This is a genomic window from Vibrio halioticoli NBRC 102217, assembly GCF_000496695.1.
Taxonomy (GTDB): domain Bacteria; phylum Pseudomonadota; class Gammaproteobacteria; order Enterobacterales; family Vibrionaceae; genus Vibrio; species Vibrio halioticoli.
The window spans coordinates 1-57,671 of sequence record NZ_BAUJ01000009.1 but is presented as its reverse complement, the minus strand read 5'-3'; the positions used below and the strand labels follow the sequence as shown (position 1 = coordinate 57,671).

General features: G+C 43.5%; 54 protein-coding genes and 1 riboswitch. Of the genes, 35 read left to right on the top strand and 19 right to left on the bottom strand.

Annotated elements, in window-relative coordinates; genetic code table 11:
- Window positions 1-89: 89 nt before the first annotated feature.
- The 3 genes from VHA01S_RS04410 to VHA01S_RS04400 all read left to right on the top strand — a co-directional run bounded on the left by VHA01S_RS04410 (window position 90) and on the right by VHA01S_RS04400 (window position 2,956).
- Window positions 90-1,592: a L,D-transpeptidase family protein gene (locus VHA01S_RS04410; protein WP_023403149.1), complete on the top strand. Its 1,503-nt coding sequence runs from the start codon at window positions 90-92 to the stop codon at window positions 1,590-1,592.
- Window positions 1,593-1,687: 95 nt separating this feature from the next.
- Window positions 1,688-2,239, top strand: coding sequence for a peptidoglycan L,D-endopeptidase MepK (gene mepK / locus VHA01S_RS04405; protein WP_023403148.1), 552 nt, complete (start codon window positions 1,688-1,690; stop codon window positions 2,237-2,239).
- A gap of 66 nt (window positions 2,240-2,305) precedes the next feature.
- Window positions 2,306-2,956: an MBL fold metallo-hydrolase gene (locus tag VHA01S_RS04400; protein ID WP_023403147.1), complete on the top strand. Its 651-nt coding sequence runs from the start codon at window positions 2,306-2,308 to the stop codon at window positions 2,954-2,956.
- 99 nt (window positions 2,957-3,055) lie between these two features.
- On the opposite strand, the gene VHA01S_RS04395 is transcribed toward VHA01S_RS04400, so the two are convergent.
- Complete coding sequence (locus tag VHA01S_RS04395; RefSeq protein ID WP_023403146.1) at window positions 3,056-3,727, bottom strand: DUF2982 domain-containing protein; 672 nt, start codon at window positions 3,725-3,727, stop codon at window positions 3,056-3,058.
- 296 nt (window positions 3,728-4,023) lie between these two features.
- Between VHA01S_RS04395 and VHA01S_RS04390 the strand changes: the two genes are divergently transcribed.
- The 5 genes from VHA01S_RS04390 to yqfB all read left to right on the top strand — a co-directional run bounded on the left by VHA01S_RS04390 (window position 4,024) and on the right by yqfB (window position 9,301).
- A complete protein-coding gene (locus tag VHA01S_RS04390) occupies window positions 4,024-5,112 on the top strand; it encodes a TRAP transporter substrate-binding protein (RefSeq protein WP_023403145.1) in 1,089 nt (362 codons plus the stop codon).
- A gap of 98 nt (window positions 5,113-5,210) precedes the next feature.
- A complete protein-coding gene (locus VHA01S_RS04385; RefSeq protein WP_023403144.1) occupies window positions 5,211-5,735 on the top strand; it encodes a TRAP transporter small permease subunit in 525 nt (174 codons plus the stop codon).
- Window positions 5,732-7,021 carry a TRAP transporter large permease gene (locus VHA01S_RS04380; protein ID WP_023403143.1) on the top strand — a complete coding sequence of 430 codons (1,290 nt, stop codon included), beginning with the start codon at window positions 5,732-5,734 and terminating at the stop codon, window positions 7,019-7,021. Before VHA01S_RS04385 ends, VHA01S_RS04380 begins: the two co-directional genes overlap by 4 nt.
- 109 nt (window positions 7,022-7,130) lie before the next feature.
- Entirely contained in the window at window positions 7,131-8,702 is a 1,572-nt protein-coding gene (locus VHA01S_RS04375; RefSeq protein WP_023403142.1) for a BCCT family transporter, read from the top strand.
- Window positions 8,703-9,001: 299 nt separating this feature from the next.
- Window positions 9,002-9,301 carry a N(4)-acetylcytidine aminohydrolase gene (gene yqfB, locus VHA01S_RS04370; RefSeq protein ID WP_172972786.1) on the top strand — a complete coding sequence of 100 codons (300 nt, stop codon included), beginning with the start codon at window positions 9,002-9,004 and terminating at the stop codon, window positions 9,299-9,301.
- Between the two features lie 37 nt (window positions 9,302-9,338).
- Here the strand turns inward: yqfB and VHA01S_RS04365 are convergent, their stop codons facing one another.
- Together VHA01S_RS04365 and VHA01S_RS04360 are read right to left on the bottom strand one after the other, a co-directional pair.
- Window positions 9,339-10,073: a 3'-5' exonuclease gene (locus VHA01S_RS04365; protein WP_023403140.1), complete on the bottom strand. Its 735-nt coding sequence runs from the start codon at window positions 10,071-10,073 to the stop codon at window positions 9,339-9,341.
- 4 nt (window positions 10,074-10,077) lie between these two features.
- Window positions 10,078-11,949 carry a putative nucleotidyltransferase substrate binding domain-containing protein gene (locus VHA01S_RS04360; protein ID WP_023403139.1) on the bottom strand — a complete coding sequence of 624 codons (1,872 nt, stop codon included), beginning with the start codon at window positions 11,947-11,949 and terminating at the stop codon, window positions 10,078-10,080.
- A 310-nt stretch (window positions 11,950-12,259) separates the two neighbouring features.
- Here VHA01S_RS04360 and VHA01S_RS04355 point away from each other — a divergent pair, with 310 nt between their 5' ends.
- A complete protein-coding gene (locus VHA01S_RS04355; RefSeq protein WP_023403138.1) occupies window positions 12,260-12,694 on the top strand; it encodes a GNAT family N-acetyltransferase in 435 nt (144 codons plus the stop codon).
- Window positions 12,695-12,757: 63 nt separating this feature from the next.
- A complete protein-coding gene (locus VHA01S_RS04350) occupies window positions 12,758-13,297 on the top strand; it encodes a GNAT family N-acetyltransferase (protein ID WP_023403137.1) in 540 nt (179 codons plus the stop codon).
- A 71-nt stretch (window positions 13,298-13,368) separates the two neighbouring features.
- On the opposite strand, the gene VHA01S_RS04345 is transcribed toward VHA01S_RS04350, so the two are convergent.
- The 4 genes from VHA01S_RS04345 to pabB all read right to left on the bottom strand — a co-directional run bounded on the left by VHA01S_RS04345 (window position 13,369) and on the right by pabB (window position 18,264).
- The gene (locus VHA01S_RS04345; protein WP_023403136.1) at window positions 13,369-14,559 is read right to left on the bottom strand and encodes an amino acid aminotransferase; all 1,191 of its coding nucleotides are present in this window, start codon (window positions 14,557-14,559) and stop codon (window positions 13,369-13,371) included.
- Window positions 14,560-14,746: 187 nt separating this feature from the next.
- Window positions 14,747-16,147, bottom strand: coding sequence for an asparagine--tRNA ligase (asnS, locus tag VHA01S_RS04340; protein ID WP_023403135.1), 1,401 nt, complete (start codon window positions 16,145-16,147; stop codon window positions 14,747-14,749).
- Between the two features lie 116 nt (window positions 16,148-16,263).
- Window positions 16,264-16,875 carry a CoA pyrophosphatase gene (locus VHA01S_RS04335; RefSeq protein WP_023403134.1) on the bottom strand — a complete coding sequence of 204 codons (612 nt, stop codon included), beginning with the start codon at window positions 16,873-16,875 and terminating at the stop codon, window positions 16,264-16,266.
- A gap of 30 nt (window positions 16,876-16,905) precedes the next feature.
- Window positions 16,906-18,264 carry an aminodeoxychorismate synthase component I gene (gene pabB, locus VHA01S_RS04330; RefSeq protein ID WP_023403133.1) on the bottom strand — a complete coding sequence of 453 codons (1,359 nt, stop codon included), beginning with the start codon at window positions 18,262-18,264 and terminating at the stop codon, window positions 16,906-16,908.
- A 162-nt stretch (window positions 18,265-18,426) separates the two neighbouring features.
- Between pabB and VHA01S_RS04325 the strand changes: the two genes are divergently transcribed.
- From VHA01S_RS04325 to VHA01S_RS04290, 8 genes are all read left to right on the top strand, one after another.
- On the top strand, window positions 18,427-19,941 hold the full coding sequence (locus VHA01S_RS04325; protein ID WP_023403132.1) for a fumarate hydratase: 1,515 nt from the start codon (window positions 18,427-18,429) through the stop codon (window positions 19,939-19,941).
- Window positions 19,942-20,069: 128 nt separating this feature from the next.
- Window positions 20,070-20,255: a hypothetical protein gene (locus tag VHA01S_RS04320; protein ID WP_023403131.1), complete on the top strand. Its 186-nt coding sequence runs from the start codon at window positions 20,070-20,072 to the stop codon at window positions 20,253-20,255.
- Window positions 20,256-20,327: 72 nt separating this feature from the next.
- Window positions 20,328-21,728, top strand: coding sequence for a YcjX family GTP-binding protein (locus VHA01S_RS04315; protein WP_023403130.1), 1,401 nt, complete (start codon window positions 20,328-20,330; stop codon window positions 21,726-21,728).
- Between the two features lie 4 nt (window positions 21,729-21,732).
- Window positions 21,733-22,881 carry a YcjF family protein gene (locus VHA01S_RS04310; RefSeq protein WP_023403129.1) on the top strand — a complete coding sequence of 383 codons (1,149 nt, stop codon included), beginning with the start codon at window positions 21,733-21,735 and terminating at the stop codon, window positions 22,879-22,881.
- 92 nt (window positions 22,882-22,973) lie between these two features.
- Window positions 22,974-24,518: a transcriptional regulator TyrR gene (tyrR, locus tag VHA01S_RS04305; protein WP_023403128.1), complete on the top strand. Its 1,545-nt coding sequence runs from the start codon at window positions 22,974-22,976 to the stop codon at window positions 24,516-24,518.
- Window positions 24,519-24,566: 48 nt separating this feature from the next.
- Entirely contained in the window at window positions 24,567-25,160 is a 594-nt protein-coding gene (rimJ, locus tag VHA01S_RS04300) for a ribosomal protein S5-alanine N-acetyltransferase (RefSeq protein ID WP_023403127.1), read from the top strand.
- Window positions 25,148-25,738, top strand: a complete 591-nt coding sequence (locus VHA01S_RS04295; protein ID WP_023403126.1) for an HD domain-containing protein — start codon at window positions 25,148-25,150, stop codon at window positions 25,736-25,738. Before rimJ ends, VHA01S_RS04295 begins: the two co-directional genes overlap by 13 nt.
- 1 nt (window position 25,739) lies before the next feature.
- The gene (locus tag VHA01S_RS04290) at window positions 25,740-26,213 is read left to right on the top strand and encodes a DUF2947 domain-containing protein (protein WP_023403125.1); all 474 of its coding nucleotides are present in this window, start codon (window positions 25,740-25,742) and stop codon (window positions 26,211-26,213) included.
- A 115-nt stretch (window positions 26,214-26,328) separates the two neighbouring features.
- On the opposite strand, the gene msrB is transcribed toward VHA01S_RS04290, so the two are convergent.
- Window positions 26,329-27,480, bottom strand: coding sequence for a peptide-methionine (R)-S-oxide reductase MsrB (gene msrB, locus VHA01S_RS04285; protein WP_023403124.1), 1,152 nt, complete (start codon window positions 27,478-27,480; stop codon window positions 26,329-26,331).
- Between the two features lie 279 nt (window positions 27,481-27,759).
- Here msrB and nadS point away from each other — a divergent pair, with 279 nt between their 5' ends.
- Entirely contained in the window at window positions 27,760-28,044 is a 285-nt protein-coding gene (nadS, locus tag VHA01S_RS04280) for a NadS family protein (protein WP_023403123.1), read from the top strand.
- A 114-nt stretch (window positions 28,045-28,158) separates the two neighbouring features.
- Here the strand turns inward: nadS and VHA01S_RS04275 are convergent, their stop codons facing one another.
- The 3 genes from VHA01S_RS04275 to VHA01S_RS04265 form a co-directional block, all read right to left on the bottom strand.
- On the bottom strand, window positions 28,159-30,990 hold the full coding sequence (locus VHA01S_RS04275; RefSeq protein WP_023403122.1) for an Hsp70 family protein: 2,832 nt from the start codon (window positions 30,988-30,990) through the stop codon (window positions 28,159-28,161).
- 69 nt (window positions 30,991-31,059) lie between these two features.
- Window positions 31,060-32,904 carry an Hsp70 family protein gene (locus VHA01S_RS04270; RefSeq protein WP_023403121.1) on the bottom strand — a complete coding sequence of 615 codons (1,845 nt, stop codon included), beginning with the start codon at window positions 32,902-32,904 and terminating at the stop codon, window positions 31,060-31,062.
- Complete coding sequence (locus VHA01S_RS04265; RefSeq protein ID WP_023403120.1) at window positions 32,904-33,536, bottom strand: DUF2760 domain-containing protein; 633 nt, start codon at window positions 33,534-33,536, stop codon at window positions 32,904-32,906. The genes VHA01S_RS04270 and VHA01S_RS04265 overlap by 1 nt, the downstream gene beginning before the upstream one ends.
- Window positions 33,537-33,687: 151 nt before the next feature.
- On the opposite strand from VHA01S_RS04265, the gene VHA01S_RS04260 reads away from it, so the two are divergent.
- Window positions 33,688-34,218 carry a 3'-5' exonuclease gene (locus VHA01S_RS04260; protein ID WP_023403119.1) on the top strand — a complete coding sequence of 177 codons (531 nt, stop codon included), beginning with the start codon at window positions 33,688-33,690 and terminating at the stop codon, window positions 34,216-34,218.
- A 51-nt stretch (window positions 34,219-34,269) separates the two neighbouring features.
- On the opposite strand, the gene VHA01S_RS04255 is transcribed toward VHA01S_RS04260, so the two are convergent.
- Window positions 34,270-34,719, bottom strand: a complete 450-nt coding sequence (locus tag VHA01S_RS04255) for a tellurite resistance TerB family protein (RefSeq protein ID WP_023403118.1) — start codon at window positions 34,717-34,719, stop codon at window positions 34,270-34,272.
- A 138-nt stretch (window positions 34,720-34,857) separates the two neighbouring features.
- Here VHA01S_RS04255 and VHA01S_RS04250 point away from each other — a divergent pair, with 138 nt between their 5' ends.
- The 5 genes from VHA01S_RS04250 (at window position 34,858) to VHA01S_RS04230 (ending at window position 42,752) form a co-directional block, all read left to right on the top strand.
- On the top strand, window positions 34,858-35,547 hold the full coding sequence (locus VHA01S_RS04250; protein ID WP_052029574.1) for a sulfite exporter TauE/SafE family protein: 690 nt from the start codon (window positions 34,858-34,860) through the stop codon (window positions 35,545-35,547).
- 161 nt (window positions 35,548-35,708) lie between these two features.
- Window positions 35,709-37,025, top strand: a complete 1,317-nt coding sequence (locus VHA01S_RS04245; RefSeq protein ID WP_373277882.1) for a MipA/OmpV family protein — start codon at window positions 35,709-35,711, stop codon at window positions 37,023-37,025.
- Window positions 37,026-37,137: 112 nt separating this feature from the next.
- Window positions 37,138-41,043, top strand: coding sequence for an ATP-dependent RNA helicase HrpA (gene hrpA / locus VHA01S_RS04240; RefSeq protein ID WP_039970142.1), 3,906 nt, complete (start codon window positions 37,138-37,140; stop codon window positions 41,041-41,043).
- 74 nt (window positions 41,044-41,117) lie between these two features.
- Window positions 41,118-41,606 (top strand): outer membrane beta-barrel protein, encoded by a 489-nt coding sequence (locus tag VHA01S_RS04235; RefSeq protein ID WP_023403114.1) that lies wholly within the window; start codon window positions 41,118-41,120, stop codon window positions 41,604-41,606.
- 300 nt (window positions 41,607-41,906) lie between these two features.
- On the top strand, window positions 41,907-42,752 hold the full coding sequence (locus VHA01S_RS04230) for a GGDEF domain-containing protein (protein WP_023403113.1): 846 nt from the start codon (window positions 41,907-41,909) through the stop codon (window positions 42,750-42,752).
- A 141-nt stretch (window positions 42,753-42,893) separates the two neighbouring features.
- On the opposite strand, the gene VHA01S_RS04225 is transcribed toward VHA01S_RS04230, so the two are convergent.
- The gene (locus VHA01S_RS04225) at window positions 42,894-44,375 is read right to left on the bottom strand and encodes a carboxypeptidase M32 (protein WP_023403112.1); all 1,482 of its coding nucleotides are present in this window, start codon (window positions 44,373-44,375) and stop codon (window positions 42,894-42,896) included.
- An 81-nt stretch (window positions 44,376-44,456) separates the two neighbouring features.
- Here VHA01S_RS04225 and VHA01S_RS04220 point away from each other — a divergent pair, with 81 nt between their 5' ends.
- The gene (locus VHA01S_RS04220; protein WP_023403111.1) at window positions 44,457-45,086 is read left to right on the top strand and encodes a LysE family translocator; all 630 of its coding nucleotides are present in this window, start codon (window positions 44,457-44,459) and stop codon (window positions 45,084-45,086) included.
- 28 nt (window positions 45,087-45,114) lie between these two features.
- Here VHA01S_RS04220 and VHA01S_RS04215 read toward each other — a convergent pair whose 3' ends face one another.
- A complete protein-coding gene (locus VHA01S_RS04215) occupies window positions 45,115-45,642 on the bottom strand; it encodes a cobalamin adenosyltransferase family protein (protein ID WP_023403110.1) in 528 nt (175 codons plus the stop codon).
- A gap of 235 nt (window positions 45,643-45,877) precedes the next feature.
- On the opposite strand from VHA01S_RS04215, the gene VHA01S_RS04210 reads away from it, so the two are divergent.
- From VHA01S_RS04210 to VHA01S_RS04195, 4 genes are all read left to right on the top strand, one after another.
- Window positions 45,878-46,789: an ABC transporter substrate-binding protein gene (locus tag VHA01S_RS04210; protein ID WP_023403109.1), complete on the top strand. Its 912-nt coding sequence runs from the start codon at window positions 45,878-45,880 to the stop codon at window positions 46,787-46,789.
- Window positions 46,786-47,835 (top strand): FecCD family ABC transporter permease, encoded by a 1,050-nt coding sequence (locus VHA01S_RS04205; protein ID WP_023403108.1) that lies wholly within the window; start codon window positions 46,786-46,788, stop codon window positions 47,833-47,835. Before VHA01S_RS04210 ends, VHA01S_RS04205 begins: the two co-directional genes overlap by 4 nt.
- The gene (locus tag VHA01S_RS04200; RefSeq protein ID WP_023403107.1) at window positions 47,832-48,614 is read left to right on the top strand and encodes an ABC transporter ATP-binding protein; all 783 of its coding nucleotides are present in this window, start codon (window positions 47,832-47,834) and stop codon (window positions 48,612-48,614) included. Before VHA01S_RS04205 ends, VHA01S_RS04200 begins: the two co-directional genes overlap by 4 nt.
- A gap of 154 nt (window positions 48,615-48,768) precedes the next feature.
- On the top strand, window positions 48,769-49,053 hold the full coding sequence (locus tag VHA01S_RS04195) for a hypothetical protein (RefSeq protein ID WP_023403106.1): 285 nt from the start codon (window positions 48,769-48,771) through the stop codon (window positions 49,051-49,053).
- A 200-nt stretch (window positions 49,054-49,253) separates the two neighbouring features.
- Here VHA01S_RS04195 and VHA01S_RS04190 read toward each other — a convergent pair whose 3' ends face one another.
- A complete protein-coding gene (locus tag VHA01S_RS04190) occupies window positions 49,254-50,639 on the bottom strand; it encodes an alanine/glycine:cation symporter family protein (RefSeq protein WP_023403105.1) in 1,386 nt (461 codons plus the stop codon).
- Window positions 50,640-50,725: 86 nt separating this feature from the next.
- A riboswitch (glycine riboswitch) is annotated at window positions 50,726-50,833 on the bottom strand.
- 283 nt (window positions 50,834-51,116) lie between these two features.
- Here VHA01S_RS04190 and VHA01S_RS18455 point away from each other — a divergent pair.
- The 4 genes from VHA01S_RS18455 (at window position 51,117) to VHA01S_RS04170 (ending at window position 53,175) form a co-directional block, all read left to right on the top strand.
- Complete coding sequence (locus VHA01S_RS18455; protein ID WP_023403104.1) at window positions 51,117-51,275, top strand: hypothetical protein; 159 nt, start codon at window positions 51,117-51,119, stop codon at window positions 51,273-51,275.
- An 11-nt stretch (window positions 51,276-51,286) separates the two neighbouring features.
- Entirely contained in the window at window positions 51,287-51,997 is a 711-nt protein-coding gene (locus VHA01S_RS04180; protein WP_023403103.1) for a hypothetical protein, read from the top strand.
- Between the two features lie 88 nt (window positions 51,998-52,085).
- Window positions 52,086-52,712 carry a LysE family translocator gene (locus tag VHA01S_RS04175; RefSeq protein WP_023403102.1) on the top strand — a complete coding sequence of 209 codons (627 nt, stop codon included), beginning with the start codon at window positions 52,086-52,088 and terminating at the stop codon, window positions 52,710-52,712.
- Window positions 52,696-53,175, top strand: a complete 480-nt coding sequence (locus VHA01S_RS04170; RefSeq protein ID WP_023403101.1) for a GNAT family N-acetyltransferase — start codon at window positions 52,696-52,698, stop codon at window positions 53,173-53,175. The genes VHA01S_RS04175 and VHA01S_RS04170 overlap by 17 nt, the downstream gene beginning before the upstream one ends.
- A gap of 35 nt (window positions 53,176-53,210) precedes the next feature.
- On the opposite strand, the gene VHA01S_RS04165 is transcribed toward VHA01S_RS04170, so the two are convergent.
- The 4 genes from VHA01S_RS04165 to VHA01S_RS04150 form a co-directional block, all read right to left on the bottom strand.
- On the bottom strand, window positions 53,211-54,014 hold the full coding sequence (locus tag VHA01S_RS04165; RefSeq protein ID WP_023403100.1) for a Cof-type HAD-IIB family hydrolase: 804 nt from the start codon (window positions 54,012-54,014) through the stop codon (window positions 53,211-53,213).
- Between the two features lie 57 nt (window positions 54,015-54,071).
- A complete protein-coding gene (locus tag VHA01S_RS04160; RefSeq protein ID WP_023403099.1) occupies window positions 54,072-54,422 on the bottom strand; it encodes a DUF2750 domain-containing protein in 351 nt (116 codons plus the stop codon).
- A 132-nt stretch (window positions 54,423-54,554) separates the two neighbouring features.
- On the bottom strand, window positions 54,555-55,151 hold the full coding sequence (locus tag VHA01S_RS04155; protein ID WP_023403098.1) for an OmpA family protein: 597 nt from the start codon (window positions 55,149-55,151) through the stop codon (window positions 54,555-54,557).
- A gap of 1 nt (window position 55,152) precedes the next feature.
- Entirely contained in the window at window positions 55,153-56,457 is a 1,305-nt protein-coding gene (locus tag VHA01S_RS04150) for a TolC family outer membrane protein (RefSeq protein WP_023403097.1), read from the bottom strand.
- Window positions 56,458-56,725: 268 nt separating this feature from the next.
- On the opposite strand from VHA01S_RS04150, the gene VHA01S_RS04145 reads away from it, so the two are divergent.
- A partial coding sequence (locus VHA01S_RS04145; RefSeq protein ID WP_023403096.1) for a hypothetical protein occupies window positions 56,726-57,671 on the top strand: 946 nt, incomplete at its 3' end.

Here is a 57,671-nt window from a genome sequence, read left to right as displayed (position 1 = left end):
TGGCGACGATCATGTTGAAAAGCAAAAGGGTGTCGTGGTCAATTTTAATTGTTTGCATCACCCTCGCAAGTCCTACATATGCACAGAGTATGTTCCATACCTTAGGTTGGGTAAGCTCCTCAGTGCCGATAGAACAAGCCTTTCGTTATCCTCATCTTACTGAATCTTTATACAATTCTAATCGCCATCAGCTGTTATGGTTACAATCTGAAGACAGACAACTGTTTGAAAACTTAGTAGAAATGACGGTGCTCGCTGAATTAAGCCCGTTTTTTGAACAGCGCCTGCAACATTTACAGCATCTACGCACCACAGAGCAGCACTACCAATACGACTTGGTTGCCACAGATCTATTGTTGTCTTTTATCAGTTACAGAAGCTTACTTAAAGAGAACAAAACTACCTGGTTATATGGGCACGGACTTCCTAATGATTGGGCCGCGCCTTCACCAGAAGTTGTTATTGCACTTGAACAATCTATTACCGATGGCAAGTTGACGAACTATCTAAAACAGTTGGGTATCGATTCAAGGGCGTATAGAGATTATCAAAGCTCTATAAATCATCTTAAAAACAGTTTGAATGCCAATATCGAGCCATATCCAGCGCAAGTTGTGCGAGTTGGGGAAACTTTACCGCAAAAAGAGGTGTTATTTACTCGTTTAGCGTTAGCTGGATTAGTCGTACCCCCATCAGTTCAACAACAGCAATGGTATGGAAAAGAGTTACGGGCGGTTATTAAGCGCTTTCAATCGCAACATGGCTTAAAAATGGACGGTGTTATAGGCCCTGATACCGCAAACTGGCTCAATTATCCCATAGAGGAGCGCATACGCCGTTTAGCCTTAAATGCAGAGCGCAGTCGTTTATGGCCCGAACAGCGCCAAGCGTTGGTGTTGGTTAATTTGCCTAGCTTTGATCTTAATTACTATTTTAAAGGAGAGGTGGTCTTTTCATCGAAGGTTATTGTGGGTAAGCAAAAACGAAAAACACCTTTGTTAGAAATTAAAATGGACTCACTGGTACTCAATCCCACGTGGAATGTTCCACCAAAGATTATGCGTGAAGATATCATTCCCATCTTGCGTTATAACCCAGATTATTTAAACAACAAGGGCATTCAAGTGATTAAGGGCTGGGGTAATCCGGTGATCATCGACCACGGCGCTATCCAATGGCGCAAAGTGAACCCGAAAAAGTTTCCTTTTCGGATGCGTCAGTTAGCGGGTAACAGCAATGCGCTAGGGGTGTATAAATTTAATACGCCTAACCGCAGAGCGATTTACTTGCATGACACTCCTGCCAAGTATCTATTCGATAAACCCTCGCGTGCCTTTAGCTCTGGCTGTATTCGAGTGCAACATGCTGATAGGTTTGCGCATTCCATTTCCAAAACTCAGGGCTTTAGAAAAAGTAATATTTCCCCAAGAGGGCAACAATCTAACGCTCGAATCCCTTTAAAACGTCGATTACCCGTGCATTTAATTTATAAGACCTCGTGGGTAGAGTCAGGGAGAGTCTTTTTTAGAGACGATGTTTATGGTTACGACGTAAAGAAAAATCAACCTGATTTAGCACTAAAACAACACTGAAATCTTATTCTCTAGCATAAAACAGCACGCAAAGTTGATTAAATTTTGATCAATCTGTACAGTGTGCGACTGTTTTGATTAGTATGGGATGAGTAGTGGTAGAGTTAAATTTAAACCGTCGTCGTTTTTTGCAGTATTCGGCGGGGGCAGCAGCATTAATAAGCGTGCCCAAATTTGCATTGGCTGCAACGCAGTCACCGAAAGTAATCAACTTCAATAATCTGCATACCGGAGAGCACCTTCAAACTTGTTATTTTGATGGTACTAAGTTTGTCGATAACGAACTCGATAAGATTAATCATATTTGTCGTGACTTTCGTCGTAACGAAATTCATCCCATGGATCGTCGACTGCTAGTGCAGATCAGCGAAATACAGCGCATTTTAGCCACTGATAACGAAGTTCAAATCATTTCAGGTTATCGATCTCCCGCGACGAATGAATCTTTGCGAGCCCATGGACATAAAGGGGTAGCGCGTAAAAGTTTGCATATGCAGGGAAGAGCGATTGATATCCGAATCTCAGGAATTGATATCGCCAAAGTGCATAAAGCGGCATTGCAAATGAAAGCCGGCGGCGTTGGCTATTATCCAGGAAGTCGATTTGTACATATTGACACCGGTGCGGTGCGCTCTTGGCATGGCTAGGCTTGAGTTTGCTGTAATAAGCTGTCATATTCTTGCTAGGTTTATCTGATAAATAAAAGGTTTTTCATGGCGTTGCAGTATCAAGTTGTTCCAGTAACCTCTTTTCAACAAAATTGTTCAATAGTGTGGTGTGACGAGACCCAAAAGGGCATCGTTATTGACCCGGGCGGTGATGTGAAACAGCTTCTCATGATGATTAAAGAGCTCAATGTAGTAGTGGAAAAGCTAGTATTGACTCACGGACATTTAGATCACGTTGGCGGTAGTGAAGATCTTGCCAGAGAGCTCAATCAACCTATCTGGGGACCGCACAAAGACGATAACTTCTGGTTACAAGGTCTTGAAGGGCAAAGCCAAATGTTTGGTTTCCCTTTGACTGAAGCATTTGAACCAAGTCAGTGGTTAAATGACGGTGACGTTGTCATATTTGGCAATCAATCGCTGGCTGTTTTACATACGCCGGGACATACACCAGGGCATGTAGTACTGCATAGTGAATCGGCAAAAGTTGCCTTTGTTGGCGATGTATTGTTCAAAGGTGGAGTAGGTCGTACAGATTTCCCAAAAGGCGATTATGCAACCTTGATCAACTCAATCAAAACCAAACTGTGGCCATTGGGTAACGAAACCCGATTCGTTCCCGGACATGGTCCTGAGTCTACTTTTGGCTCAGAGCGAGTGAGCAACCCATTTGTTGCAGATGAAATGCCCATCTAAATAATTGTTGGGGGTCGCTATACCCCCAATTTCTTTTGCATCGCATTTCTTTCTATCCCCCCCTGAGCTACATTTGAACGGCATTGATTTCATTTACCGTTAATCCATATGACGAGATGAACTTGCCCAGTATCGTCTAAGTAATCCTACAAATTCTTCCGCATCACGCTCTAAATCGGCCGTGGCGATAAAAATATCGTATCCCCAATATTCTCTTTGATACTGCATTCGGCGCAACATACTGGCTTGTAGCCCAGTAAATACTTGCTTGTTATTGATTGTAATAGAGCGAGAATCCAACACTTGTTCTTGGAATAAGGTTTCTTGTTGCGTTTCCATTGCACCTAAATACAGCAAACTTCTCTGTTCTAATAACAAGTGTGAGATGAGTCTAGGGCAGGTACTTTGTATAAAAGGCACCGGATCGTTAAGGCGAATCCCAATCCAAGGCAGATTGGCAGCAGTGCTAGGGTTGTGGCTTTGGCAGAGTCCAACCGCTGCAACATTGGGCCATTGCACCACCCAACCGCCTTTGTAAGTGTGTTGCTGAAAATGACTGTCGGTTAAGGTGTAACGAATTATTCCGCGTAAGTAGATTTGTTGAATAGTCACATAGAGCACTACGCCAATGAATATAATTCCTAACTTACCTTGTAGGGTGTGAGCGTAATAGGTAACGCCCAGAGTGAGCCCTATCGCACACACTGTGAGCAAACGCTGTCCGCTTTTTCCAAGAATGATTTTTTGGTTTGTCAGTTGCAATGAGGACATGCGTACCTACTTAAATAATAGTGTTAAGTAGCGGTAAGCAAAGACGCTATATAGCGTGAATACCTTAAACTACATTTAAAACAATGACTTGTAATAGTGTTGGTGATTAAAATCAGCCACTACACCTGATTAATCGATATATCTACCTTATGTGTTCTCGTATGAAAACACTGTAATTGTTAATTAAATAAGATCGAATAGCACACACATTTAACAAATATTTAGCAATTATATTGCGTTTGTTCCATATTTAATTGATTTTATAGTCAATTATGACCACGCAAGGAGCAAATAAGATGGTAGTTAAATCAAAATGGGGCAAGGCGTGCGTACGCAGTTTAGCGGTACTTATCGGTGTAGCCAGTATCGCAACCGCTTCAGCAGCAGACAAAGTGTATCGATTAAAACTTGCTGAAACTTGGGGACCAAACTTTCCTATTTTCGGTGATGCGACGAAAAATATGGCTGCAATGGCAGAAAAAATGTCGAACGGACGTTTAGTGATTCGCGTTGATTCGTCAAACAAGCATAAAGCGCCTTTTGGCGTGTTCGATATGGTTAAGTCTGGTCAGTATGATATGGGACACTCAGCATCTTATTACTGGAAGGGCAAAGTGCCTAACACCCTGTATTTTACCACTATGCCGTTTGGCATGACGGCGGAAGAGCAATACGCTTGGTTCTACCATGGTGGTGGCATGGAATTGATGGAGCAAGTCTACGCGCCACATAATATGTTGTCCTTCCCTGGTGGTAATACTGATGTACAAATGGGCGGCTGGTTCCAAAAAGAAATCAACAGCGTTGAGGATCTTAAAGGTCTGAAAATGCGTATCCCAGGTTTTGCGGGTGAAGTGTTAGCTGAGCTAGGTGCAAAACCGACCAATATTGCACCGGGTGAGCTTTACACCGCATTGGAAAGAAAAACCATTGATGCATTGGAGTGGGTAGGGCCATCGTTAGATTTACGTATGGGATTCCATAAAATTGCACCTTACTACTATACCGGTTGGCATGAGCCTGCAACCGAACTTCAGTTTATGGTCAATAAACGCGTTTGGGACAAACTACCTGCTGATCTTCAAGAAATTCTACGTGTGGCTATGCGAACTGCCGCTTACGACATGTACATTCAATCTACCCATGAAAGTGGTAAAAACTGGGCAAGTATTCGAACTGAGTACCCAGATGTTCAAGTTAAAAACTTCCCGCCTGAAGTCATGACTGAGCTTCGTAAGGTTAACGATCGCTTGTTAGCAGAACACGCTTCAGAAAACGAAATGGCAAAGAAAATTCAAATGTCACAAGCGCAGTACTTAGAGCAAACTCGCTCTTGGACTGATATTTCAAAACGTGCGTACCTAAATAGTTCGACCGCACAATAAAGTGAGTAAATTGTTCGCTCTATAATACCTATCGTATTGAGTAACGAGTGTTATAGAGCGGCATTTAATGTAAAAGTTTCAGCTGACAGGGAGGTCAATTGCTGACTGTATTAGAAGGGATTTGTAACAGAATAAGCAACGCACTAGGGCATATTACTAGTGTGTTGTTTCTGCTTTTGGTGGCAAACGTTGTTTATGATGTGGTGATGCGTTACGTGTTTAATGACGTTTCGATTGCCTTTCAAGAACTGGAATGGCACCTGTTCTCAGCAGTATTCTTACTTGGCGTACCCTACGCAATTAAAACGGGTGGACACGTTCGTGTCGACATTTTCTACGAGCGTTTTTCACCGAAAACTCAAGCTATCATAGATATTTTTGGCATCTTAGTCTGGTTGTTCCCATTTAGCCTATTAGTGGCGTGGTATGGCATCGACTTTGCGTACCAAGCTTACGATATTGGCGAAACCTCGGGCGATCCCGGCGGTCTGCCGTATCGTTGGGTGATAAAAGCCGTGATACCGATTTCATTCTCATTTATCGCCATTAGTGGCTTAGGTTTGCTGTGCAAATCACTCAATCAATTAGTTAATTCAGATTCAATCAATAAGGAAGAAGCATGATAGGGATTATTATGTTTGCGGTCGCTTTATTTGCGCTGTTGCTCGGCTTTCCGGTGGCCTTTACCTTTGGCGGTATCGCATTGATATTTGGCGTGTGGTCTGAAGGTTGGGATATGTTCGCCTTTATGCCGTATCGCATTGAATCTATTATGCAAAACACCGTATTAATGGCAGTGCCACTGTTTATCTTCATGGGACTGGTTTTACAAAAAACCCGTTTGGCGGAGCAATTATTAGAAGCCATGGGGCGTTTATTTGGCAGTATGCGTGGTGGTATTGCTATATCCACGTTGCTGGTGGGAGCGCTACTTGCGGCATCGACAGGGGTTGTGGGCGCGTCAGTAGTGGCAATGGGGCTCATCTCATTACCGGTCATGCTAAAGTATAATTACGATAAAAAATTAGCGTGTGGCACCATTTGCGCCTCTGGCACCTTGGGGCAAATTATTCCTCCTTCTATTGTCTTGATCTTATTAGGGGACGTACTTGGTGTGCCCGTTGGTGACCTTTTTCAGGCTGCTGTTTGGCCGGGTTTAGTGTTGGTTATTGCCTATGTTTTATATATCGCTATCTATGCGCACTTAAAGCCTGAAGCGGCGCAGCCTATCCCTAAACTTGATGATCAAAGCCGCAAACAAGAGATTATCACCGCACTCAAGGCTATCATCCCGCCATTGGCGTTAATTATTGTGGTGTTAGGCTCTATTTTTGCAGGCATAGCGACGCCTACCGAGTCTGCAGCCTTAGGTGGTGCGGGCGCGATTGTTCTGGCCATGTTGTATCGCCAATTTAGTTGGAAGCTTTTGTATGAGTCGTCAAAAGAGACCATAAAAGTTACCGCGATGGTGTTCGCTATTTTACTTGGCGCTACTGCCTTTTCGATGGCATTTACCTACACAGGCGGTGACTATCTAGTGGAAGAGTGGCTACTGGCACTTCCGGGTGAAAAGTGGGGCTTCTTGTTCCTAGTGATGTTGGTGATTTTGATTCTTGGCTTCTTTATCGATTTTGTTGAGATCTGTTTTATCATCGTGCCTATGATTGCTCCGGTAGCGGAACTGCTTGGCATTAATATGGTGTGGTTTGCCATTTTAGTGGCAATGAATCTACAAACCTCCTTTTTGACACCGCCTTTTGGCTTCAGTCTGTTTTATCTCAAAGGGGTCGCACCAAAAGAGGTGACCACCAGAGATATTTATTCAGGTGTGATGCCCTTTATTGGGATACAAATAGTGGTGCTTGCCACATTATTGCTATTCCCAGGGTTGTACGGATTATCCATGTAACTTAATTTCTTGATATGCCTGAATTAATTATTTAGATACGTTATAATTGAAAGTTAATTACATGAAGTAATTGTGTTTGGTACGCTTTTTGTACCTAAAAGGAGGTCAAATGACCAAGGGTATTGATAAATACAGTATAGATAGTACTGATTATCAAATTGGACAAGATAATGTCCAAAAGTGGGGGTTTGATGTACATAATGCGGTATTTTCCATTAGTGCAGGACTAACTATTCTTTTTCTTCTTGCTATGGTATTCCTCGACCCAGAGACTGCAAAGTCGGCGCTCGACGGATTAAAATGGCAGATAATTCATTCTTTTGATGCGTTATTCATTTGGGCCGGTAACATTTTTGTTATCTTTTGCTTAGCTCTTATTGTTTCGCCGTACGGTAAAATCCGTTTAGGTGGTAAAGAAGCGAAAGCTGAATACTCAATGATGTCATGGATAGCAATGCTATTTGCTGCAGGCATGGGTATTGGTCTAATGTTCTGGAGTGTGGCTGAGCCTGTCGCTTATTACACTGGCTGGTATGAAACGCCATTGAATGTTGTCGCGAATACACCAGAAGCCGCTAAGCTTGCATTAGGCGCAACTATGTACCACTGGGGATTACACCCGTGGGCAATCTATGCTGTAGTTGCACTATCATTAGCTTTCTTTACCTACAACAAAGGTTTACCGCTGTCGATTCGTTCTATCTTTTACCCTATTTTAGGGGATAGAGCATGGGGTTGGCCGGGTCACATTGTTGATATTCTAGCGGTATTGGCTACGTTGTTTGGCCTTGCAACTTCGCTTGGTCTAGGTGCGCAACAAGCCGCTAGTGGTATTCACCACGTATTTGGGCTTGATGCAGGGCTAGGATTGCAAATTGCGGTAATCAGTTTTGTTACCTTGCTGGCGATAATTTCGGTGATACGTGGTATCGATGGTGGTGTTAAAGTCATCTCTAACATCAATATGATCATCGCCTTTATCCTATTAGTATTTGTAATGTTGATTGGCTATCACGTAACCTTTAGCAGTATTTCGACTACTTTCCTTTCTTATGTAGAACATATTATCCCATTGAGTAACCCGCACGGTCGTTCAGACGAAGCGTGGTTCCAAGGTTGGACTGTATTCTACTGGGCATGGTGGATTTCATGGTCCCCATTCGTAGGTATGTTTATCGCTCGCGTATCTAAAGGTCGTACTGTTCGTGAATTTATGACAGCAGTATTGATTGTACCGACAACCGTAACGCTTATTTGGATGTCTACTTTTGGTGGCTTGGCGATTGATCAAGTGATCAACAATGTTGGTATCTTAGGTAGCAAAGGTCTAACCGACGTTTCTTTAGCCATGTTCGAAATGTTTGATGCAATGCCAATGGCGAATGTACTGTCTGTTATTGGTATTATATTGGTTATGGTGTTCTTCGTAACGTCTTCAGATTCAGGTTCATTGGTTATCGACAGCATTACCGCTGGTGGTAAAGTGGATGCTCCTGTGCCACAACGTGTGTTCTGGGCGTTTATGGAAGGTGCTATCGCGGTTGCTATGCTTTGGGTTGGTGGTTCACAAGCCGTTCAAGCGTTGCAAGCAGGTGCGATTTCGACCGCGTTGCCGTTTACTTTCATCTTACTTGCCATGTGTGTGAGTTTGTTGATGGGTATGGCAACAGAAGAGCGTTAAGCCGAAATACAAATAGAATAATTACAAAGGACCTGAATTTTCAGGTCCTTTTTCGTTTTAATACCAATCACACTAAGTAAGTGCTCAGAACTAGCGCAGGAAAAATGCTCGAGAACAAGGCAGAATTTTTCGATAAGTAGTTATTCTACAATCAAAAATTCTAACGCCGTTATCGAGCATTTTAACAAGCTAGAATGATCAGTTATTTAGTACGATTGGTATAACTCCATCGTAGTAAATTGTCAGCGGTGACTGGCTACGATTGACTTTACAAAGGAGCCATTATGAGCTTGACCAGTATGACGTTTTTTGAACGTTTTGAATCAGACATTCTTGCCGGCAAGAAAACCATTACTATCCGCGATGAGAATGAGTGCGACTTTGCGCCAAACTCTATCGTTGAGGTTGCCACTTATGAAGATAACCGCTGGTTTTGCCAGTTGCGTATTATCTCAGTAACGCCCGTGTTATTTGATGAACTGACCGATTTTCATGCCAGCCAAGAGAATATGACGTTGCCTGAATTAAAATCGGTGATTGCGGATATCTACCCTAATATTAATAAGTTGTTTGTTATCACTTATCAAAAAGTAGGGTAGGTTTAGTAGTGTCAACTCTGCTAAATAGACGTATTAATTACAGCCATAAACTTTCGATGGGATCATCAGAGTTGAAGTGATGTGCGACTTGAGCCTGCAATAATTCTGCGGTGGCGATGGCATCAACTAACGCATCGTGTGGTGTGTAGGTAGGTAAGTTGTAACGCTTACGACTCGCACCTAACCTCACTGAACCGGGGCGGTTTCCTTTAAGGCGGTTGATAAACCCTGCTGAGAGTTGCTGCTGAATGTTCCATTCAATTTGTAAGGTATCCACCACCGGAAATTCAATACCTTCATTAAGACGGCGTCGTAAAATGCTGTCTAAGAAATCACGCTCAATTTGGCGATAGTGAACCACACAAATTTTGCCCGCAATAGCTTCGAGTATTTCAGGTAGCACGGCCATAAAGTCAGGTGCATATTGCAGTTCTGAGTGGGTGATACCATGAATGACCACAGAGTCAGCATTGAGCGCTTTCTGCGGTTTAATCAACCATTGCTGACTTTGCTTTAAGTAAATACGATTTAAATCAAAGGGTACGAGACCGACCGAGATGATCTCGTCTTTTGAGGAATCTAGACCGGTAGTTTCAAAATCAAGAGCAAGAAACGGCACCTCTTTAAGTGGGGTTTCTTTAGCGATAGTCCCCACAGAATAAAAGCTTTTCAGATGGCCATGATTGCTTTGCGCAAGCAAGCTTTCAAAGTGAGATTGCCAGTCATCGACGGGTTGGAATATCTTTTTAATAGGTTTGTTTTTTTTGAACATAGGCTTATTTTATTGAAGTACCTTGATAGCGAAATTTCAAAAAGTTCTGCGCATTGCTGAGAATTTGAAAAGCATTTTTTAGGTTGCGTCGTTCAAAATCGGATAAGTTTTCAGGTTCAATATTATTGTCCGGCTCACGTTCTTCATTAATATCAATCGCTTGGTGGCGGATGCGCACCAAAGAGATAAACTCTAATGCATCTTTAAGATCTTGCGCGCGGCCTCGTGGCAAAATGCCGGAATCGAGAATATCATCCAAACGTTCAAAAGAGTTTTTTTGAGTCGAACCCACGGCCAGTGCATGCACTCGAATCAGATCGGCTAGTGGCGCTGTGCCACGTCGTTTTAAGTTAATCGAGTTTTTATGGTTGCCGTCTTTTTCCATTACAAAGCTTTTAAAGAAGCCTAATGGCGGTGTGCGATTTAGCGCATTACGCGCCAAGCAATACAAAAACTTAGAGTTATTTTTTGCACGTTCAGTAATAAAGCGATTGAGTTTATCGGCCCATTTGAGTTGACCATGCACACCCACAAGATCAAAAAATATGGATGCGTTAAGTAGCGCTTTTGCGTTTGGATTATCTATCCAATCGGCAAAACATTCCTCCCATTCGGTTTGGGTCATGCGCCAAATAGGGTTGGTCGCCATGATGTCTCCAGTACAATATGGATAACCACATTGATCTAGACCATCGCTGACTATGCTTGCCAATTTGGCAAAGTACTCATCATGTTTTTCTTTATCAAAACTGTTAGACAAAATGATGGCGTTGTCTTGGTCGGTAACAATCAATTGCTCATCACGTGCCATTGAGCCTAAGGCTAAGAAACAATATGGCACAGGCGAGGGGCCTAACTCTTCTTCCGCCAGCTCGATGATGCGTTGTTTGAAACTCATGGCGATAATCGCCATTGCGCTACCGACCATATGTGAGTTGGCGTCTTCGTTGACCAATCTTACAAAACTGTCACTCACTTGCTCAGATAAAGTGACCAAGTCGGCTACCGTGTTTTGTTGGAAAATAGAACTGACCAGCAGTAATGAGTTTTGCGATTCGTAACGCACAATATCACTGGCTTCAATAACCCCAATTGGGGTGTTCTTTTTAACGATAGGTAAATGGTGAACATTGAATCTTTGCATGGTCAGCATGGCTTCATAAATATAAGCGTTGCTGTCTAAAGAGATCACGTCTTGAGTCATCACCGACTTGATGGTGTCATCGGGTGATACGCCTTGTGCAATCACGCGAGTACACAAATCACGATCAGTCAAAATGCCACGCAAACGGTCGCGACTGTCAGTTTGTTCATCATCAACCACCAATAAACACGAGGTATTTTCATCGTCCATCAAGATAGCCGCATCTCTAATAGATGCCCCTTCCTTGATAGTAGAAGCGGGGTGATTGATCAATGAGGTGACTTTTGCGGTAGTCAGATCGTTATCATCATTGTTGGCAATGGCGCGGCGTAGTCGCTTTCCGTCATCTAGCGCAACAAAGTCGGCAAAGGAGTCAAAGTTGTCGTACAGGCTCTGAAATGTATCTGAAGGGATGCAGTACAATAAGCAGTCTTCAATTGCAGTGGCGGGAAACAACACCTTACCGTTACTCAATAACGCCATTTGCCCGAAGATGGCACCTTCATCAAGTCGGTTGTACAGCGAACCATTACGTTTGGAAATCTCTACAACGCCGCTACGCACAACAAAAAAATCAGAAATAGCCTCACCCAGAGAAACCACCAGTTCGCCTTTGCGAATGTAGGAGATTTCAGTGGTGAGTGCGATTTGATTTAACGTTTCATCGGGTAAATCATTAAACGGAGGGTATTGCGCTAGAAACTGTTTAATTTCAAATAGTTCAACTTCCATGATATGCCTTAAATATCGTGATTCTATGCTGAGTTCATCATAGAACGAAAACCTGAATATCCATAGTTTAGTTTGATGATAGTTCGCATCGAAAAGGGAATAATCAGCTGTATTGGTGTTATTTTGCGCATATTTACAGTGTAGCGCAGATTAAAGGTGTAAATTGTTTAATAATGAGCGCTAAACACCGTATCGAGTATGGTTTGACTTACATTTATCAATTCTGTAAATATGGATGCAAATCAGGCAATGCTTCATCGAAGAAGTTAAATACGAAGTGGCATAGTTATCTTTCAGAGAGGAAGTTTTAGTGCAAGGATTCAGGATTAGCACAGATAACGATGAGCTAGACTTCAATGTTATCTATCATTTTATTTCAGAGAGTTATTGGGCGAAAGATATGCCTAAACATACGCTTTTAAAAGCACTCTCTAATTCATTTTGCTTTGGCTTATTCGAAAATAGCGGTGTTCAAGTTGGCTTTGCTCGCTTAATCACAGATAAAGCAACGTTTGCCTACCTCGCTGATGTATTTGTCTTGGAGTCTCACCGAGGGCAAGGCTTGAGTAAATGGTTGCTGCAAACCATCTTAGAACATCCTGATTTACAAGGGCTAAGACGTATCATGCTAGCGACAAAAGATGCTCATAGCTTGTATTCCCAATACGGATTTGAAGAGATCGAAAATCCAGAAATGCTAATGCAAATTTGGCACCCTGATGTGTATCGTATTTCAGCAAGTTAGCATTCAAGTAGGGAGTATGTTCATCAGTACTTAACTGCGCTTTACATTACAGGAGAAAATAACATGGAGTTAGTTGTACCATCTCTGGAATATCAGTCCGCTTTTGCGCAGTTCTACGCCGATTTTGCTAAACATGACGTTGAAAATGCTGAATATTATCTTGAAGGGAAAGTTGATTTTCCAAGATACATTAAGCGAATCAGTGATGAAGCGGCTGGTTTAAATCTGCGTGATGGCTATGTGCCTTGTAGTCACTTTTGGTTGGTCAATGCAGAGAAGTCTATCCTTGGCGCTATTCGCGTGCGCCATAATATCAACAATGAATTTCTTTCCATAGAAGCGGGTCATATTGGTTATGACATCGCGCCGTCTCATCGTGCAAAAGGTAAAGGCAAGCTGATGCTTAAACTGGCTTTAACAAAAGTGGCTGAGTTAGGCATCGACAGAGTTTTGGTCACCGCAGATGAAGATAACTTAGCATCAAGAGCTGTTATCGAAGCTAACGGTGGTGAATTCGAGAACGTTGTTATGGGTAAGGTTTTTCCCAATCCTTTAGCAAGGTATTGGATTAACTGTCACTTTCAAGAACGATACTGTATATAAAAAGAAAACCACAATACATTGATAATATTGTGGTTTTCTTGAATTTTAACTGATGCTTTTAAGCAATAGGCTTACAGTACCGCTGCAATACCTTTGCACAAAGGCAACATGTTGTTTTTGGTCATGCCAGCTACGCTAATACGGCCAGAGCCAACAATGTAGATGCCAAATTCTTCTTTAAGGCGAGTCACTTGCTCTTTGTTTAGACCAGAGAAAGAGAACATGCCGTTTTGGCGCTCAATGAAGCTAAAGTCAGCAGTTACGCCTTGCGCTTTAAGAGTTTCTACAAACAAAGTGCGCATTTCATGGATGCGATCGCGCATCTCTTTGACTTCTTGTTCCCATTCTTGACGAAGCTCAGCGTTGTTAAGAATGTGAGTCACTACTGCCGCGCCGTGTGCCGGTGGGTTAGAGTAGATAGAACGAATAATGCCTTTCACTTGAGAAAATGCAGTCTGCGCCACTTCTGCGTTGTCCGCAACCAGCGTAAATGCACCGACACGTTCGTTGTACAAACCGAAGTTTTTAGAGAACGAGCTTGCTACTAGGATTTCGCTGTTACGCTCAGCAAATGCACGTAGACCTGCTGCATCTTCTTCCACGCCTTTTGCAAAACCTTGGTATGCAAAGTCAAACAGTGGGATCAGTTTTTTGTCTGCTGCAAGTTGCGCCAGTGTTTGCCACTCTTCAAATGTTGGGTCGATACCCGTTGGGTTATGACAACAGCCGTGAAGCAATACGATGTCACCTTCATTTGCTTGGCTAAGATCGGTTAGCATAGCGTCAAAGTCTTTCGCTTTTGTTTCCGCGTTGTAGTAACGGTATTCTGCGATTTCTAGACCAGCTGCGGTAAACACACCTTTGTGGTTTGCCCATGTTGGGTTGCTGATCCAAATTTTAGCGCCGCCTAAATGACGTTTAATGAATTCACCGGCTACACGTAGCGCACCAGTACCGCCAGGAGCTTGCGCTGTTTTAGCGCGCTTGTCTGAAACGATAGTGCTGTTCTCACCGAATAGAAGTTTTTGTACTGCTAGACCGTATTCAGCAGTACCTTCAATAGTTAGGTATGACTTCGTTTTCTCAGTGTCTAAAATAGCTTGTTCTGCTTTCTTTACAGTTGCCAGAACAGGGGTTGAACCTTGTTCATTTTTGTAAATGCCAGCACCAAGGTTAATTTTGGTTTCGCGTGTGTCTTTTTTAAATTCTTCAGTTAAGCCAAGAATAGGGTCGGCAGGAGCAGCAACTACTTTTTCAAACATGAGAATCGTCCGTGTTTAGTGAATTAATGAAAAGCGATAGACTTTATTTATACCTTTAGAGAATCGCCAAAACAATAGATTTGTAATTAATTTTGAAGTCGAAAGCGTTTCACCTGTTCAACATCAATTATTTTTCAATAGGCTCAAAAAAACCGCCGAAAGGGCGGTTTAATATAAAAGCTTCTAATTAGAAGTTTGCGCTACGTGGTGTACGTGGGAATGGAATCACGTCACGTACGTTACCCATGCCAGTTACGTAAGAGACTAGGCGTTCAAAACCTAGACCGAAACCTGCGTGAGGCACTGTGCCGTAGCGACGTAAATCGCGGTACCAGCTCATGTGTTCTGGGTCGATACCCATCGCAATCATGCGCTCGTCTAATACGTCTAAACGTTCTTCACGTTGGGCGCCACCGATGATTTCACCGATACCCGGAGCAAGAACGTCCATTGCCGCTACTGTTTTACCGTCATCATTTAAGCGCATGTAGAAGGCTTTAATGTCTTTAGGGTAGTTTTTCACGATAACAGGTGCTTTGAAGTGTTCTTCTGCAAGGTAGCGTTCGTGTTCAGAAGACATATCGATGCCCCATTCAACAGCGAACTCAAACTCACGACCAGAATCTTGAAGGATTTGAATCGCGTCTGTGTAATCTACTTGGGCAAAATCAGCGTCAACAAATTGCTCTAAACGAGTAATCGCTTGTTTGTCGATACGTTGGGCAAAGAACTCAAGATCGTCACGACGCTCTTCAAGAACCGCTTTAAATACGTATTTCAGCATGTCTTCAGCCAGTTTTGCCGCGTCATCTAGATCAGCGAATGCAATCTCAGGCTCAACCATCCAGAATTCCGCTAGGTGGCGACTGGTGTTTGAGTTTTCAGCGCGGAACGTCGGGCCGAAAGTGTACACTTTGCTCAGTGCGCAAGCGTAAGCTTCTGCGTTTAGCTGACCAGATACGGTAAGGAAGGTTTCTTTACCGAAGAAATCTTCGTTGTAGTCCACATTGCCTTGCTCTGTGCGAGGTAGGTTTTCAAGATCCAGCGTTGAAACGCGGAACATTTCACCTGCACCTTCTGCATCAGATGCCGTAATTAACGGCGCTGAAGTCCAGAAGAAACCTTGCTCGTGGTAGAAGCGATGAATAGCTTGAGACAAGCAGTTACGAACGCGCGCTACTGCACCAATTACGTTAGTGCGAGGGCGAAGGTGTGCAACTTCACGAAGGTACTCAATTGAGTGACGAGTCTTAGCCATAGGGTAAGTGTCTGCGTCTTCAACCCAACCAACCACTTGTACAGCAGTGGCAGCAAGTTCAAAGTCTTGACCTTTTGCCGGAGATTCAACGATGGTACCCGTCACTTCAACAGAACAACCTGTAGTCAGTTTAAGGACTTCATCATTGTAATTATTAAGACTATTTGGGACCACGGCCTGAATCGGGTCGAAACAAGAGCCGTCATAGATGGCGAGAAAAGAGATCCCAGCTTTGGAATCGCGACGTGAACGGATCCAGCCTCGAACAGTGACTTCACTGTTTACTGCTAGCTTGCCGCTAAGAACGTCTGTTACAGGCGCGTAAGTCATTTGGTATTACTCTCCAATAGATGCTATTGAGAAAAAGATAAGAAATAGAACCTATCAGTTTACATTCCAATAAATTTGCATCAAGTAAAGAGTGACAATTTATAACGGATTTTTTTTTAAGCGCTGTTTATTCCACCAAACGGAGCCAGTTGTCTTTGCATTGCATCAATTATTTGTGCGGTTACGCCCCAAATAAAGTGTTTTTGATAGGGCATGGCAAACACTTTGTGAGTAACGGTTTTTAATTGGAAATGAAAATTAACCAAGTTGATGGGTGAAAAAAGAAAATCAGCAGGGACTTCAAACACCTCTGCCACTTCATTGGCATCAATTTTAGGCTGATAGCTTGAGTCTATCCACGCAAGATAGGGGGTGACGGCAAATTGGCTTATGGTGGGCAGTGAGGGAAGCGTGCCGATGATCTCAATCATGTGACTGGGAATGCCCACCTCTTCAGTGGTTTCTCGCACCGCGGTATTAAGTAGCAACTTATCGCTGCTTTCATATTTACCGCCGGGAAAACTAACCTGTCCCGGATGGTGTTTAAGGTGCGCAGCTCGCTTGGTAAACACAACGTGCAGGCCGTTTCTTCGCTCAACTAAGCCAATTAACACCGCCGCAGGGCGCAGCACGTCTTGGCTAAAATGCGCAAGACGTTGCAAACTAAAAGCGTCGTAATCACTGGGCGTTGTAAAATTAAATTGTTGTAAAAACTCGGCTTTAGTCATTGCTGGCTCTGTGGCTTTATTGGGCTAAGGTTATTCTAATATTGGCAGAATTTTACTGAGCTTATGTAAAGTTTCTTCATATTCTAAGGTGCATTCACTGTCCGCGACCAATCCGCCACCTGCCCAAGCGTAGATATTCTGCGCTTCGGTGATCAGAGTTCGGATAGTAATGCTGGTATCCATTTTGCCACAACGACTGATGTAACCGATACTACCGCAATACACACTGCGACGATGTGGCTCTAGCTCTTCGATGATTTGCATCGCGCGCACTTTAGGCGCGCCAGTGATAGATCCGCCGGGGAAACAAGCGCGAAGCAGATCGTATTCATCGTATTGCCTATCAAGCTCTCCTGTAACAGTGCTGACCAAGTGATGCACCGCAGGAAAGCTCTCTATCTCAAATAAATGAGGCACTTGCACACTGCCTGGCGCAGATACTTTACCGATATCGTTACGCAGCAGGTCAACAATCATTAAGTTTTCGGCCTGATCTTTTTGTGCATTTCTTAACTCATCAATTTGACGTTGATCTTCGATAGGGTCGTTAAATCGTGGGCGAGTGCCTTTTATTGGCTTAGTTTCTACTTGCTGGTCGTGACATAAAATAAAGCGCTCAGGAGAAATGCTCAATATGGCATTGTGAGGCAAGCGGATGAAGGCCGAAAAAGGAGCTTGATTTTCATTTTCTAAGGTTTTGTATGCCTGCCATTCACTGCCCACATACGATGCACAAAAACGCTGAGCCAAGTTAATTTGATAACAGTCACCAGAGAGTAGGTAGTCTTGAACCGTCTCAAAACGGGTTTGATACTCTGTTGGTGTCATGTTGGCTTGCCAAGGACTGCACAATTGAAAATGAGGAAGCCCCGCGTTTGGGTTGCTTTGGCATTGTGGGTGATTCATTTGCGCTTGTGAGGTGCCTACCCAAACCGCACGTTTAAGCTTGTGATCGACAATCCAAGCTTGGTCATACAGACCTACAGCCATGTCGGGGGCGTTTAAGTCATGCTGTGCAATGCTCGCAATCTCTTCAACCTGACGTCCAAGGTCATAACTAAAATAGCCTAGCCACCCTCCAATAAATGGCAGTTGTGTGGGGTTGTCTATATACCCAAGATGTTGCTTAGCTAATGTACGTAATAGCTCGAAGGGATCGCCTGCGATATGAGAAACTGTGCCTTGATGAGTGACAATGTTATCTTTATTGAAAGTCTCTACCGTTAAAATAGGTGAGTGCACCAATATGTCGTAACGACTGTTGGGGTGATTGTCAGAAGCGGAGCGCAGTAACATCGCATAAGGTTGCTGCTCAACATCCTCAAAGAGGGTGACAGCAAGATTTTTATGGTAAACGAGTGCTTGAGTTTCTATTTTTAAATCAGACATCTATCAAATTGCTTGAAATGTGATGACACCGTAAAGGTGAATGTGGTTTGATAATCCGCTCAAGAGTATCATAGATTTATCTCAAGTTCAGAATGTACATAAAGTCTATGCTTTGTATGTGCATGAAATGGAATCCGACTGACCTAAAAAGGGGCTCGACGAATGACGATAATTCGTAAGCAAGATCTTATCAGCAGCGTGGCTGATGCACTTCAATACATATCTTATTATCACCCGCTTGATTTTGTGCAAGCGTTAGAAAAAGCTTATCACGCCGAGCAAAGCACGGCGGCTAAAGATGCCATTGCGCAAATATTGATAAACTCAAGACTCTCCGCTGAAGGTCATCGACCTATCTGCCAAGACACGGGCATTGTGACCTGTTTTGTCAATATTGGTATGCAAGTGCAGTGGGAAGACACGAGCGTGACGGTGCAAGAGATGGTTGATGAGGGCGTAAGGCAGGCATACACCAATCCTGATAACCCTTTACGCGCGTCTATTTTGCTCGATCCTGCCGGTAAGCGCATCAACAGTAAAGACAACACCCCTGCAGTTGTGCACATCAACATGGTAGCTGGTGATAAAGTCGAAGTGCAAATTGCGGCTAAAGGCGGCGGCTCTGAAAACAAAACCAAAATGGTGATGTTAAATCCATCCGATGATGTCGCAGAATGGGTGGAAAAAACCTTACCTTTGATGGGCGCAGGTTGGTGTCCACCGGGCATGCTCGGTATAGGCATTGGCGGCACCGCAGAAAAAGCGGCAGTGCTGGCGAAAGAATCGCTAATGGATCCGGTCGACATTCATGAACTAATGGAGCGCGGTGCCACCACAACCGAAGAGAAAATGCGCCTTGATATCTTCGAGCGTGCTAATAAAACGGGCATTGGCGCGCAAGGTCTGGGCGGGTTAACCACTGTAGTAGACGTTAAAATCAAAACCGCACCGACGCATGCCGCTTCTAAGCCAGTATGTATGATCCCAAACTGCGCCGCCACTCGTCATGTGCATTTCACGCTTGATGGCACAGGCCCGGCTACATTGACGCCACCAAAACTTGAAGATTGGCCTGATATTTCTTGGGATGCAGGTGATAAAGCACGCCGCGTGAACCTTGATAGCGTCACTCAGCAAGAGATTGAGTCGTGGAAGACAGGTGAAACTTTACTGTTGTCTGGCAAAATGCTCACCGGTCGTGATGCGGCCCACAAGCGTATTCAGCAATTATTGGAAAGCGGTGAAGGGCTTCCTGAAGGTGTTGATTTTAAGGGTAAGTTTATCTATTACGTTGGCCCTGTGGACGCAGTTGGTGATGAAGCGGTAGGGCCTGCTGGACCGACAACTTCAACCCGCATGGATAAATTTACCGATATGATGCTCTCTAAAACCGGCATTGCAGGCATGATTGGTAAAGCTGAGCGCGGCGCGCAAACCGTTGAGCTTATCAAACAGAACAAAGCCGTGTATTTGATGGCAGTGGGCGGAGCGGCGTATCTAGTATCTAAAGCAATCAAGAGCGCTAAGGTCATTGCTTTTGAAGAACTGGGTATGGAAGCCATTTACGAGTTTGATGTTGAAGATATGCCCGTTACAGTGGCGGTGGATTCAACAGGCGAAAATGCGCACCAGACTGGGCCAGATACTTGGAAAGTAAAAATAGCGGAAATGGAATAGCGCTATTTATGATAGAAACGCCCTGATGACGGGCGCGAGAGGGCGCAATCAAAGATTGCGCTTTTTTTCGAAATTTCAGCTAGATAGCTGATACACTTACATGTGTGCTTTTAATTACAGGGGATGTTATGCCACGTTTTGTCCAAATTTTACAAATGATTGTTGCCGTCGTGATCGGTGGCTTTCTTTGTTATGACCTTATCCTTAACGGAATCGCCATCTTTCATGAGAAATACATTACGATTACGATCGTGATGACTTTGCTGCTTGAATTGGCCTTGTTTGTTATCTATAAGCTCATTGCCGATGATTAAATCTTGTTAATGTTGCGTTCTAATGCTGGATATTTTGAGAACAATTCAATATCTTGAGGCAAGGAGCGTGATATGAACAGATTAACAAACGAAGCAAAACAACTACTTAATAGAGGGCTGGATGCACACCTAAGAATTGGTGTCACCGGCCTTTCTCGTGCAGGAAAGACCGCATTTATCACATCCTTTGTCGATCAGCTTCTGCATACCTCGACTCATGATAACTTACCCTTACTTGCCGCTCAGCGTGATGGTCGCTTGTTAGGCGCAAGACGTGTCCCGCAAAAGAATCTGCTCACTCCTAGATTTAATCTTGATGGCTCTTACGAGTCGCTCAAACTTGATCCGCCCACTTGGCCAACGCCAACCCGAGATGTCAGCGAAATACGCATTGCCATTAAGTACAAACCGCAGAATAAAGCGCGTAAGTTGGTGAGCCGTACAGCCACTTTATACCTTGATTTAGTGGACTATCCAGGGGAGTGGTTGCTCGATTTACCTATGCTTGAGATGGATTTTGCCACTTGGTCAGAGCAGCAATTAAAACGTTTGCAACAGATTGACCTTCCAGAAGTGCAATCGTGGCTAGAGCGTACTCAGCACCTTGATATCGAGCATTTGACGGACGACAAAATGATCAATGCGGTATCTATCGAATTCACGCAATTATTGCTGAGCTTAAAAGCGCAAGGTTATCAGTTGATTCAACCGGGGCGATTCGTGTTGCCCGGCGAGCTTGCGGATGCGCCCGTGTTATTGTTTTTCCCGTATTTAAGTAAAGTGCATTCAGAAAAAGCAAAGACAGCAAAAGAAAAGCCTATAAAAGGCGGCGCGTTAGATTTACTCATCAATCGCTATAAAGAATATCAGCAACAGGTGATTCGCCCTTTCTATAAACAGTATTTTGCCTCCTTTGATAGGCAAATTTTGCTGGTGGATGTGTTATCACCGCTAAATCAAGGTGAACATGCTTTTAGTGACATGCAGGTAGCACTGACCGAAATCATGAAAAGCTTTAGCTATGGTAAAAATAGCCTGATGCGCCGTTTGTTTTTGCCGCGTACCGATAAATTGCTGTTTGCGGCAACCAAAGCCGATCATATCACTCCTGATCAACATGCTAACTTGAGCTTGTTGCTGCGCCATTTAGTTCAGCCCATTTGGCAACACGTGTCTTTTGAAAGTGTGGCGATGGAGTGCATTCCTTTTGCCTCTATACAATCGACACAAACGGGATTTGTTGAGCATAAATCGCACACTACGCCAGTGATTCACGGCACGAGTATGCAGGGTGAAGAGCTTACTGTTTATCCCGGAGAAGTGCCTGCTACACTGCCAAAAGCTGAGTTTTGGGATAAACAGGGGTTTGATTTTGTAAGTTTTAGACCGCAAAACTACGTTGAGTCTCAGCCGTTGCCACACATAGGTATGGGTAAGGTGATTCAGTTTTTGCTTGGCGATAAATTAAGGTGATAGTGTGAGTGAATATAAACCCAAGCAGGTCTTTGCTAGCCAAGCTAAGCAACACGCAGCCAAGCAAAATCCATCTGAGGATACACAAGACCAAGCTTCTAAATCAGAACCTCATCACTCAAAGTATTATGAGTCACAGCAAACAACAAATGCGTTTAAAGAAGCGGATGATGAGCCATTAAACGCGAAGCAAACTTTTGCCAGTCATGAGTTTATTCAAAGCGAACCTATGGTCGCTGAGCAAAATGAAGCCATTGAAGAGAAGGTCGTGACGTTATTTCGTCGCCGTAAAGTGCCACTAAAATGGAAGCTATTGTTTGCTACCTTAGGCGGGCTAAGCTTTTGGCAACTGTGCGAATCGTTTATTAGTGCCTTTCAATCCAATGATTTTCTGGCGCTGGCTTGGACTGCGTTATTGACCGGAGGCTGCATTATTGGCGCAGGCGTACTATTGCGCGAGCTGATAAAAATGCGTCGCTTGCGTCGTCAAGGTGACGCGCAGATGAAAGCGCAGCAGCTGTATGATGACAACGACTATGGCAAAGCCGCCGCATTTTGCGATTCTCTATCAAGTTCTTTGGCTGCTAAAGGAGTCGAAAACGTTGGGCTGGCGAAATGGTCACAGCATCGCAGTGAAAACCATTCAGATCGTGATATGTTGGATTTATACCAAGGTTATGTGCTGTCTTCAGTGGACGATAAAGTAAATAAAGCCATTGCTAAATACTCATCTGAGGCGGCAGTGATGGTTGCGGCAAGCCCCTTGGCCGCCGCCGATATGTTGTTAGTCGCTTGGCGCAATATCTCGTTAATTAACCGCATTGCCAAAGAGTATGGGGTTGAGCTTGGTTACTGGTCACGTATACAGCTATTACGGTTAACCTTAATCAATATGGCTGCCGCTGGTGGTAGTGAGCTTGCTATTGATGCAGGGATGGATCTGTTGTCCATGGATTTAACCGCCAAACTCTCTAGCCGAGTAGCGCAAGGAGTCGGTGTGGGCTTATTAACCGCGCGCCTTGGCATAAAAGCGGCGCAATTGATGCGTCCTATTCCATTTTCAAAAACCAATCAATTAAAATTACGCCACGTTCGCCATCAGGTCATGTTATCTGTTAAGCATCGTTTACAAAATTCTCGTGATGAAGATTAGAGTTAAGCCCTTATAAAGCCTGATATTGCTTGACTGTAGTACGCTTCTGCTAGACACTCATGTAAAGATTAATGAACACTTGAGAGTCAGACGTGCGCCTAGAAGTATTGTGTGAAGATCGCTTAGGGTTAACCCGCGAATTATTAGATATTCTTACCTCGCAAAACTTAGATTTACGAGGTATCGAAATTGATCCTATCGGCATTATTTATCTCAACTGCCCAGAGCTAGATTTTGAATCTTTCAGAAATTTGATGGCGCAAATCAGACGCATCGATGGGGTGTCTGATGTTCGTCGCATCGGGTTTATGCCAAGTGAAAGAAAGAACACGGAACTCACTGCGGTACTAGATAATCTCACAGAAGCGTTATTATCGGTCAGTCTTAATGGACAAATCGATATGGCTAACCAAAAGGCGCAGCAGTTATTTCATAACAGTGAGCTTCCAATACTGGGCACTTCTATCAGTCAAATCCTGCCGCAGTTTTCTTATCAAAGCTGGCTTGATGACAGCAGTGAAAGACAAAAACAAAATATCGTTATTGCTGGGATTGATTACCAAATGGAGATCATTCCGGTTCGATTGCAACAAAATAGTGACACTCTAGTCCACGCCAGTACGGTATTACAGTTAAGACAATCGCGTTACGAAGCAAGTAATTCGGACTCTGTTGCCGATCACGATCCGTTAGGCTTTGAGCACTTTGTTGGCACATCCAGTCGTCATAAAGCGCTAATTACTCAAGCTAAAAAGCTTTCTATGTTGGATCAGCCGTTATTGATAGAAGGCGATACGGGCACAGGCAAAGAGATGCTTGCGCGAGCCTGTCATGCTCGCTCTCACCGCTCAAACAACCCATTTATTGTATTAAGTTGCGCCTCTATGCCCGACGATGTGGCAGAGACAGAGTTATTTGGTCATGCCGATGGCGCGATAAATCAAGGCAAACCACACAAAGGTATTTTTGAAAATGCCGATGGTGGTACGGTCTTTTTAGATGAAATTGGCGAAATGTCTGCGCATTTACAAAGTAAACTGTTGCGATTTTTGCAAGATGGCACTTTTAGACGTGTCGGTGAAGATAAAGAAGTGAGCGTCAATGTGCGCGTTATCGCCTCAACTCGCCACACTTTAGAGCAGTTAATTGAGTCGGGCACATTCCGTCAAGATCTGTACTTTAGATTGAACGTGCTTAATTTGAAGATCCCGCCACTGCATGAAAGACCTTCAGATATTGCGCCGTTACTGGATATGTTATTGGTTAAGCACTGCTCGCAATTGGGTATTGAGAAGCCAAGCTGCTCAGCAAGCTTAATGGATGCGCTGGTTAGTTATCGTTGGCCGGGTAACTTCCGTGAGCTCGATAACACGGTTTTGCGCGCGTTAACTGAGCTAGACGGTGTGCAACTGTCGACCAAGCATTTTCACCTACCAACCTTGGATAACTTAAACACGACTGAAGCGAAACTGGACATGGACGGCTCATTGGATCAAATAATGAAACGTCACGAGTCGCAGGTATTAGATAAACTTTATCAAGCCTTCCCATCTAGCAGAAAGCTGGCGAAACGCTTAAATGTCTCTCATACGTCAATTGCCAATAAATTACGTGATTACGATATTGGTAAAAAATGAGTGTATGGATAAGTTTGCTAGATATGTGCTAGATAAATAGGTGAGACGATGTTTTTTACGTATAAACCGACGCTAATAGCCAAAGATCATTCATCGCAACGAGTCACCATACGTTCGGTTGGGGCAACGGATGCAAGAATCGTGTGTGAGTATTTTGTGCGTAACAAGGCATTTTTAAAACCTTGGGATCCCATTCGAGATAATGCGTTTTATACCGTGTCCGGATGGAAATATAAGATCACTCGCTTAGCCGAATTAGAAAAGTTGCGACAAGGTTTATACTTGTTGATTCTAAATGCTAAAGAGACGCGTGTGCTCGGCGTGATTACGTTTAGCAATATTGTGGGTTACCCATTTCATTCCTGTAATTTAGGCTATTCGTTAGATGAAGAAGAGCAGGGCAATGGCCTGATGCACAGCAGTTTAACCCAAGCCTGTGAATTTATGTTCTCAAAGTATAATATGCATCGCATTCAGGCTTCTTATTTGCCTAGAAACCAGCGCAGTGCACGAGTGTTGCAACGTATGGGATTTGCCAAAGAAGGCGTAGCAAAAGATTACCTTTTGATTGATGGGCGTTGGCAGGATCATGTGCTCACCTCATTAACCAATCAACATTGGACAGCAGCATGCAAAGATTAAATCAGCAACTTGATATGTTGATCGAAATCGATCAATTGAAAAATGTATTACGACGTACTCGAGTAAAGAGCGCGCAAGGTCGTCTTGAAAACAGCGCCGAACACAGCTGGCATGTGGCGACAATGGCCTTGTTAACCCAAGAGCACGCTAACAATAAGGTAGACGTTAGTCGTGTATTAAAAATGCTGTTACTGCACGATATTGTAGAAATTGATGCCGGTGATACCTTTGTGTACGATGCGGTTGCTTCACAAGAACAACAGCAAAAAGAACTGCAAGCGGCGGATCGCTTATTTAGCTTTTTGCCCGATGATCAACGCATAGAACTGCGCGCCATTTGGGATGAATTCGAAGCGGCAAGCAGTGATGATGCTAAATTTGCCAAAGCGCTAGATCGCTTTATTCCTATGTTTTTGAACTATCATAATCAAGGTCAGAGCTGGGTTGAGCATCAAGTTAAGCGCAGTCAAGTTATTGCAATAAACAGTCGCATTCAACAAGGCTCAGAAACCTTGTGGCAGAAAGCGTTACAAATCATAGATGAAGCCGTCGCTAATGGCTGGCTAAAAGACGAGTAATATGGATTATATATCTTTAGACGACTATTCACGTAAGTGGATCTTTACCCATGAATCAATGCCGATTCCTGAGCAGGACTTAGCGGCAATTAAACCAATGACGCAAGCTAAGAGCTCGGTGTTTTGGAAAGACAATATCAGCAAACAAAGCCCAGATGCTGAGCGTATGAGCAGCCAAGATTGGGCTATGTCCGATCAAAATTGGCTTGATTCAGTGAATTGGATGAGTAATTGGGAGTCAGACGATCAGGGATTGCCGGATGAAATCTTTGAGCATATTGATTGGCAAGATGATGTGACAGTGTATTTTTGTTATGAAAAGTACAACGTGATTCAAACCACTTGGGCAATCTTTAAAGCGCACTGGAAAAACTTCTTATTCTTTGATGACGGCCCAATTTTAGTGGCTCGTCGTCGCAAGCAAGCCTTATGGTTTACCTCGGATGGCCAAGTGAAGCTAGGTAATCGTCCTTAAGCTACATTCCTTGTTAGAAAAGCGAATACTCATTGTATAAAACACCACAATGAGTATTCGGTATTCGGTTAAAGGAAACCCTGTTGTTGGTTTAACTTAAATCACTTAAATCCGATTAAAACAGCGATAGATATTGCTCATATCCCATAGCCGCCAACTGCTCTTTAGGGATGAACTTCAGCGACGCTGAATTAATGCAGTATCTTAGCCCCGTTGGCTCGGGTCCATCTTCAAATACATGCCCCAAATGAGAGTCTGCAAAACGACTTCTTAGCTCAACTCGCGTATAAAAAAGCTTATTGTCTTTGTGCTCAGTGATAAACTGCTTGTCGATTGGCTTGGTAAAGCTTGGCCAACCGGTACCAGATTTGTATTTATCCGTTGAACTAAACAAAGGTTCACCAGAGACAATATCTACGTAAATGCCGGCTCGTTTATTATCCCAATACTCGTTTTTGAAAGGGCGCTCAGTGCCTTCTTGCTGAGTGACATAATATTGCATCTCCGTAAGCATCTGCTTAATTTTAGCGTCGCTGGGTTTGCTGTAAGTCTTAGTGTTCGACATACTGCTCGACATTTTCCCTGCATGGCTATTGGCTTCAATCATAGCGATGAGGGTCATGTTTTTCTTTTGTCGATCTTTACCGAAAATAGAATCTAAATAGCGATCACGCCCTGAACCGTGACGGTAGTATTTATAGCGAATCGGATTCTTTTTGTAATAATCTTGGTGATACTCTTCTGCTTTCCAAAACGTGGTGTATTGAATAAGCTCAGTCTTGATTGGCTTTTTATAGATGCCTAAAGCGTCCACATCGTGGATAAACTGAGTTGCCATATCGAATTGCTGCTTGTTGTGATAAAAAATAGCAGGGCGATAATGAGCGCCTCGGTCTACAAATGAGCCTTTGTCATCGGTAGGATCCATATGGCGAAACAGTTGGTCGAGTACCTGCACGTAGCTGACTTTATCCGCATCATACTTCACTTGTATGGCTTCAATATGCCCAGTTTTACCTGCCGCTACTTGCTTGTAAGTCGGGTTTTTCTCTGTGCCACCGGCATAGCCCGACACCACATCGATAACGCCCGGCAGTTTTTCTAAATCAGCTTCAGTACACCAAAAACAACCACCGGCTAAGGTTGCGGTTTTAACGTTGCTAGCATCAGTCATTTTTTGATCATCAGCCACTGACGGCGCCGAAATCATCCAAACTAAAGGTAGCGCCAGTGCCACCCCAAGAAGAGCAGTAGAGAGCCGTTTCATATGAGACCTCGTTGTTTCATTGACAGTTTCTAATAGGACAGAGGCAACTGAGAAAAACTTTCAAGTTTAAGGATAATTATTGTGCAATTTTGATGGTTTACCATGTATTTGCAGATATTTATAAGATCACGAGAGCGTCATTCTAACGGTAAATGTAGGGTGCAAAATTTGTCACAGGTAATCCAATGGATTATAGTTTGTTAATTATGAGGTTGTAGAGTTGTCAGAACAAAAATGCAACGTTTTAGTGAATTTATCAAGCACCCGCTGGAGACAAGTATGACTAGAGCATTTGAAAGTATTCAACAAGGTCTGCTAGAGGCGGTTGAATTTGCTGAAGGCAAGACAAAAGGGGCAACCGTTCATCAATTTGATGCAGTGGATGTGAAAGCGCTTCGTCATAATGTGGCAATGACACAAGCAGAATTTGCATCTACGTTTGGTATTAGTTTGGGCACATTACGCCATTGGGAGCGCGGTGATAGAACGCCAAGAGGTCCGGCGTTGGTGCTATTGAATGTACTTGCCAAAGATCCACAAGCGGTGATTCGCGCTTTGGCGTAACAGTTTTGATTTATGACTTGTTATTACTCCCAACTATCTATCACATTTGATACCGAAAACGAAATCAAATGCAAAATAGAAGGGAGCATTTTAGCGGATTGGCTATTTGCCTTTTTACTCTTCTTTAAGCAACTGCAATCCAGCGGGTAGGGTGTCACCGAAGGCTTTTTGTGCTTCTTCTTGATCAAACGATTCTTCACTATTGAGCAGATGTAGCCAAGTTTGCGGCACTTTGCTAGTGGTGATTTTGTCGATGACTTGCGCACGATACTCTTCTGAAATATCTAATGTTCTATCACCGGTTTTACAAGACATCATTACCGCAGCGAAAGCGGCCATTTTTTGCTTGTTCCAATCCAGATCTAATAAGGTTTTTAGCCAACCTTGAACGTCTGCCACAGGAATAACGTTGTGCTGACTGCCATACAGTGGTCTGCGGTTAGCCAGTCTTGCCAGTGCCCACCAGTGCGCATCACGATAGCTATCCATATTGCAGGCCTTGTTGATAAACCAGTTTGCTAACAAGGTTTTATCATCAAAGTGCAGTCGCTCAAGGGACGCAGACAAACGCACCATAGCTTCATAACCTTGCTCATGGGCTAACTTAGCAGATTGCGGGTTTTTTAATGCGCCGGGGTGTAAGTATTTTGCAATATCGGCAAGGATGGTTTCTTGCTGTTCTTGATTGAAACCGCCACTGACACGACGCCAGAATATCCACCAATCACTCCATCCTTGTTGATTTTTAAACTGAATGCTTTGTTGATACAAAGGCCACACTTGTTCCATGCGCCATGAATCCACGGGATCGCCAAAGCCCGGTCTTAGGCTATAGCCAGCAAGGCGTAGCCAGTTTTTCTCGTGCGGTTCAGAGCGGCGACGGCGTTTTTTGCCCAAGGCAAATGCATCGAAAATATGGCGTGACGTGGTCACGTCCCAGTTATCTCGTTTTCCTAAGTTGCGCTCCAATTGCTTGGCGAGCATCTTGATTTCTTTAACATCGGTTTGCTTCTTGCTGCCACTGTAGAGCTTGGAAATTAGCTCTTTTGATTGTTGTAAGTTAGCGGGAATTTCTTGCTCTTGCACCGCTTTTTGATTGCGCACTTCAAACTCAACTTGCCAGCGAGACGTGTCATCGTTGATGTCCACACATTCTAATTGCAGTGTGCCGACCTCGGTCAGTTTACTACTAAGTTGCACTTCCACGCGGCGTTTCTGATTGGCTGATAGCGTTTCACTATCCTCAACTTTGCCGCTGTCGAGCGATGCCACATACGGCGGCAAGGCTTGCATCACATCACTGTCAACGGCATGTAATGTGCCGTTGTTGGGAATAGAGCCATCGTTGAGCGTATCAATGGTGGTGGTTAATAGGTTAAATCGCACCGGTTGATCTAAGGTCAGGGCGAAGCGTCGTCCGGTTAGGCGAACTTCGGTGCCTTCTTCTGCGCCTTTGCCCAATAAACATAAGGCTTGGCTTTTGTTTTTACTTGGCAGATGCAAAAAGTAAGAGCGCGGACTGCCGCCTCCAATTTTTAGCTGTGCGCCTCGTCTGGCTTTGCTGTACGCCACTGCGCCGTAGGCAACTGCATAATCTGGATGCGGGTTGTCCAATAGGGTGATGGCATCACCTCGCCAATGCTCAAGCACTGTTTGCATGCGCGCTTTAATCAGTGGACTGTTAAATGCGCCGCCATTGACCAATAACGCCACTGGAATGGCTTTCTCATTACTTTGGGATGAACTTTGAGTATTTAAAGCGTCATGACAAGCCGCTTGGTGCTGATTTAAAAACTGTGCCACATGTTTGGTGATAGCAGGATCTGAAACATAAGGCAGACCAAATTCCACCACAGCGCTACGTTTATGATTCGGTAACTGGTCAAATTCAACGTCAGGGAAAAAGCCTTCTAAGCCCAACTCTTGAACTTCTTGTTTGCTAAGAGCCACACTTCGCGCGCCGCCAATCAGACGTGAACCGCCGCCAAGTAAGGTCACTTTGCCTTCTTCAGGCGCATTTACTCCAAGTAAAGTTTCTTTCACGCGGCGTGTTTGCGAAATCAGTTTCCCTAGAGTTTGCGCTTTCATTGGGGTTTTATTGTTTAGCTTTTGCTCACTAATATGCGCAAGGGCTAAGTCAATATTGTCACCACCGAGCATTAAGTGCTCGCCCACACCAATGCGGCTAAGGCTTAACTGATTATCGGTGTAGTTGGCCTTGATTAAACTGAGGTCAGTAGTACCGCCGCCCACATCACAAATTAAGATCAGCGGAATGTCGGATAAATCTGGGTTTTGTTGCTGCTCAAAGCGCGCGTACCAGTCATAACAGGCCGCTTGTGGTTCTTCGAGCAGTAATACTGAATCTAATCCAGCAAGGCGCGCCGCTTTTAAAGTGAGGTTGCGCGCGGTTTCGTCAAAAGAAGCAGGAACGGTAATCACCACTTCTTGCTCTTCTAGTCGGTTGATTGGGTTTTGATGATTCCAAGCCAGACGAATATGATTTAAGTAACTGGCACTGGCAATAACCGGTGAGACTTTATCAACATCGTCGGCGCCTGCCCAAGGCAGGATATCGGATTCTCTATCCACATTGCTGTGTGACAGCCAACTTTTGGCACTGGATACTTGGCGGCCTTCAACTTGCGAGCCAAGCTCACGTGCCCACTCACCAATAATCACTTGCTCAATGTCACCGTCTACGCTGTGTTGCTCCCAAGGCAGTTGCAATGACTCACTGGAAAACTGTTGCTTGGTGGCGTGAAAACGAAAAGAGGGCAGCTGTGGCCTTTTTGCCACTTCACCTTGTCCAACTAACTGCGGTATTTCAAACAGTTGTAACGGCGACTCTTTAAGAGGTTCATTGTTTTCACAAAAGGCGACAACAGTATTGGTTGTGCCTAAATCGATGCCAACTAGAAAGCGAGATTTTTTTGACGATGCCATAGTGTTAACTCTGAGCAGAATAGAAAAAAACAGCACTGAGACCTCAGTGCTGTGATTGAACATTATAGATTAATGCGAGTGATTGTCGTCCCTTACATTAAATTCAACGTGCCATTTTTGACCGTTATCTTGCGCGATGGCTTCTAGATATAAGGTGCCAAGTTCAGTGACTCTAGCCGCCAGTTTGACTGCTACTACTTCACCCACTTGACGGCCTTCTTGGGCATCTAACGTGACTTGAATTTCTGGTAACTCTTCTAGCTCACCGTCTTGCCAGTAATCTAAATGCGTACCAGCGCCGTCTTCACGTCGCGTGGTTGAACCATAAAATTGGAAGTGTACCGGCTGACCAATCACCAAACCAAATTCTTGACTTGGTACGTCAACTGCTGAGCCTTCTTCCATGCCAAATGGGGCGACACAGAGTGCTTCCATTGGCGGCGCCATACCAGGGATGGCAGGCATCGCACTTTCAATGCCCACATAGTAGCTAGAAGCGATACCACCGCGAATACGTACGCCTTTACCTTGACGCACTTGACCATAATAAGCAGCGCCTGAAGAGACTGCTAAATCAAGATCGGAACCTAGCAGCTGTTTAGCTTCTGGCGCATCACTATCGCTAAGCCATAGGTTGATGACTTCAAACAAACGCTCAGAAAGCGTATTGGCTTTTAATACGCCACCGTTAAATAAGATAGCGGTCGGTTTTACAAAATCGGGTTTGCTGTTATCGAACATACCGCCAAACATATCAGCAGTAGATTGCGCTTGCTTACTTAAAAATGCTGCGATATGACGGGTAATGCCGGCATCTTGGGCATAAGGCAAGCCCATTTGGGTAAGTGCGCCGCGACGAGCTTGTTTTGGATGCTCGTCGATATCAACGATAGGAAAGAAGCCATCGACTAAGGTTTGCTGTACTTCTTCAGAAGTTAACTCAGTTTTTAGCGTGCTTCCCATTAGCTTAGAGCCGCGACTCGGAATCACAATCGGTACTGATTGCAGTTCTTTGTCGTTAAGCAGCGCTTCTTTGGCATCGCGACAAGCGTGTACGATAGACTGAATTTGCCAAGGCTGTAGATCTTTTCCGTCTTGCGCCATCTTCATTTTGATGCGATAGGCCAAGGCAAGATCCATGTTGTCACCGCCAAGTAGGATATGTTCACCTACAGCAACACGCTCTAGAGTCAGATTGCCGTCTTCTTCGGTAACAGAAACCAACGATAAATCGGTTGTGCCGCCGCCCACATCGACCACCAGTACCACATCACCGACACTGAGTTGGTTACGCCAATCATCACCGGTTTTCTCAACCCAGTTGTACAGCGCCGCTTGTGGCTCTTCTAAAAGAGTTAAGTGGTGCAAATTGATATTGCGCGCCGCTTCTGCGGTAAGATCGCGCGCCGCAGGATCAAACGATGCAGGTACTGTGATGGTGACATCTTGCTCTTGCAATGGATGCTCAGGATGCGCGTGATTCCACGCTTGCATTAAATGTTCTAGATAAAGCTCAGTTGCACGAAGCGGAGAGATTTTTGTGATCTCTTCTGGGCTACCGGCTGGCAAGAAAGCTTCACGGCGGTTAACGCCGGCATGGCACAGCCACGACTTAGCACTTGCTACCAAACGAATAGGGGTTTTGCTACCCAGTTTTCTAGCAACTGAGCCCACTAGTGCTTCCGGTGAATCCGTCCAAGGCAGAGTGCGAGAGCCCGCGCCCATTTCGTGTTCACTTGGCTGATAGATAAATGAGCCAAGTTGGTTTTGGCTTTCTACTTGACCGGGTGCGCTTAGCTGCGCAATTGGCATGACCGCAACTTTTGCATCTTGGTCATGCTTATCAACAAAAGAGAGTACGCTGTGCGTGGTACCAAGGTCGATACCGACGATATATTTTGCTGATTCGTTCATTAAAGCTCAACCTCGGCTGGCGCAATGATTGCGGCGTTGTAGTTTTCAGACAGTTTTGGCAGTTCAATGTTGTCGGCTTTCCAACCTTTATGGATAAGCGTGCCCGTAAATGGCGCTTTTCCTGTGACATTGCCAATCAAACGAATTTCTTGAGCATCAAAACCTTCAGCAACAGAGACTGTGGTTTCTTCGGTTTCGCTACGCACTGGTGAGAGTGTGACGTAGTCTTTTAATACTTTTTGACCGCCACTATGGATAACGCGAGCCGCCGCGCCCACTTCATCATCAGCAAACGATGAGATGTCTTCTTTAAGAAAATCAATTAAACGTGCTTCTTGTTGTAAAAGTGAAAGCAGTTGTAATGCAGAATCTGTCGAGGCTGTCTTTAGTTTAGACTGCACTTCAACAACGCGTTCTACCACTTTTTCAACTTCAACAATCTTCTCAACTTCAACAATTTTCTCGACGGGTACTTCAACTTCAACACGTTTCTCAACGGGTTTTTCTATAATCTTTTCAATGGTTTTTGGCTTACGGGCAATAGCAACGGCCAGCAGGACGACACTAGAGGCAGCCAAACCTGCGTGCAGCATATCAAACGTGGTCGGTAACACGGATAGGTCGATGATCATGATTAGAGTCTCATTGGATATTTTATAATTGCTCTAAATGTGTGGGTTCTTGAGCAGAAATTCAAGTACTTAAATGAATTTACTTATAGTTTGCATGTGTCTATTTAAGGTAGACTTACCGGCAATGTTGACCATTAATGAACAGGATTGAATGAACTATAATCGAGTTGTTTGCTTTGATTTAGAAATGTGTTGCTGGAATGAAAACGGAAAGGGAACAACGGGTGAAATCATAGAGATTGGCTTAGCTGAAATCGATCTGTGTAAGCAAGAAATCGTCAAACGCGCCCAATACTATGTAAAGCCTGAACATGATGAAATTTCGCCATTCTGCACCGAATTAACGGGCATTTCTGCACGAAAAATAGAAAAGCAAGGCAGACCGCTAGAAGCGGTAATGAAATCAATGATAAAAAACTTCGGCGGTGCGAATAAAATTTACGCAAGCTGGGGTCGGGATGACACTATCTTTCGCAATGAATGCCGAGAAAAAGGCATTGATTTTCCATTCGTCGAATTTGTAAATTTGGCGACGCTTTATCGAATACAGCATCGTTTGAAAGATAAACGCATTGGTCATAGAGCGGCGCAAGATGCGGTGAATATCGAATGGGAAGGTCGGCAACACTCTGGGTATACCGACGCTTACAATTTGGCAAAACTTGCTCTGACCATGTTGTGAGTTGTGAGTTGTGACTAGCGAACAAAGACTAGAGAGTAACGACTCTCAACTCTACATCGACTGCTGAACATCCAATTTGGCTTTCACAAAGTCTTTGTGATCAACATAAATAAGCTCAGCGGCTTTACGTATAACTGACTCTTCTATTGGGTCTAGCTCACCATCAGCATAAGCGACAGTCCACATGGCTTTGATCAGTTGATTGCGCTTCTCTCTTGGTAAGTCTCTTAATTGCGATGTGAAATCGTAAAGAGAGACAGATTGTTCGGCTTGTTGACGAGCGTTAGCAAGCAGTTCGGTCGCTTCTTCTTCGGTAATTTCTAGCAATTTGTGCAGCATGGTTTGCTCTGCTAATAACTCTTCTGGCGTTTGTTCGTGATCGGCTGCGGTAACTTCACACAGTAGCGCAGCGATAGCCAGTTTAGGTTGGTGTTTAGCGTGATGGGCTAGGTCATTACCGTCTAATAATTCTTTAAACAGTGATTGAATTTTATTAAACATGCATGTGTCCTTAATTCTGTGATCTATGTTCATTATATGCAGTATTAAGGCCAATGAAGTCAATATTCAATTTTGCAAAACTACTTTGGAGTAAAAATGCCTGAATTAGGTGTCTTTGAAAGTTCAACCCTATTAGCCATGCTCTTGATCTTTATGGGCTCTTTTGTGCAAACAACTATAGGGTTTGGTTTAGCAATAGTCTCAGCACCTCTGTTGTTTCATATTTCGCACGAGTATATCCCAGCTCCTATCTCTTTGGTGGGGCTATTTATCTCTTTAATTACCGCTTTTAAATATCGGAAAAACATTGGTATTGGCGGGTTAAAATTAGCCCTATATGGCCGCGTTCCGGGCTCAATTGTTGGCGGGGGAATCTTGCTATATGTTTCGGCCAGTATGCTCTCAATTGGCTTAGGTGCATTTGTGTTGCTTGCGGTATTAGTCAGTGCATTACCGTTTCGCATTGCGCCTACGCCCAAACGCATGTTAGTTGCCGGTTTCTTGTCTGGCTTTATGGGGACGAGCTCAGGTATCGGTGGGCCGCCAATGGCTTTGCTACTGCAACACCAAGAGGCAAATAATCTGCGCGGCAATCTGTCGGCATTTTTTGTGTTTAGTGCGGTGATATCGTTAACGGTGTTAGCGGTTGTGGGACGCTTTACCCTAATGCATGTTTGGCTAACTTTACCCCTGATCCCGGCGGCTTTTCTCGGCTATTGGGTGGCGATGCGTACCGTTGATTATATATCAAAAGAGTGGATGCGAAGAATATCATTAGTATTGTGTTTAGTGAGTGGTAGCTATGCTATTTGGCAGGGTTTGAGTTAGCGCCAAAAAGTTATGGTAATTCTCACGCGTTTTGTAGATGTAACTCTATAATTAATAGTGATTTTTTAAATTATTGTTATTTGTATAGAAAGGACTCTATGAATACAGTCAAACCAGCGCTGATTAGTGCATCTATGTTCGTTGGATTATCGCCAAATGTGATGGCAGAAGAGAATGCAGCGACACAACCTTTAGAAGCGTCTCAATCTTCTATCACTGAATTAAGCGACTCCGAGCGTCATCCAGAGCAAACTTGGGGGTTGGCGGGCGTGGTGCGCTCAGCGTCTATTCCTTATGTGAACGATCTCGACCTTGAAGATTCCGAGCGAGTTAGCACTTTTATCCCAATGCTTTATTTTGAAAATGAGTATGTCTATGTAAAGGGATTGACCATGGGGGCGTATTTATATAATCCAGAACAAAGCCCTTGGAATGTATCGGTGCTAGGGCGTATTCGCTTTGTCGATATTCCAGCAGAAATTCAAAATAAATACGGCGCAGATACCCTAGATTTGGGTTTGCGAGCCGAGTATCAGTTTAACGAGCAGTGGTTTGCTTATACCGAAGCTATGTCTGATACCGATGGCTACTGGTATACCACGCTCGGCGCGGAGGCGAACTACAAATTTGGTGGTCTAACCCTTGAGCCTCACGCTTCATTACGTTTTAAAAGCAGCGATTTCAATACCTATTATTATGCGTTAAACACCCAAGATATTGATGCTGGTGTCGATACCTTTGTTGGGATAAGAGGTTATTATCATGTGGTGTCGAATCTTTATTTATTAGGCGCAGTCAATGCGCAGATTTTAGATAGCAATGCACGCAGTACCTCACTCATTGATGAACAGATACAGACGGAATATTACTTGGGTGTCGGCTTTTTCAATGATCCAGACAAAGAGCGCAAGTCTCATCTATCCAATAAACCGTATTTACGAATTGCCCATGGTTGGGGGACGCCCTCTAACCTAGGGGATATTATCAGTGGCGATATTGAAGATGATCCTTACAACAGTCAGTTAACCAGTCTATTTTATGGTTATCCCTTAACCGATAATTTATTTGGCTTACCTTTAGATATTTATCTAACCCCAGGTTTTGCTTGGCATTGGAGTCATGCTGACCAAGCTTCTAGCCAAGAATATGTTTTAGCCATTAAGGCGTATTATACGGTTACTTGGCCATTTGACTGGCGTATTGGTATCGCCGAGGGTATGTCGTATACCTCTAAAATCAATTCTTTAGAACAAAACGAATTTGATGATAAAGGGTATGAGCCAAATAATTTCCTCAATTATTTAGACTTTTCTTTGGATGCGAATTTAGGTTCGCTATTTAACGCACGCTCTATGGATAACGTCTGGCTTGGGTACTCCATACATCACCGTTCCGCGATTTTTGAAAAATCTTCCCAGTATGGGCGTATAAAAGGCGGCAGTAATTACAACTCTGTCTATGTGCAGTTCGATTTTTAATCGTTCTAAAGCGTGAATCAAAGCGTAGGTTAAATGGCCTACGCTTTTTTTATGCTTGTTGTGATACAATTTACTCAGTTCTACCTTTCACAGTTATCAGTTCGGAATTGTTTTGACCCAATCTCATCCTCAAAAACAGACAAACACAGCATCTTCTTTAAAATCAGCGCTAAAAGAGTGCATGATTAAGGATCGCTTCCGCCTCTCTAAACGCATCCAAGGTGCCAGTCGCATCAAAAAAGAGAGCGCGAAAAACGCCGTATTCGATGAAATAGCCTTAGACATTGCCAAATCAATGATGACAGTGCAGGCGCGTCAAACGAATACGCCAACCATCGAATACCCAGAAATTTTACCTGTCAGCCAAATGCGTGATGATATCGCCGACGCAATAACCGACAACCAAGTGGTGATTATTGCCGGTGAAACAGGTTCAGGTAAAACAACGCAGATCCCGAAAATTTGTGCTGAATTAGGCCGTGGTAAAACGGGCTTGATTGGTCACACGCAGCCAAGACGATTAGCTGCGCGATCTGTTGCGTCACGTATCGCTGAAGAGATGGAAACCCAATTGGGTGAGTTTGTGGGGTATAAGGTTCGTTTTAACGACAAAATTTCTGAAAACACGCAAATTAAACTGATGACTGACGGTATCTTGTTGGCTGAGATCCAGCATGACCGTTATCTAAACCAGTACGACACTATCATTATCGATGAAGCGCACGAACGCAGTCTCAATATCGACTTTATCTTGGGTTACTTGCGCAATATTTTGCCAAAACGTCCTGATTTAAAAGTCATTATTACTTCGGCCACGATCGATCCAGAACGCTTTTCTAAACACTTTAATAACGCACCGATCATCGAAGTGTCGGGACGTACTTATCCGGTAGATACGCGCTATCGTCCACTTTCAGGTGACGATGATGACGATCACGACCAAATGGAAGGTATTTTCCAAGCGGTAGACGAGCTATGTGACGAAGGATTAGGGGATATCCTTATCTTCATGAATGGTGAGCGCGAAATTCGTGATACCGCTGATGCACTTTCTAAGCGTAATTTAAGAGGCACTGAGATTGTTCCTTTGTACGCGCGATTGTCATCATCAGAACAAAATCGCATCTTTCAATCGCACACTGGGCGTCGCATAGTACTGGCCACCAACGTAGCTGAAACGTCACTGACTGTGCCGGGGATTCGTTATGTTATCGATCCCGGTACGGCGCGTATTAGCCGCTATTCGTACCGCACTAAGGTGCAACGCCTGCCTATTGAGCCTGTTTCACAAGCCAGCGCCAATCAGCGTAAAGGTCGTTGTGGTCGTGTGGCAGAAGGTATCTGTATTCGATTGTATTCAGAAGAGGATTTCTTATCTCGTCCTGAATTTACCGACCCTGAGATTTTAAGAACCAACTTAGCGTCGGTTATTTTGCAAATGACCGCCTTGGGGCTGGGGGATATCGAAGCATTCCCATTTGTAGAAAAGCCCGATCGTCGCAACATTCAAGATGGTGTGCGCCTGTTAGAAGAGCTTGGTGCAATTAATGCCAACGCTAAAGATGCACGTAAACGCCTTACCGATATTGGCCGCAAACTCTCAAGACTGCCGATCGATCCACGCTTAGGTCGAATGGTGATTGAAGCGCCTCGTTTGGGCTGTGCTAAAGAGGTGATGATTATTGCCTCGGCATTGTCTATTCAAGACCCAAGAGAGCGCCCAAGTGATAAACAGCAAGCATCGGATGAAAAACATCGTCGGTTCTTTGATAAAGACTCAGATTTTATCAGCTTTGTGAATTTATGGGATTACATTAAAACTGAGCAAAGTGAGCTTTCAAGTAACCAGTTTCGACGCCAATGTAAGCAAGACTACCTAAATTACTTACGAGTCCGTGAGTGGCAAGATTTGTATTTTCAACTCAGCCAGTCTTTGCGTGAGCTGAATATTCAAGTCAACCAAAACCCAGCCGATTACGAAGCGGTGCACTGTGCACTGCTTAGTGGCATGTTGTCGCACATTGGTATGAAAGACCAAGAGAAGAATGAATATCAAGGTGCGCGAAACGCACGTTTTCATATCTTCCCAGCATCTGGTTTATTTAAGAAGCAACCTAAATGGGTGATGACCGCCGAGCTGGTGGAAACGTCACGTCTTTGGGGGCGCATCGTGGCAAAAATCCAACCAGAATGGATTGAGCCTCTGGCTAAGCACCTGATTAAACGCTCGTACAGCGAACCGCATTGGTCGAAGAAACAAGCGGCTGTACAAGCGCATGAGAAAGTGACGTTATACGGAATCCCAATTATTCCAAAACGTACCGTTAATTATGGGCTCATAGAGCCTGTGCTGTGTCGCGAAATCTTTATTCGCTCAGCGATGGTAGAGGGTGATTGGGAAACAAAACACACTTTCTTTAAGCAAAACCGTAAATTATTGCTAGAAGTGGAAGAGCTTGAGCACAAGTCTCGTCGCCGTGACATTTTGGTGGATGACGATGAGCTGTTTGATTTTTACGATCAACGTGTCTCTACTGAGGCTATTTCAGGTCGTCATTTTGATTCGTGGTGGAACAAACAGCGCAAAACCTCTCCTGAGTTACTTAACTTTGAAAAAGAGATGCTGTTTAGAGGCGATGCTTCGCATGTCACAGAGTTGGATTATCCTAACTTTTGGCACCAAAACGGCGTCAAACTTAAGCTCAGTTACCAATTTGAACCCGGTGATGATAGTGACGGTGTCACAGTGCACATTCCATTGCCCGTGTTAAACCAAATCCAGCCACAAGGTTTTGATTGGCAAATACCGGGTTTGCGTCATGAATTGGTGGTGGCGTTAATTAAATCACTGCCTAAAACATTGCGTCGAAACTTTGTGCCTGCGCCAAACTACGCCGATGCTTTCTTGTCTAGAGTGACGCCGTTAGAAGCGCCGCTACTGGACAGTTTAGAAAAAGAGCTTCGCCGCATGACGGGTGTGGAAGTGGTGCGTGATGATTGGAAGCTCGAGCAAATTCCTGATCACTTAAAAGTGACGTTCCGCGCGGTGGATCATCGCAATCGTAAGCTCAAAGAACACGCCGATCTGTATGAGCTTAAAGACAGCCTAAAAGATAAGGTTCAGCAAACCTTATCTAAAGTTGCGGATGACGATATTGAACAAAAAGATCTGCATACGTGGAGCTTTGGCGAAATCCCGAAAGTGTACGAGCAAAAACGCGGTGGCTATCAAGTCAAAGCCTATCCTGCGATTGTGGATGCCAAGCAAAGTGTTGAGATAAAACTGTTTGAAACTGAGTTTGAACAGCAACAAGCGATGCGCGCCGGTCAGCGCCGTTTGGTTTTGCTAAACGTGCCGTCGCCGATCAAGTATCTGCATCAGAACTTGCCGAATAAATCTAAACTTGGCTTGTACTTTAACCCTTATGGAAAAGTACTTGATCTGATTGATGATTGTATTGCCTGTGGCGTCGACAAACTCATCGAAGAGCAGGGCGGTCTAGTATGGCAACCTGAGCAATTTGAAGCGTTGAAAGAGCATGTACGCGCCGAGTTGGGTGATACTGTGGTGCATATTGCGCAACAAGTGGAGACGATTCTGACCACAGCCTTTAATATCAATAAGAAGCTCAAAGGCCGCGTTGATTTAAGTATGGCGTTTGCTCTTTCTGATATTAAAGCGCAAGTTGAAGGCTTGATATATAAGGGCTTTGCCACCGATTGCGGTTGGAAGAAACTGCCGGATATCCTACGCTATATGAAAGCAATCGAAAGACGCATGGAAAAACTGCCGATTGATCCTAATCGCGACCGATTACAACTGTTAAAAATTGAAACAGTGGCGCGCGAATATCAAGAATTGAAAAACAAAATCCCGAAAGGTACGGCAGTGCCAGATTCGGTTAAAGAAATTCACTGGATGTTGCAGGAGCTTAGAGTGAGCTTTTTCGCGCAGCAATTGGGTACACCTTATCCAATTTCGGATAAACGTATTCGTAATGCGATTGAAAATGTGTAAATCTTTACTGCGAATATCCAATTTGTGATACATAATAATATGATTCAAAAGCACTAACAAAACAGGAAGTTAGAATGAAGTACGGTAAATATGCTCTTGCGATAGCCTTAATGGGCGTTTCTTCAATGGCAGCAGCAGATTCTTGGTTGTATGCAGGTGGCTCTGTAGGTCAGTCTTCTTTTAAAAGCGATAAAACCTCTACCTTTGGTTTCCATGTAGGTACAGGTATTTTACCTATTATCGGCGTAGAAGCAGGTTACTGGAAACTGGGTTCATTTGATGTAGGCCCTGAAACATACGATTTCCAATCGTTTTACGCAGGCATTAAACCAAGCATCGATTTAGGCCCAGTACACCTATATGGACGTTTAGGTGCTCACCGTTACGACTTGAGTGGCAAAGCAGGCGCACAAGACGATGATGGTTACGATTTGATGTACGGTGTGGGCGTTGAATACTTTGTTATCGACATGATTTCAGTAGGTGCGGGTTACCAAAACTTTGAAGTCAGCGGCGGCAACGTGGATTCTTACACGCTCAACGCAACATTCCACTTCTTATAAACACATAAGTTTGGTTTGAATGAAAAATGCTCCTATTGAACTGAACGGAGCATTTTTATTGCCCGTCATCTAGCAATAGATCGTAGGATTTACTCGATTACAATCCCTTGTTTTTAACAAGGATATATCCATTATCAACGATGTTTGCGTCAAGTTGTCACATTATCCTTCTATTTTTAGCGTACTCATCTGGTATTCGCTTTTGTATACGCTAATGTTAAACATGCAATCACTATAATTATCTATTTTCCGCAACTATCTTGCGCCTTTCTCGACCATTAGTAGGAGAAGATATCTGGGATGAACAGCCTTTTTATTGGACTTAGCGTACTGCTTCCTAGCATTTTATTCGCTAGTTTTGATGTCATGAATATCACCGATTTCGTCTTAGAGTCGATAGCGTTTATTTTGCTCTGTGGCATTTTCGTATATGGCCATCGTACGTTAGATATTACAGTTAATATTGGCTTAATCGCACTTATCATTTGTGAGTTTTTTGAATGTCTTGAAGTTATCGGCGAGTTCCAATGGTTTTTTCAAAACAATGTTATTTTTGATATTTTTGTGTTTGACCTTTTATCCATTGTTGGCCTGATGCTTATCGCATTTGGTATCCATAAAATGTTTCGATACCAACGTCGAGTCGCAGAGATTGAACCTTTGACTAATATTTTCAATAAACGCGCTATGGAAGGGCTATCCAAAAAAGAATTAGATAGAGCTAAACGCTCAAAAAACAACACATCCTTAATTTTAATTGATATCGACCACTTCAAATTGGTTAATGATACCTATGGCCACCAAGTGGGTGACGAAGTTCTTATTGGCGTTGCGCAGCATTTAGGCCATTTAATACGCCGTTATGATTTATTAGGCCGTTGGGGAGGGGACGAGTTTATTATTTTGTGCCCAAACACCAATAAAGTAGAAGCCAATGAAGTCATGACCAGACTACACAAACCCCTATCCATCGCCACGGCGCAATCCACTATTGAAATCACTCTCAGCATCGGAAGCACTACCGTTTCTCCAAGAAGCAACATAAACTTTCATGCGCTGTTTGCCCAAGCAGATAAAGCGTTATACGCAGTCAAGAAAAATGGCAGGAACAATCTGTGTCATTTTGATTCGTTGTGTTCTTCGTAAGTATTTAGGTCTAGATGATGTGCTATTCAAGATGAGGAACATCATTGAATGATGGCCATTTTAAAGGACAGAATTGGGATTATTATATGGCTCTTAGGGTTACATGTTCCAAGAAGCGGAAAATGTAACCCCTAATAGGTGTTATAAGTAGCGGTTCATTAAGTGCTGTTTAAAGTGCTCAGCATTTAACGTCTCGCCTGTGGCTTGTTTTACCAGTTCATCAGTGGTCAACAAGCTGCCTTTGCTCCAGATATTGCTAGATAGCCAATCAAAGATTGGCGTCAGTTCGCCTGAACGTAGCACCGCATCTACATCGACGGTTTTCTTCATCGCTGCCATGAATTGTGCTGCGTACATTGCACCTAATGTGTAGCTAGGGAAATAACCGAAACTGCCATCTGTCCAGTGAATATCTTGCATACAGCCATTTTTAAAATTACCTGCGGTCGATAGACCAAGGTAAGACTGCATTTTGCTGTCCCAAAGCTCTGGCACGTCTTGGTATGAAATGTTGCCGTTGATGAGATCGCGTTCGATTTCAAAGCGTAGGATAACGTGCGCGGGGTAGGTGAGTTCATCGGCGTCGACACGGATGAAGTCTTTCTTCACGCGGGTGTACAGTTTATTTAGGTTCGATGATTCAAACAATTGAGCGTCATGTTCTGGGAAGTGTTTTGCCGCTGATTGACTTAGATGGTGAATAAACGGTGCACTTCGTCCCATTTGCATTTCAAAAAAGAGTGATTGAGATTCGTGGATGCCCATAGAGCGAGCTGTGCCACTTGGGTTTCCTGCAAGGGCTTTTGGCAATCCTTGCTCGTAACGAGCGTGCCCTGTTTCATGGACGATACCCATTAGTGATTGCATAAATTCGTTTTCGTCGTAACGAGTGGTCAGCCGTACATCTGTTGGCACGCCGCCACAAAACGGGTGCACGCTTTCATCAAGTCGTCCGTGGGTGAAATCAAATTGCAGTAGCTTCATGATTTCAAGGCCAAGCGCTTTTTGTTTGCTTGTATCAAAAGTGCCACTAGGAAGAATGATGCTCTCTTTACTTTGTTTTTCAATGACTTGGTCGATTAGATTTGGTAGCCACTGTTTTACGTTATCAAAGGTGTGCGTAAGAGCTTCACTGCTTGTACCCGGTTCGTAGATACCTAGCATGGCATCGTATGGGCTAAGACCTGTGGCTTGAGCGCGTATCTGTGCTTCTTCTTGAGACAGAGCGACCACTGGTTGCCAGTTTTTAGCAAAACCTTGCCAGTCATTGTTGGTTCTTTGGGTGCGCCAAGCGTGTTCACATTTTGAACCGGCTAAAGAGCTGGCTTCGACTAGCTCTTTTGGAATGATGTTTGACATCTGCCAATTACGTTTCATTTCACGAAGCTGTGCAACTTCATCTACAGATAAGCTTTCATCGCTGGCTTTATCAAACCATTCTGCCAGTTGTGGCTGGGTTTTTAAGCTGTGTACGTGCACTGAAAGTTCAGCCATAGCGCGAGAGCGTGCCTCGTTTCCGCCACTAGGCATCATAGCCGCAGCATCCCAACCGCAGATCGCGTGTAGGTGAGCAAAGTTATCTATTGTTTGAAAATGGTCCTTGAGTGATTTAAATGCAGACATATCTCTTCCTTAACCGTATTGAATTGGTTTAGACTATCAAACTTCCCGCGTTACACCTAGTAAGCAACATTAGAAAATTCAATGCAGATTAACGACTTATACACCTTCATCGCCGCCATGACTCTTTTGACCATCACTCCCGGTCTGGACACTGTTCTGGTTATTCGTAACACCAGTCGTGGAGGAAAAGGAGATGGTTATGCAACCAGTTTGGGTATCTGTCTTGGGCTCTACGTGCATGCCACTTGGTCAGCCATTGGCGTGGCGGCTATCATTAGCCAAAGCCCTGAGTTATTTAATGGCATTAAACTCATCGGCGCGGCCTATCTTATTTGGTTAGGTGTTTCGGGCGTTCGCTCGTTAAAAGGCGGAGTAGGGCTTATTGACGTTCAGGCGGATGGCTCTCAAGTTTCGGTGTTCACTTCCATTCGTCAGGGCTTTTTATCGAACGTACTGAACCCGAAAACCGCAGTATTTTATCTGGCGTTTTTGCCACAGTTCATCGATGCCTCGGGTAACCTATGGCTACAGTCGATTTTTCTCGCATCAATTCACTTCGTATTGGCAATGGTTTGGCAGTGCGGTTTGGCGAGTATGCTAGATAAAGCTAAGCTGTGGTTATCGAGCGGCAAAGTAAATTACCGCTTACAGATGTGCAGCAGCTTAGTCTTAATTGCGCTTGGCGCATTATTGGTTTTTGAGTGTTTGTGATTTAAAGCGTTAGCTTATCTCGGGCTAACTAGGCTTTGGCTTTGTAGTTGATACTGGTGTATTCCGGCTCTTCAATGCCCATTTCTTGGTTGAGTACGCGAGTAAGAGCAAAGTAGTAATTGACCAACAGGTTGGCAAATCTTGGTAGCGTTTCAGGTACTTTTTTGCCTGCTTTCTCTACCAACACCAACTGTCGAACCACTTTTTTAGACAGGCTACGACATTGGTGTAGTTGAATCACCGGACCTGTACCTCGTGGCAATACAAATCGCTTGTTGTCATCACTGACACTGTCTTTGAAGGCGTGGTATTCGGCTGCCAATGATTCAATATCACTTTCAAATATGCCATTTTTGCCACGAATTGAACCATTAAGATGGAAGATTTTTGGCTGCAATTCTTCTAAAGATTGGCGCACTTTTGGGTTATCGATATTGGTTAGCGCCAGACCTGTAATGGTACACAGTTCATCGGTAAGGATTTCAAAGTCGCATAATGGGCTGTCTTCAAAAATAAATGGGTAGGCCAGTTCGTCAATATTACCGCTGAATTTCATGATGTTTCCTTCTAAAATGCATTTATTCATAAAAACAAGCTAGGTTTCAATGCGTTACAAGGTAAACATTGCTACTCTATGTGCTTATGTATTATCTAATCATTGTTACTTGATAAAATCACGATATTCTTTAGTTAAATTTGTGCCGTTCAGTATCATTGAATCGTCAAACTCATTGTCTGCATCCTTCATTTTGATGAGTTTGAGCATTAAAAAGTATAAAAGGGAAAATTAAATGGGAAGTTTTATGCGCGGTTTCGCTGTGCTTGTGTATCTTTATTCTGCTGTTGTATGGGCTCAATATCCAATCACAGTGACAGATGCAAGCGGTAAAAGCCTGACTCTTGATAAAGCCCCTCAAAAAATATCTTCCAAATCTCTATTTAGTGATGAAGTGTTGCTAGATATGATCCCTACGCAACGTTTTAGTTCAGTCACTAATCTTGTGGATGATGAACATTTTTCTGTTATTGCAGGTAAAGTACCTGCATCTGTGCCTCGTTTGGGTTTAAACGTAGAACAAATCTTAGCAAATCGCCCTGACTTGGTGTTTGCCGCTACGTGGAGTGATGCTGGACGTATTCATCAACTGCGCTCTGCGGGTATAAACGTCTTCATTTTACCTGTACCTAGCACTTTGGCTGAAATTGAAGATTTAATAAAACTTATCGGCAAAATAGTTGGCGAAGACAACAAAGCCAAAACCATAGTGGTGGATATGGAGCGTAAACTAGAAGAAGGTCTTGTTTACACCAGTCATAAATATAAAGTGCTTGATTACAATAATTGGGGCACGTCAAGTACTCGCCATTCTACTTGGCAACTGATTGTTAATCAGGCAGGTTTTGAAAATGTAGTTGCCGATCTTGATGCCGATAAATTTGGTCAAACCCCTATGTCTAAAGAGCTTATTGTTGCTCTTGATCCCGAAGTGTTGTTTGTTCCGAGTGTTGTTAAAACCGATAAAGCGGGCAGTACCGATTTAATGCACCAAGTCTTAACCGACCCAGCGCTAAGAAACGTACAAGCGGTTAAGTTAGGCAATGTTTATCCTATCCCTCAATATTTACGCGGGACCTATAGCCAGCATATTGTGGACACTATTTTGTTTGTAAATAGGGCTGTTTTAGGTACACCCGCTCCATGATTGCAGATTCAAGCTATGTGAAATTTCGTTGGTACGCGTTGGTAGGAAGTATTGCGCTTGTTATTTCAATGTGGGCGGCGCTGGCGTTAGGCGCAGTTAATCTGTCAGTGATGGATATGTTTTCCTATCTAAAGCTGTTAGTCACGCAAGGTTCTCAAAGCGCTGCTTCAGAGTATCCACTAATTTCTGCCATCGTTGTGCATATTCGTTTGCCACGAGTCATTGCTGCCATTGCCGCTGGCAGTGCGTTAGCCATTGCTGGTGCGTGTACCCAAGGCTTATTTCGTAACCCATTAGCAAGCCCAGATGTGCTTGGCGTAAGTGCCGGAAGTAGTTTTGGTGCGGTTATCGCAATCAGTAGTGGACTGTCTCTTGTTCACCCGCTATGGACGCCAATCATTGCCTGTGTTGGAGCATTAATTTGCGCCATGTTTGTGTTTATTTTGGCGCGTAATTCCGGTAGCGGGCAAACTCTGTATTTAATTTTAGCGGGGCTGGCTTTATCGTCTTTGTTAGGCGGAGCTACGTTAGGGGTACTATTATTTGCCCGTCAATATGAAGTAAGCCAATTTGTATTTTGGACCATGGGCGGCTTAGATGGTCGAATATGGGAGCAAATTATCTGGCCACTGCCGGTCATTGTATTAGCGTCACTTTGGTTGCTGCGACGCGTACATTGGTTAAACATCTTGTCTATTGGTGACGAAGCGGCGCATGGTTTAGGAATGAATGTCGGGCGATGTCGTTTTAGCTTGTTGCTATGTGCATCACTGCTTACCGCCATGTCGATAGCGATTGCTGGCCCGATTGGTTTTATCGGTTTAATGGTTCCACATTTGGTGCGTATGTTAACTGGCGCCAATCATATTAGTCTATTGCCGCTTTCGGCGCTGTTTGGCGCAATCTTTCTCTTAATTTGCGATCTTATAGGGCGCTACATCATTGCGCCGTATGAGATCAAAGCGGGCATCATTACCGCAATAGTTGGCGGAGTATATTTCCTTTGGCTAGTGGTTCGAGTACAAAAGCAGGGACGATTGCTATGAACAAGTGTCCGGTAAAAGTGGCTGAATTAAGTGTTTCTTTTAATGGAACTTCAGTATTGCAGAACGTTAGCTTTGAGTTGGAGAAAGGCTCATTAGTGGGCATTATTGGCCCCAATGGTGCAGGTAAATCTAGCGTGCTAAAACACATCAGCGGTTATCTGGCGCCAACCGAAGGGCGAGTTTGCTTGTTTGGTGAACCGGTAATGGAACTGGCCGCCGATCAGCGCGCCGCGCTATTAAGCTACCTGCCGCAGATCAATCGAGTAGAGTTCCCTTATAAAGTCAGTGAGTTAATTGCGTTAGGCTTAGTGAATAACCATGCGTTAGATAAAGCGCAAAAGAAAAGCCAAATAAATAAGGTGCTAAAGCGACTTAACATAGAGCGCCTTGAAGAAAGAAGCGTAGATGAACTGTCTGGCGGCGAGCAACAACTGGTGCACCTTGCGCGAATCTTGTTGCAAGATGCGCCTGTTATTTTATTGGATGAACCCAGTGCGAGCTTAGATATTGGTCATGAAGGCCAGTTAATGAATATTTTGTACAGCTTGGCACAAGAGGGCAAAACGGTGCTGGTGGCATTACATAACTTAAATACAGCGGCAGAGTTTTGCGATCGTTTGTTGCTTATGCATCATGGAAAATTGATTGCCGATGGCGTGCCAAGTTCAATATTGACCCAACAGCAAATCCAACAGATTTATCCTTATGAAGTTAAGGTTTCTATCAACTCTAGTACCGGTAACCCTAATATTTTGGCGGTGAAGCGGGATTCTTATTAATATCCGTTGTGCTCGTTAATCTATCATTGTGATGGGTTAGTCTGCGAAAGGTGTTTATTCAAATCAGCGCGCGTTCTGTGTATTTTGTATATCAACAATTATTGGCAAAGTGGTGCCAAATTCAGGAATCAACCTTTGCAAGGATCTTATCAAAATGGTGCAATTAAATAAGTATCAATTTTTTGTTTCTGGTGAGGTCGATGGAACAAATTTCACTTTTTTGGATATGCAAGCAAAGGGCTTTCAAGTTAATAAGGATGCTTTGCTATCACAAGGTTTGTTTGTTGATGGAGAAATAATACTCGCAAAATCATCTGAAGAAGCTGTTGCAAAGTATAAACAAGGCTATGCGAAAGTGGTTCGTGGTGGTAATTCAGGTATGCACCAGTTCTACACGTTTTTCTCGATGCTAGGAGAGCGTTTGCGGAAAAATAAATAATATCCTACATATAACAGGGCGTATAAGTTTGATTTGCAAATACGCGCTGTTATCGAGAAAAAACACCTTAATAGTTCTGAAAACTATTAAGGTGTTTTAGTATTTGCTTACTCATAACTGTCAGAAGTCGTAATGACTTACGCTAAAGTGATCATTTTTTATAAGCAATGATCCACATCAGCGCAAGCCAATAACTGTCTTTACGATTGTTGAGTCGCAGGTTTTAATGATAATGACTTGTCAAAAAACAGCTTAGTTTCCGCAATAACCACCTGACGTAGGGCGATAAGACCAATTAAGTTCGGTACTGCCATCAAGCCATTTACGATATCGGCAATTAACCAAATCATATCCAGTTTCATAAAGGCACCAGAGAAGACTAATGCGATAAAGACCACTTTGTAAGGCAGGATTGCTTTAGTACCAAAAAGGTAAACCACGCAACGTTCGCCGTAGTAGTTCCACCCTAAAATGGTGGTGAAGGCGAAGAACAATAAGCCAACGGATACTAAAATCGGGCCGAGGACATCGGCATTTAAACCAACCGCGAAAGCATGCGTGGTCATCATGGCGCCAGCAAGATCGCTTTGCCATGCACCTGTGATAATTAAGGCAAGGCCGGTCATGGTACAGATAATGATGGTATCAAAGAAGGTACCAGTCATCGAAATCAAACCCTGACGTGCGCATGAATCTGTTTTTGCCGCAGCCGCTGCCATAGGAGCACTACCTAAACCAGATTCGTTAGAGAATACGCCGCGCGCGATACCTGATTGGATGGCAAGCATCACACTTGCGCCGAAGAAGCCGCCACTTGCTGCTGTTGGTGTAAAGGCAGAAACAATTACTAGCTCAATGGCCGATAATACTTGGTCAGCGTTATTGATCAAAATACCTAAACAAGCTACCACGTAGATAACGGCCATGGTCGGCACAACTTTACCCGCAACGCGAGAGATAGACTTGATGCCACCTAAAGTGACCATAGCCACTAGGACTGTTAATACGATTGCAGCCATAGTACGGTCAGCGCCGAGCGTCATCTCTGATGCATCTAAAATAGCGTTAACTTGTGGGAAAGTACCGATACCGAACAGGGCAACACCTAAAGCGAAAACGGCAAATAATGTTGCTAAAAGCGGTGATTTTACGCCATCACGCAGGTAGTACATTGGACCACCCAACATGCCACCTTTATCATCTGTGGTGCGGTATTTTACGGCAAGTAGACACTCGGCATATTTTGTTGCCATACCAAATAGTGCTGCCAGCCACATCCAAAAGAGTGCGCCTGGGCCACCAAGTTTAATCGCAGTAGCCACACCTACGATATTACCCGTACCAATAGTGGCAGATAGGGCAGTACATAATGCGGCGAATGCGGTGACATCACCTTTAGAATCGGTATTTGATGACTTACTAAAGACCATTTTAAGGGCAGTAGGAAGGTGTCTAAACTGAATAAGACCTAAGCTGAAAGTGAAGTAAACGCCGGTACCAACCAATAGGATAAGCAGTGGTGGTCCCCAGACGAAACTGTCGATGGAGTGTAAAATAGTTTGTAGCGAAGATTGTGCTGGTGTCATGGTTTTCCCCTTAATAAACAACATATAAGGAGAAGAGTGAACGCGGATCAAAAGAACTAAATTAACGGTAAAATGGTTAAACGCAGTTTCACTCCTCTGTCCTTTTGCCTGAGAGTTTCACCCAAAATTGGGCTTGCTCCTTCGGCGGCCGATTGCTACATCAAAGTAGTACGGCTCTCTCCAGAGATTCCTCCAACTGCAGTCCTCACTTGTTAAACAAGAACGTATAAACAAGAACCTGAAAGATTTACTTCTTCGGTAGACGTAATAAAACGTCACTCTCCTGCAGTCTTCATCGGAACTAGCGTAAAAACGCTAGGTATGTAAGTAAATTACTTACAGGCGAGTAAAGTATCACAATTTTTTACAGATTCAAGAAACTTATTCAAATTTCTTTTAGGCAAGATTAACTAAAACAATTACTTAACTGTTAAACTTTACCTAACTCTAATATTTATCACGTTGTGAGAGAGTAACATGACACGTTTAATTGCTATTGTCGTTTTGGGTGTTCTAGCGCTGTTGTTTGTTCGCTATAACACGAATGAGAAAATACAAAAATGGGTTGTCATTGTATTGTTAGGAGCGTTTGCTACCTATACTGGTGTTTTGATGATATCTGAGTTAATCCGTTAGTGGAGTAGTTTGTGTTGAATTGTAAACTTGTACGAGTACGTCAGATTGGATTGACAAAAACACACTTTATTACCGGGGTTTTCTGCCTTGCATTAGGCGCGATAGGTGGTGGTGCGTTTGTTTCACATCACGCAGAAAACGTGAGTAAGGGAAAGCAAGTTGCTCAGCAGCAATTAACAGAGGAACATGCGGCCTTGATTGCTGAAAATGATGAAATCAAATCACAATTACAGACGTTCAAAGAAGATAGCAACATAGAAAAGCAGAAGCAAAGTACCCTTGAGCAAACGGTAGCCGCGTCGAAAAAGACCAACACACAGCTGAAAAAACAAAACCAGACATTAAGTGTTGAAGTAGCAAATTTAAAAACGCAGCTAAAAGAACAACAAAATCAGGCTCTCGACCTACAGAAACAAAATCAAGTCTTACAAGCCTCTATTGATAAGAAAAATGCCATCCTTATACAGTCCAAGGAATTTTTTCAAGGTCAGTTAAAGCTGCAACAAGAAGTGCATGAGTTAAATGTACAGCGCGAAAAATTGATTGTGACTTTTAATAATCTGACTAAAGAGTGTCAGGTATTTACCGAAGGCAAAAGCTGGGATGCAAAGTCAGATTCCTGTGACAGAAAACAAAAAGCCTCCGATCGGTTAAAAGCATTAGACAAGAGTATCAATGCAAAGCAGGCACAATTGGATAGCGCAGATTCAGCGGTGAAGTAAAGGATTTAATAAATCTGTTTATCTGATCTTTACCTAGCTAAAAAAAAGCTTAACATAGTGTATTGCGTTTTATATCGAGCACTATGTTATGTCCCTCCACTTATGGTTATCTTTGTTTTTAATTTGCCTACTTGGCGCTATGTCTCCAGGCCCGAGTCTTGCCACTGTTAGTAAGCATACGTTAGCGGGGGGAAGGCTCAATGGAATAGCAGCTGCTTGGGCACACTCGTGCGGTATCGCATTTTACGCTTTTATTACGGTAATTGGTCTTGCGGTTGTATTGCATAAATCAGAGCTGTTGTTTGTTTCTATTTCATTGTTAGGCGCTGCTTATCTTGCTTATTTAGGATGGAAATCGTTAACCTCTAATGGTGGCATTGCCAGTACTCTTGAAGCAGGTAAACCCATGAGTATTAAGGATTCCGCCAAAGAAGGGCTATTAATTTCTTTGCTCAATCCTAAAATAGCATTGTTTTTTATCGCTCTATTTAGCCAGTTTGTTGCCGAAGGTAATAGCCTAGGTTCAAAGGCAGTAGTGGTTGTCACACCTATGCTAGTTGATGGTTTGTGGTATACCTTTATCGCTTTAATTCTCTCAAGCCCAATGCTATTTGAAAGATTAAAAGCCAAGGGCAAACTCATTGATCAGCTTTCAGGCATAGTGTTAATTGCGCTAGCTTGTCGAGTAGTGTGGCAAAATGTCGGATATTTTTAAAGTAAGGCGAGCACAGCTTGAAGATAAAGACACTTTATTAAATGTGTGGCGCGCATTATATGAGTGGCATCATTTGCACTGTGAAGAAATGATAAAACCGCCATGTATCAATGAGCTTGACGCAGAGCTTGACAGTTATTTATCGACACTAGACTGTTTTATCTTCGTGTTAGAAGTGGAAGAGCATATCGTTGGGTTTATCACAGGGCAGTTGTGTCAATTGCAATCGCCACTGTTAAAATCACAAATGGTAGGAAGCATAGACCACTGGTTTGTTAATGATAGTTATCGACAGATTGGTGGGGGAATCGCGCTTCTTAGTCGTTTAGAAACTGAATTTTTGAATTATGGGGCGATGCGAGTCAACGCTGAGGTGTGGGGATTTAATGAAAGTGCGCTTGGTGTTTACCGTAAGCATGGCTTTCAAACGCACATTCACTGTATGACAAAAACAATCGTGTAATTGACTAGTTGTTTATTTAAAACGGAATCAATTACTTAGAGTACAAATTTCTCAATAGCAATCGCGACTCCGGATTCGTTATTACTATCGGTAATATGGTCGGCGAGTGATTTGGTTTCATCATCGGCATTTTGCATTGCCACCGCAAGACCTGCGTATTTCAGCATATCGTGATCGTTACCCGCATCTCCGATACACATCACTTCACTTTGTTTGATACCCAAATGTTGCGCAAGGGTTTGTACGCCGGTGCCTTTATTGCTCAATGGATTGCAAAACTCTAAGAAGAAAGGTGCACTGCGTACCACAGAATAATCTTGTTTTAGGATTTCGGGAAGGGTATCCGCTATCGGTTGCAGTACTTCAACGGGATCAATTAACATGGTTTTGATGATTGGGTGTGAATCTTCTAAGGTATCAAAATCCATTTCTGTTATCGTTAAGCCGTTAATATTAGCTTCATGTTGCGTGTAGTAACTGTTTTTTGGGGTAATTAATCCGTGCTCTTTACTAAATGCCTGACAGTTACAATTGCGCTCTTTAGCCAGTTGGTAAATGCGTTTTGCATCAGCACCTGAGATCAAGCGTTCGCTAATAACTTCGCCTGTTCCTATATTTCTAATAATCGCGGAGTTATAACACAGCACATAATCTTCATTACTGTCCATTTCCAGTTGATGTAGGCTATCAAGCATACCTTCTAATGGGCGCCCAGAAGCCAACACCACAGTTACGCCTTTTGCTTTTGCGTCCAAGATAGCTTGTTTATTTCGGTTTGAAATAACTTTATCGGTATTGAGTAAGGTGCCATCCATATCGATAGCAATTAGCTTGTACATTATTAGACCCAGTAAAAAAAGAAAACCCCTGCAGCAATCGCAGGGGTTATAGAATTATTATAGGTAAAGTTTAGCCAGTGCTTCTGGTTCTACTTCTTTACCTTCTAGCTCAGCATTCCAGTTTGTGCCGATTAATACACCATCTTCTGATAGGGTGATTAGCCAATCTTCTACAAAAATATCAAGAGGGATTTCAGTGACTTCAAAATCAGCCCACTCTTCAACATTATGATACTCAGCATCAGCACGATTAGACCAAAATGGCATTACTTCACATTCTTCAAACTCACTTGAATCGCAGGCTAACCAGCCATCTTCATTTTTAAGACCCCAAACAAGATTCTCTGTTTTACTCTGCTCGATGAACAGGTCTAGATTCTGTTGAATATCGTTGTTTAATTGGCTCATTGTTTTTTCCTAACAGTGTGATATGTCGGGTATTTTAGCACGCTTAGAGGTTGCATGGCATTTTTTAGCAAGATAGACACAAAAAAGCTGAGTTTTTACTCAGCTTTATATTCAACGACTGTTCGATAATGGTTACTTAGGAAGCTTAGTAAATATTGTCCATTCGCGAACAAAGTCACCTTTAAAACCAATAACCGTGGCTTCAACTCGTCGCTCTAGCGCTTCATCGGTCGGACTGTTGTCCTCGACGTCATCTTCACCGTAGCCGATGATGGTTACGCGACTGGGTTCGACGCCAAATCCTATCAGTTTATCTTGGACAAAGAGCGCTCGATTGCGAGACAAGTTTAGGTTGTATTCTCTGTCTCCAGGATTACTGGCAAACCCTTGAATTTCAATGGAAGTTTCCGGGTATTGTTTTAAAAATTCAGCCATACCTTCAATTTGCCCGGCAAACACAGGGTTTATCTCGGCAGAATCGTTTTCAAATAAAATTTTAAGGCTTTGTTCTTGTGATACTTCGATAAGTTCTTCACAACCATCGTTATTGACTCTCGCTGAGACTGGTGTTCCTGGGCATTTATCTCGAGCATTTATCACGCCATCACGGTCAAAATCACGTAGATCTGCTTGTTGGTCTGGCAATGGGGTATCGATATATTCATCGGTATCATTTGCGCATCCAAGCATAGTGAAAGAGATGACGGAAGCTAAAATTAATTTTTTCATTCTAGTACTCCACCGCTGTATTCCACTGTTCTGGAATGTCGACCAATAGGGATTCAAGTAAAGTACCGGTAGCGTTTAGTACGCGGAATTTAGCATATTGCTCAGCATATAGCGCATCAACATAGCCTTTACGAGATTCAAACAGTTCATTTTCGGTGTTTAATAGATCCAGTAGGGTTCGCTTACCAATTTTGTATTGTTTGTCGTAGGCAACCACAGTATCGGATGCCGCATCGACGTGATCGGCTAAAAATTCTTTTTGTTGCAGGGTGAGATCTAGCGCGCTCCAAGATAGACGAAGGCTTTCTTCTACATTTCGATAGGCTCGGTCTCTTAAATCTTTGGCTTTATTAATTTGATAAGCAGCTCGGTCTTTATTAGCGCTATCAACACCACCATTGAATAAGTTGTAACGCATTCTCAATGTTGCATTCATTTCGTCACGGCGACCGGCAACACCTTCTGCATCGTCAAAATAATCGTAACCCGCATCTATAGTAAAGGTAGGCAGGTTAGGGCTATTTGATTGTTTATATTGAAATTTAGCAGCGTCTACATCCACTTTAGCGGTTTTAATGACAGGGTGTTTAACCAACGCAATATCAATGGCATCGGTGATGGTTAACGGAATGCGCGTGATATCCGCTCTAGGGAATACTAACCCTTGCGGAGATTGTCCAACTAAGCGAGTAAACTGAGTGTGCGTATCAAACAAATTGTTTTGCGCCGCGAGCAGGTTGCCATGTGCTTTAGCAATACGGGCTTCGACTTGCGATAAGTCCGCAGTGGAGCCGATTCCTGATTCGGTACGTTTTTTAATGTCTTTAAATATTTTCTTATGGGTCGCAAGATTGCTTTCAGAAAGTGCAAGAATTTCATACGCTTTTAGTGCATCTAAATAGACTTTAGATACCTCTAATGCCGTGTCCGACGCATCGCTTAATACTTTGTAGCGTAATGATTCAGCTTCTGCTGCGGTTCTATCCATGTTGTGTAGGGTGTTTGAACCGTCCCACAACAGTTGAGTTAACCGAATAGACGCATCTACAGCGGTGTAATCGTCGTCTCTACTTTGATCGTTTTGATAGTTTTCCCAACCAATACCAGCGGTGAGATCAACCTTCGGGTAATATTCTCGTACAGCGGCTTTATTTTCATACAAATAAGACATGAAATCGTTATACGAACTTTTTACGGTCGGATTCGTTTTCAGAGTGTGCGAAATGGCTTGCTCTAACGACTGGGCTGAGGCTGGATTGCACAGCATGCTAGCTAGAGCGATGGCGCTTAGCTTAATCCTTTTCAAGGTATGCTCCCTAGTATTCCGTTACTTTTTAACCAAACTTGAGCTCATCATGATGCATCAATATGTCACTTTGGTTGCTAAGTATATAATAGTTAATAACAAAATAATTACAATGCATTCGTTGCTGAAATGTTTATAAATTGATGATTAGTTTGGTGTTTATTTTTAACACCTTGCTAACTTGAAAAGTAGTGTAAAATTTAACCATAGAAAGGAAGATCTAACTGATAAATACAGGCCACAATATAAATTGGGCCAAGGAGTACACATGGACAGTATCTCATTTGCTAACGACGTTGTATTTGGTGACGCCTGGCTAATCATCGATGCACAAGGCAACCTTAAAGTTGCAGCGCAAGGTTATATTCCACAAGACGGAGATATCATTGTTTCTGTTGGCAGTAATCCACTGATTGTTCCCGAAGATATTGTGAGTGAGTTGCGTGTCTCTATTGCCAATCAGGGCAGTGTAGACTCAGTGAATGCTCAAGCAGGTATTCAAGGTGTAGTAAATGCATTAAATCAAGACAGCGATACTAACCCGCAAGATGAGTTACTCTCCGAAGAAGAAGATGGTTCAAGCTTGACAACCACAGGTGCTGTTGCCAGAGATGGAGCACAAACTATTGCCGTAACTGACTTTCAAACCGAAGGTGTATTTCCCTCCTCATTTACTTTTGAACAAGCTGATGCGATCGCTCAGTTTGTTGAGCAAGTCGTTACAGTTTTATCGCAAGGTAGTGTATCGATTTCTGATAATAACGGCGAAGAAGTGATAAATGGAGAAGGTGAAACTGCGACCATTAATGGCGTTGTCGCAGGTGGTGCCACTGGTTTGGATTCATTAATTATTTCCGATGTTAACGATACGCAAATTATCATCGATGCATCATTGATAAGGATTGATGAAAACGGGCAATACACAATTGAAGGTGTTGATGTTGGCATGCTAGAGGATGGTGAATTAACGGTTATTGCTATCAGCACTGACGGGAACGGAAACATTGTTGAAGTTAGTGATTCGGTTGAGAAAGACTTTACCTATGGCGATGATTTTAATGGTGACGGTGTAACAGAGTCGGAAGTGTCGTTAACCGATAACAACGGCGAAGAAGTGATCAACGGTGAGGGTGAAACGGGCACGATCACAGGCTACCTTGGCGAAGGCAACACAACCCTTGAATCATTAATTATTACTGATGTTAACGACAAGG

Coding starts and splice junctions, on each gene's coding strand:
- VHA01S_RS04410 (WP_023403149.1), top strand. CDS start 90: ATGTTCCATACCTTAGGTTGGGTAAGCTCCTCAGTGCCGATAGAACAA.
- VHA01S_RS04400 (WP_023403147.1), top strand. CDS start 2,306: ATGGCGTTGCAGTATCAAGTTGTTCCAGTAACCTCTTTTCAACAAAAT.
- VHA01S_RS04395 (WP_023403146.1), bottom strand. CDS start 3,727: ATGTCCTCATTGCAACTGACAAACCAAAAAATCATTCTTGGAAAAAGC.
- VHA01S_RS04390 (WP_023403145.1), top strand. CDS start 4,024: ATGGTAGTTAAATCAAAATGGGGCAAGGCGTGCGTACGCAGTTTAGCG.
- VHA01S_RS04380 (WP_023403143.1), top strand. CDS start 5,732: ATGATAGGGATTATTATGTTTGCGGTCGCTTTATTTGCGCTGTTGCTC.
- VHA01S_RS04375 (WP_023403142.1), top strand. CDS start 7,131: ATGACCAAGGGTATTGATAAATACAGTATAGATAGTACTGATTATCAA.
- yqfB (WP_172972786.1), top strand. CDS start 9,002: ATGACGTTTTTTGAACGTTTTGAATCAGACATTCTTGCCGGCAAGAAA.
- VHA01S_RS04365 (WP_023403140.1), bottom strand. CDS start 10,073: ATGTTCAAAAAAAACAAACCTATTAAAAAGATATTCCAACCCGTCGAT.
- VHA01S_RS04360 (WP_023403139.1), bottom strand. CDS start 11,949: ATGGAAGTTGAACTATTTGAAATTAAACAGTTTCTAGCGCAATACCCT.
- VHA01S_RS04350 (WP_023403137.1), top strand. CDS start 12,758: ATGGAGTTAGTTGTACCATCTCTGGAATATCAGTCCGCTTTTGCGCAG.
- VHA01S_RS04345 (WP_023403136.1), bottom strand. CDS start 14,559: ATGTTTGAAAAAGTAGTTGCTGCTCCTGCCGACCCTATTCTTGGCTTA.
- asnS (WP_023403135.1), bottom strand. CDS start 16,147: ATGACTTACGCGCCTGTAACAGACGTTCTTAGCGGCAAGCTAGCAGTA.
- VHA01S_RS04335 (WP_023403134.1), bottom strand. CDS start 16,875: ATGACTAAAGCCGAGTTTTTACAACAATTTAATTTTACAACGCCCAGT.
- pabB (WP_023403133.1), bottom strand. CDS start 18,264: ATGTCTGATTTAAAAATAGAAACTCAAGCACTCGTTTACCATAAAAAT.
- VHA01S_RS04325 (WP_023403132.1), top strand. CDS start 18,427: ATGACGATAATTCGTAAGCAAGATCTTATCAGCAGCGTGGCTGATGCA.
- VHA01S_RS04320 (WP_023403131.1), top strand. CDS start 20,070: ATGCCACGTTTTGTCCAAATTTTACAAATGATTGTTGCCGTCGTGATC.
- VHA01S_RS04315 (WP_023403130.1), top strand. CDS start 20,328: ATGAACAGATTAACAAACGAAGCAAAACAACTACTTAATAGAGGGCTG.
- rimJ (WP_023403127.1), top strand. CDS start 24,567: ATGTTTTTTACGTATAAACCGACGCTAATAGCCAAAGATCATTCATCG.
- VHA01S_RS04295 (WP_023403126.1), top strand. CDS start 25,148: ATGCAAAGATTAAATCAGCAACTTGATATGTTGATCGAAATCGATCAA.
- VHA01S_RS04290 (WP_023403125.1), top strand. CDS start 25,740: ATGGATTATATATCTTTAGACGACTATTCACGTAAGTGGATCTTTACC.
- msrB (WP_023403124.1), bottom strand. CDS start 27,480: ATGAAACGGCTCTCTACTGCTCTTCTTGGGGTGGCACTGGCGCTACCT.
- nadS (WP_023403123.1), top strand. CDS start 27,760: ATGACTAGAGCATTTGAAAGTATTCAACAAGGTCTGCTAGAGGCGGTT.
- VHA01S_RS04275 (WP_023403122.1), bottom strand. CDS start 30,990: ATGGCATCGTCAAAAAAATCTCGCTTTCTAGTTGGCATCGATTTAGGC.
- VHA01S_RS04270 (WP_023403121.1), bottom strand. CDS start 32,904: ATGAACGAATCAGCAAAATATATCGTCGGTATCGACCTTGGTACCACG.
- VHA01S_RS04265 (WP_023403120.1), bottom strand. CDS start 33,536: ATGATCATCGACCTATCCGTGTTACCGACCACGTTTGATATGCTGCAC.
- VHA01S_RS04260 (WP_023403119.1), top strand. CDS start 33,688: ATGAACTATAATCGAGTTGTTTGCTTTGATTTAGAAATGTGTTGCTGG.
- VHA01S_RS04255 (WP_023403118.1), bottom strand. CDS start 34,719: ATGTTTAATAAAATTCAATCACTGTTTAAAGAATTATTAGACGGTAAT.
- VHA01S_RS04250 (WP_052029574.1), top strand. CDS start 34,858: ATGCTCTTGATCTTTATGGGCTCTTTTGTGCAAACAACTATAGGGTTT.
- VHA01S_RS04245 (WP_373277882.1), top strand. CDS start 35,709: ATGGCAGAAGAGAATGCAGCGACACAACCTTTAGAAGCGTCTCAATCT.
- VHA01S_RS04235 (WP_023403114.1), top strand. CDS start 41,118: ATGAAGTACGGTAAATATGCTCTTGCGATAGCCTTAATGGGCGTTTCT.
- VHA01S_RS04230 (WP_023403113.1), top strand. CDS start 41,907: ATGAACAGCCTTTTTATTGGACTTAGCGTACTGCTTCCTAGCATTTTA.
- VHA01S_RS04225 (WP_023403112.1), bottom strand. CDS start 44,375: ATGTCTGCATTTAAATCACTCAAGGACCATTTTCAAACAATAGATAAC.
- VHA01S_RS04220 (WP_023403111.1), top strand. CDS start 44,457: ATGCAGATTAACGACTTATACACCTTCATCGCCGCCATGACTCTTTTG.
- VHA01S_RS04215 (WP_023403110.1), bottom strand. CDS start 45,642: ATGAAATTCAGCGGTAATATTGACGAACTGGCCTACCCATTTATTTTT.
- VHA01S_RS04210 (WP_023403109.1), top strand. CDS start 45,878: ATGGGAAGTTTTATGCGCGGTTTCGCTGTGCTTGTGTATCTTTATTCT.
- VHA01S_RS04205 (WP_023403108.1), top strand. CDS start 46,786: ATGATTGCAGATTCAAGCTATGTGAAATTTCGTTGGTACGCGTTGGTA.
- VHA01S_RS04200 (WP_023403107.1), top strand. CDS start 47,832: ATGAACAAGTGTCCGGTAAAAGTGGCTGAATTAAGTGTTTCTTTTAAT.
- VHA01S_RS04195 (WP_023403106.1), top strand. CDS start 48,769: ATGGTGCAATTAAATAAGTATCAATTTTTTGTTTCTGGTGAGGTCGAT.
- VHA01S_RS04190 (WP_023403105.1), bottom strand. CDS start 50,639: ATGACACCAGCACAATCTTCGCTACAAACTATTTTACACTCCATCGAC.
- VHA01S_RS18455 (WP_023403104.1), top strand. CDS start 51,117: ATGACACGTTTAATTGCTATTGTCGTTTTGGGTGTTCTAGCGCTGTTG.
- VHA01S_RS04175 (WP_023403102.1), top strand. CDS start 52,086: ATGTCCCTCCACTTATGGTTATCTTTGTTTTTAATTTGCCTACTTGGC.
- VHA01S_RS04170 (WP_023403101.1), top strand. CDS start 52,696: ATGTCGGATATTTTTAAAGTAAGGCGAGCACAGCTTGAAGATAAAGAC.
- VHA01S_RS04165 (WP_023403100.1), bottom strand. CDS start 54,014: ATGTACAAGCTAATTGCTATCGATATGGATGGCACCTTACTCAATACC.
- VHA01S_RS04160 (WP_023403099.1), bottom strand. CDS start 54,422: ATGAGCCAATTAAACAACGATATTCAACAGAATCTAGACCTGTTCATC.
- VHA01S_RS04155 (WP_023403098.1), bottom strand. CDS start 55,151: ATGAAAAAATTAATTTTAGCTTCCGTCATCTCTTTCACTATGCTTGGA.